The following is a 57,671-nucleotide window of genomic DNA, read 5'->3' on the forward strand; positions in this document are numbered from 1 at the left end:
CCCCCCCCCCCCCCCCCCCCCCCCCCCCCCCCCCCCCCCCCCCCCCCCCCCCCCCCCCCCCCCCCCCCCCCCCCCCCCCCCCCCCCCCCCCCCCCGCCCGGAAAGTAGGCTCCCGCCTGATGACGACCGCTCCGCAGGGCCGGGCCCGCCGGTGACCGGACCCCGGCCCGCAGAGCCCGCGGACGACGTCACCGCCGGCGCGACCGCCGCTCCGGCCGGCACCGCCTCCTCCTCCGGCTGGACGCGGCCCCGGCGCCGGGCCGCGTGGCTGCTCGCGGTGCTCGCCGTCGCGCTCGCCGTCGCCCTGCCGCTGGCACCGGTCTCGGTCGACACCCCCGAGGTCCAGTGGCCGCTGGACCCGGCCGATCCGCAGCCCACGACGGCGCTGTTCATGCCGTACCGCCCGATCGACGTCACGGTCACGGCCCCCTGCGCCACCGTCCGCGCGCTCGCGGCCGGGCAGCAGGACGGCGACGACGCCGCCGTCCTCGTCGCGACCGCGCTGCCGAGCTCGACGCGAGGCAACGAACGGTCGCTGTCGATCGGCGTCGACGGCGACACGGTCCGCATCGTCTCCTCGGGCGCGCTGCTCTGGGAGGGCCCCGTACCCGCGCAGGACGACTGCGAGCTCGTCGTGCGGGCCGACCAGGAGGGCACGCGGGCCTCGCTCGAGGCCCCGGGCCGGGAGGCACAGGTCCTGGCGGACGACCCCGGCGCCAAGGTCCCCGAGATCACCGCGTTCACCACCGACGTCACGGCGGGCACCGGGCCGTCCCCCACCGTCGTCGCCCACCCCGACGCCCGCTTCCAGACCTCGCCGACGGCCGCCAAGCTCGTCCTCATCGCGCTGCACGTGCTCGCGGTGCTCGCCTGCCTGTGGCTGCTGTGGCGCGCCGGCCCACCGGCCGGGCGTCGCCGCGACCGGACGGACGGGGCCGCCGGCCCGGGGCCGGCGCGGGCCGACCTGGCGTACGAGCGGGTGCCGTGGGGGCGCGCGATGGGCCTCCTCGCCGACGTCGGGGTGGTCGTCACCCTGGTGGCGTGGACCGTGATCGGGTTCCTCAACACCGACGACTACTACTACAGCCTCGAGGCGCGCACGCTCGACAACGCCGGATTCGTCGGCAACCAGTTCCGGTTCTTCAACGTGCCGGAGGTGCCCTTCGTCCTGCTCCAGACCCTGCTCGCACCGCTGACCGAGCTGTCCACCCAGCCGGTCGTGCTGCGGCTGCCCTCCCTGGCCGCGGGCCTGCTCGTGTGGTGGCTGCTCACCCGCCAGCTCCTCCCCCTGCTGGTGGAGCGTCCCCACCCGGCACTGCGGCTCGTGGCCGGGGTCGCGCTGCTGGCCTGGTGGCTGCCGTGGAACATCGGCGTCCGGCCGGAGTTCCTGGTCACCCTGGCCTGGACGCTCACCGTCACGCTGGCCCTGCAGGCCATCCGCCTGCAGCGGGCATGGCTGATCGGCCTGGCCGCCGCGATCGCCGGTACGGCGGTCACGGTCACCGCGTCCGGTCTCGCCTGCGTGGCCACGCTGCTCATCCTGCTGCCGCGGCTGTGGCCGACGCTGCGCCGGTCGGCGCTGGGCGCGTGGGCGTCGCTCGCCCTGGTGGTGGCGTGCGCCAGCGTGCCCGCGACCGTGGTGTTCTCCGACGCGACCCTGGCCACCGCGGTGACCGCCCTGCGGGTGCACCAGGAGGTCGGCCCGGCCGAGTCCTGGGACATGGAGATCATGCGGTACTGGTACCTGACCCTGGGTCCGGACGAGAACATGCGGACCTTCGCCAAGCAGCTGGTCGTGATCCTCACCGTCGTGGTGGTCATCGCCGTCTCCATCAGCCTGCTGCGCATGACCCGCGCCCGGGGCGGCCGCGTCAGCTGGCTGGTGCCCGCCCTCGGTTTCCTGATCACCGTCGTCGCCCTGGTGCCCTCCCCCACGAAGTGGACCCACCACTTCGGCGCACTCGCCGCGCCGGGCGCGCTGGCGCTGACCGTCGCCGTGGCACTGCTCGTACGACGCCGCCCGGACAGGTGGGCCTCCGCCGGGATCCTCGGCGCGGTGGCCTTCACCGCGGCGCTGGCCTTCCACGCCGGCAACCAGCAGGTCGAGAGCTCCGCCTACGGGGTCACCCCGGTGCTGCCCAACGCCCTGGGGAACCCCTTCCTCTGGCTGGCCGCCGGACTGCTGGTGGCGGCCGCGGCCTGGTGGGTGCGCCGCCGCGCCGGGTCGACGCACCAGCCGTGGCCGGAGGCGGCCGTCGGCACACTGGTCGCGGCGCTGGTGATGTCCGTGCTCATCCAGACGGCGAGCGCAGGCTTGGCCACCTGGCGGTACCGGGACTCCTTCGCCCTGGCCGCGAGCGCGGTCGACGTGCTCACCGGGGAGGACGACTGCGGCTTCGCCGACCACGCCGTCGCGCTGACCGACCCCGCGGTCCTGCGTGCGGCGCCCGGTGCGGACGACGGGCGTGAGGGGGCCACGGACGACGCCTTCCCCGGCGTAGGGAGCGCGGTGGGCGCCCTGGCCCCCGACGACGTGCGCCGGTGGTCGACCTGGACAGAGGAGCCCCCGGTCGGGGCCACGACGATCACCACGCCCTGGCTGGAGATCGGCGACCTGACCGAGCGCGACGTCCTCGCCGTCTCGGTGACCGGGAACCTCGACTCCGGCACGGAGGTGACCGTGCAGTACGGGACGGAGGGCGCCGGCGAGGAGCCCACCGTGCTGCAGGAGGTCCCGGTGGAGTTCCGCGAGGAGGACGAGCCCGACGGCTCCTGGGAGCAGGAGCGGCTCGGCTCCACCACCCACCTCCCCGCCGGGGCGACGCTGGTCCGCGTCGAGGCGATCGACCGCAACTTCACCGGGAGCGGCTGGCTCGGCGTCACCGACCCCTACCGGGTCGACGGCCGGATCCTCCGCGAGCTGTTCGAGGGCGACGACGTCGTGCTCGACTGGCCGGTGGGGTTCACCCTGCCCTGCGTCGAACCGCCGCGCATCGCCGACGGTCTCGTCCCTCCGGTCGAGTGGATCATGCTCAGCGAGAAGTACGCCGACGCGCCGGAGCTGCTGGTGATCGACGAGCGCGGCGGCAGCTACTCGACCCTGAGGGAGGTCGCCGACACGACCACCTACCCCGGCTTCTCCCCCGGCGTCGGCCCGGAGTACACCGAGTGGGGCCGGCTCGTCCGGTACGACCGGGAGCTGCCCGCCGACGCCTACCGGCTGGTCGAGGACGAGCGCGTCATCCCCGGCTGGGGCTGGTGGCCCGGCGCGGGCGACGGCCCGGTCCCCGAGGGCGACCAGCCCGACTGACCACCTGCTCGTCGCCCTCGCAGCCTGCCCTCGCCCGGGCCCGGTCGCGGCTCGTGGCCGGTCGTGACCAACGACTCATCACCTCAACCCTCACGTGAGGGACGAGTTCGGGCAGACTGTCCCTGACACCAGCGCCACCGCCCGAGCGCACCGATGCTGCCGAGTCGGCGATCCCGACGCCCTGCATCGCGACCCCGGGGCGGACGCGCTCCCGGGTGCGGCGTCGCACCCGCCCTTCACCGCATCGCCCCGGCGACTCCCGCCCGCGCCGCGACGGCGCATCGAACGAGACGGATCCATGTCTTCACTCCAGAGCACCACCCCCCGGCCGCGCGTGCACCGACCGTCCTGGCTGTCCCCGTCGGTCGCCCGCACCGAGGTCCTCGCCGGCCTCGTGGTCGCCCTCGCGCTGATCCCCGAGGCGATCAGCTTCTCCATCCTCGCCGGGGTCGACCCGCAGGTCGGCTTGTTCTCCTCGTTCGTCATGGCCGTGGTCATCTCGTTCACCGGCGGCCGCCCGGCCATGATCACCGCCGCCACCGGCGCGATCGCCCTCGTGGTCGCCCCGCTGGCACTGGAGTACGGCGTCCAGTACCTGTTCGCCGCGGTGATCCTCGGCGGCGTCTTCCAGATCCTGCTGGCCGCTGCCGGCGTGGCCCGGCTCATGCGCTTCATCCCGCGCAGCGTGATGGTCGGCTTCGTCAACGCGCTGGCGATCCTGATCTTCACCGCGCAGCTACCGCAGCTGACCGACGTCCCGTGGCTGGTCTACCCGCTGGTCGCGGCCGGCCTGGCGATCATCTTCCTGCTGCCCCGGCTCACCTCGGCCGTCCCCGCGCCGCTGGTCGCGATCATCGTGCTCACGACCCTCGTGGTGACCGTCGGCTGGGACATCCCCGACGTCGGCGGCGAGGGCGAGCTGCCGGACAGCCTGCCGTTCTTCCTCCTGCCCGACGTCCCCTTCACCGTCGAGACGCTGAGCATCATCGCGCCCTTCGCGCTGGGCGTGGCCTTCGTCGGGCTGATGGAGTCGCTGATGACGGCCAAGCTCGTCGACGACATCACCGACACCCACTCGGACAAGACCCGCGAGTCCTGGGGCCAGGGCGTGGCCAACATGGCGTCGGGCTTCTTCGGCGGCATGGGCGGCTGCGCGATGATCGGTCAGACGATGATCAACGTGAAGGCGTCGGGCGCCCGCACCCGGCTGTCGACCTTCCTCGCCGGCGCGTTCCTGCTCGTCCTCGTCGTCGCGCTGGGCGACATCGTCGCGATCATCCCGATGGCAGCCCTGGTGGCGGTGATGATCTTCGTGTCCATCGCGACCTTCGACTGGCACAGCCTGCGGACCATCCACCGCATGCCCAAGAGCGAGACGACCGTGATGCTCTCGACCGTCGCCGTCACGCTGCTCACCCACAACCTGGCCATCGGCGTCGGCGTCGGCGTGCTCGTGGCCTGCGTGCTGTTCGCCCAGCGCATCGCCCACCTCGTCGACGTGGAGCGGGTGGTGGAGGGCGACACGGCGCGCTATGCAGTGGACGGCGCGCTGTTCTTCGCCTCCAGCAACGACCTGTACACGCAGTTCGAGTACGCCGAGGACCCGCAGAACGTCGTCATCGACCTGTCGCGGGCGCACGTCTGGGATGCGTCCACCGTCGCCGCGCTCGACGCGATCACGCACAAGTACGCGACCCGCGGCAAGGACGTCGAGATCGTGGGGCTGCAGGGTCACTCGGCGGACCGGTTCGACCGGCACACCGGTCAGCTGGCGGGTGGGCACTGATGGCCGCACCGGCGCTCGGCGACGGCCGTGCCGACAGCCGCCGCGGCAGGGCCGACGAGCGGGTGACCGGCAGCCCTCGCGGCGAGCTGATGCAGATCGGCCAGGTCGCCGAACGCACCGGTCTGAGCCTGCGGACCATCCGCTTCTACGAGGAGAACGGCCTGGTGATCCCGACCGCCCGGTCCGAGGGTGGCTTCCGGCTGTACAGCGAGAACGACGTCTCCCGCCTCGAGGTCATCAAGCGCATGAAGCCGCTCGGCTTCACGCTCGAGGAGATGCAGGAGCTGCTGAGCCTGCTGGCCGACCTCGACTCCGGCGAGGGCGACCGGGGGCAGCTCCTCGACAGGCTCCGGATGTTCCACGAGGCGGCCACCGCCCGGGTCACCGCACTGAAGGAGCAGCTCGCCGTGGCGGAGGGATTCGCCGAGACGCTGGCCGGGCACCTGCGCAACCAGGGCTGAGCGAGGCCTGCCCGGGGACGCTGCGCTGCCGGTGCGCCGAGGCGCGGGCCCGACGGCCTACCGCAGGAGGCTGCGTGCGATCACCATGCGCTGCACCTGGTTCGTGCCCTCGTAGATCTGGGTGATCTTGGCGTCGCGCATCATGCGCTCGACCGGGAAGTCCTGGGTGTAGCCGGCCCCGCCGAACAGCTGGACGGCGTCGGTGGTCACCTGCATGGCGACGTCGGAGGCGAACGCCTTGGCCGAGGCCGAGACGCGGGTGACGTCGGGCCGGCCCGCCTCGCCGGCGGCGGCCGCGACGTAGACGAGGTGCCGGGCGGCCTCGATCTTCATCTCCATGTCGGCGAGCATGAACTGCACGCCCTGGAAGCTGCCGATGCTGGTGCCGAACTGCCTGCGCTCCTTGACGTAGGCCACCGCCGCGTCGAGCGCGCCCTGCGCGACGCCCACGGCCTGCGCGCCGATCGTCGGGCGGGTGAAGTCCAGCGTCCGCAGCGCGGTCTTGAAGCCCGTGCCGGGCGCGCCGATGATCCGGTCGGCCGGGATGGTGCAGTCGGTGAAGTAGAGCTCGCAGGTGGGCGAGCCCTTGATCCCCATCTTGCGTTCCTTGGGGCCGACGGCGAAGCCGGGGTCGTCGCGGTGGACGGCGAAGGCGGAGATGCCGTTGGCACCCTTCTCCGGGTCGGTGACCGCCATGACCGTGTACCACTCGGAGATGCCGGCGTTGGTGATCCAGGCCTTGGTGCCGTTCAGCACCCAGGTGTCGCCCTCGAGCCGCGCCCGGGTCTTCATGGCGGCCGCGTCCGAGCCGGCCTCGCGCTCGGAGAGGCCGTAGCTGATCATCGCCTCGCCGGAGGCGACCGACGGCAGGACCTTCCGCTTCACCTCGTCCGACGCGGACAGGATGATCGGCATCGAGCCGAGCTTGTTCACCGCCGGGATGAGCGAGGCGCTGACGTCCACCCGCGCCACCTCCTCGATCACGATGCAGGTCGCGATCGCGTCGGCACCCTCGCCGCCGTACTCCTCGGGGACGTGCGTGGCGTGGAAGCCGGCCGCGGTGAGCGCCTTCTGCGCCTCGGCCGGGAAGCGCGCGTCGGCGTCCACCTCGGCGGCGAAGGGCGCGATCTCGCGCTCGGCGATGTCGCGCACCGCCTCGCGGATCGCGTCGTGTTCCTCGGTCAGCGCGTAGAGCCCGGCGGCGTTGTTACCCACGAGTAGATCGTAGGACGCCCGACTATCGCTCGGAAGCGAGCCGCTCCTGGAGGGTGAGGTCCCGGGCGACGACGGACTCGGCCAGATCGGCCTGGAAGCGGGACACCGCGGCCAGCAGCTCCGCGTCGCCGGCGGCGAGGATGCGGACGGCGAGCAGGCCCGCGTTGCGCCCGCCGCCGATGCTCACCGTCGCCACGGGCACCCCCGCCGGCATCTGCACGATCGACAGCAGGCTGTCCAGCCCGTCGAGCCGGTCCAGCGGCCGGGGGACGCCGATGACGGGCAGCGGTGTCGCGGCGGCGACCATGCCGGGCAGGTGGGCCGCTCCCCCGGCGCCGGCGATGACGACCCGGAGGCCCCGGCCGGCCGCGGCCTCCGCGTAGTCCAGCATCCGGCGCGGCGTCCGGTGCGCGGAGAGGACGTGCGCCTCGTAGGGGACGCCGAACTCCTCCAGCGCCCGGGCGGCGGGTTCCATCACCGGCCAGTCCGAGTCGCTGCCCATCACGATGCCGACGACCGGGTCGCTCATGCCCTGCTCCTCAGTGCTCGGGGTCGTGCGCGAAGGCGAAAGCCGGGTCGACGACGCCGTCGGCGAGGTACCGGGCGGCCGCCACCGCGCGGGCACGGACCTCGGTGACGTCGTCGCCGAGGGCGGTGAGGTGGCCGAGCTTGCGGCCGGGCCGCTGCGTCTTGCCGTACCAGTGCAGTTTCACGTCGGGCCAGTGCGCCATCAGGTGGTGGATGCGCTCGTCCAGGCCGGGACCGGTCCAGTCCGGCGACGACGCCGCGCCACCCAGCACGTTGGCCATCACCGCGACGGGGGCGGTCATGGCCGTGGATCCCAGCGGGTAGTCGAGGACGGCGCGCAGGTGCTGCTCGAACTGGCTGGTGCGCGCACCCTCGATGGTCCAGTGACCGGAGTTGTGCGGCCGCATGGCCAACTCGTTGACCAGCACGCCGTCCGCGGTCTCGAACAGCTCGACGGCTAGCATCCCGACCACGCCGAGGCGGTCGGCGATGCGCACGGCCAGTTCCTGGGCCGCCGTCGCCAGCTCCTCGGACAGTCCGGGCGCGGGGGCCAGCACCTCGGCGCAGACGCCGTCACGCTGCACCGTCTCGACCACCGGCCAGACCGCGACCTGGCCGAACGGCGAGCGGGCCACCTGTGCGGAGAGCTCGCGGCGCATCGGCACCTTCTGCTCGGCCAGCAGCGGCCCGTGCCGCTCGACCAGCTCGGCGGCCGCCGCGGCGTCCTCCACCACGAAGACGCCCTTGCCGTCGTAGCCCCCGCGCGGGGTCTTGAGGATCACCGGCCAGCCGTGCCGGGCGGCGAAGGCGGCCACGTCGTCGGCGCCGGTGACCCGGGCCCACGGCGGCTGGGGCTCACCCGCGTCGGCCAGCGCCGCACGCAGCACCAGCTTGTCCTGGGCGTGCACGAGGGCCGCCGGGCCCGGGGCCACGCGGTGGCCGGCCAGCTCCAGGGCCCGCAGGTGCTCGGTGGGCACGTGCTCGTGGTCGAAGGTGAGCACGGTGGCGCCGTCGACGAGTTCCCGCAGGGCATCCAGGTCGCGGTGGTCACCGATCCGCACGTCCGCCGTCACCAGCGCGGCGGACTCCTCGGGCCCGGCGGAGAGCACCCGCAGCGACTGGCCCAGGGCGATCGCGGCCTGGTGCGTCATGCGGGCGAGCTGCCCGCCGCCGACCATCGCCACGACGGGCAGACCCGTGACGGCGGAGAGGGGCGAAGGACCTGACATGGCGCGACGAGCCTAGCGGGCCGCGAACCGGGACCCTGATGCCTAGAATCGGCCGGGTGCCTTCCCCCCGCGGTCGATCCGCCCTGATCGGGAAACGGGCGCGCCGTCGGCTCAAGGAGCTCAGCGCCTTCGGGATCGTCGGCGGAATCGCCTTCGTGGTGGACATCGGCCTGTTCCAGCTGCTGTACGGACACCTCGACGTCGGCGCCGTCACGTCCAAGACGCTGGCCACGCTGGTCTCGATGTGCGTGGCGTTCCTGGGGCACCGGAACTGGGCCTTCGCGCACCGGGACAAGACCACCATCCGCCGCTCGTTCGCCCTGTTCGCGCTCATCAACGCGGGCACCCTGGTGCTGGGCGCGGCCATCATCTGGTTCGTGCGGTACCCGCTGGACCAGGAGAGCCTGCTGATCATCCAGGCGGCCAACATCGCCTCGATCGGGCTCAACAGCGTGCTGCGCTACCTGGCCTACCGGCGCTGGGTCTTCCCCGCGGTCATCCCTCCGGCCGCCGTCGCGGTCACGGACCCGCGGCCGGACACCTCGCTCGCCGGCGACCCGCCGCCTCCGGCATCGGCCGACGGCGGCGGCGCGGTCCCGGCGGTGACCCGCGGGTCCGTCTGACCTCCGTCGCCCCCGAGCCCGGACACCCCGCTCAGCCCGCGAGCCGGGAGCCGTTCCGGCCGGGGACGACCTCCAGGCGGCTGGTGATGCGCGTCCGCAGCTCCTCCACGTGGCTGATGACGCCGACGGTCCGCCCGCCCCGGCGCAGCTCGTCGAGCACGTTCATCACCGCGTCGAGCGCCTGCGGGTCGAGCGTCCCGAACCCCTCGTCGACGAAGAGGCTGTCGATCTGCACGCCGCCGCTCTCCGCGGTGACCACGTCGGCGAGACCGAGCGCGAGCGCGAGCGACGCCATGAAGCTCTCCCCGCCGGACAGCGTCTTGGTGGGCCGCCGGGTGCCGGTGTACTCGTCGAGCACCTCCAGTCCGAGGCCGCCGCGGGCGCCGTGGCGGCCCTGGGCGTCGCTGTGCAGGAACGTGTAGCGGCCGCCGGACATGTCCTGGAGCCGGCGGCTGGCGACCTCGGAGACCTGCTCGAGGCGCGCGGCCAGCACGAAGGACTGCAGGCGCATCTTCAGCCGGTTGGCGCCGCGGCCGGTGGCGAGGTCGGCGAGCGCCGTGACCCGCTCGGTCAGGGCGCGCTGCTCGTCGAGCTCGACCGCGACCGCGGTGAGCTCACCGGCGAGCTCGTCGAGCCGGGTGACCCGGCGGTTCGCGTGCTGCTGCACGGCCACGGCGGACTCCCGGTCGGCCGTCGCCGACCGGCAGGCAGCGGCCAGGCCCTCGATGTCGGGACGGTCGCCGAGATCGGCCAGCTGCGGCTCGGCCAGGACGCCGGCGACGACGGCGCGTGCCCGGTCGTGCTCCTCGACCTGCCGGCTCAGCTCGGCGGCGCGGCCCGGCGGGAGCAGGGCCTGCGCGGCCGCGCCGGGATCGGCGAACCCGGCCGCCTCCACGCGGGCGAGCGCGACCGCCAGCGCCGCGTGCTCCGCCAGCCGGGCCCGTGCCTCGGCGGCGGCGGCCTCCACCTGCGCCTCGCAGCGTTCGGCCTCGGCGGTGAGCCGGGCGATGCGCGCGGGCAGGTCGGCGTCCTCGCCGCGGGCCGCCGACAGCTGCCCGGTCACCTCGGCCAGCGCCGTGTCCAGTGCGGCGACGGCGGCCTCCTGACGGCCGGCCTCCTCCCGGTCGGCCGCGAGCGCGGCGGCCTCCGCCTCCCGCTGCGCGCGCGACCGGTCGAGGGCCCCGCGGGCGGTCTCCAGCCCGGCGGCCAGGGCCTGCGCCGCCTCCTGTTCCGCGACCAGCCCGGCGAGGCCGGTCTCCTGGTCCGGCAGCGGCTCGGTGCCGGCCTGCGCCCTGGTGGCGGCCAGCTCGCGCTCGGTGGCCGTGCAGGCCTCGCGGGCATCGGTCCAGCGCGTCTCGGCCTGCTCGGCCGCGAGGCGGGCGGCGTCCTCCTCGGCGCGGGTGACGAGCGGCCCTCCGGGCTGGGCGGGCGCGGGGTGGTCGAGGGATCCGCACACCCCGCAGGCGGACCCCGGGGAGAGCGCGGCGGCGAGTTCCGCGGCCATGCCGTCGAGCCGCTGCGTGCGCAGGTCGTTCCAGCGCTCGCGGGCGTCCAGCCAGGCCGCGCGCGCGGCGTCGGCCGCCGCGCGCTCTCCGGTCAGCGCCGTCTCCAGCGCGACCGCGCGGCGGGCCGCCGCGAGCGCCGTCCGCCGGTGCTCCACGGCGGCGGCCAGGCCGGGCAGCCGGGCGGCGGCCGACGCGGCGGCGTCCACCGCCTCCTCCTGCTGCACGATGCGTGCCGGCCACCCGGCCATCGCCCGTTCGGCGGCGGCGCACCGGGCAGCGAGCTCCGCCACCGAACGCCGGGCCGCCGCCAGCTCGCCGTCCAGCCGGGCGGCGCGCGCCACCTCCGGCAGCAGCGCCCGCAGGGCGGCTGCCTCGTCGCGGAGCGCCCGGGCCAGCAGCGCGTCCGGCTCCCGGCCGGCGCCGACCTCCGCCCAGGCGTCACGGGCGGCGGCGAGCGCGGCCGTGGCCCGCTCGGCCTCGAGTCCGGCGCGGCCCGCGGCCTCGAGGACGTCGCGGACCGGCTCGGCGCGGCGGGCGGCGTCCACCTGGGCGCGCAGCGGCTCGAGCTCGGGCGCCGCCGCATCGAGCCGGGCGAGCTCTGCTCGGGCGCGGTCCCGGCGGGCGTGGCACTCCTCCTGCGCCCGCGCCTCGGTGAGCGCCGCCTCCTGCGCACGCGCCCGTTCGCCCGCTGCCTCGGCGGCGGTCTCGGCCAGCGCCGCCGCGTCCGCGGCCTGCGCCCGGATGCGGCGCACCCAGGAGGTGACCGGCGATCCCGGGGCGGCGCCCACCAGCTCGGGGGCGAACTCCTCGGGGACGGTGACGTCGGCGGCCTGGGCCACGAGCGAGACCAGCGTGCCCGTGCGCGCGCGGATCCGGTCCAGCTCCTCGCGGGCCGCGGTCCGCTCCGCCGCGAGCCAGTCCTCGACGCGGGCGAAGCGGCCGACGTCGAACAGCGTGCGGAGCAACCGCCCCCGGTCCTCGGGCTCGGCGCGCAGGAACCGGGCGAAGTCGCCCTGCGGGAGGAGGACCACCTGGCAGAACTGCTCGGCCGAGAGGCCCAGCCGCGCCCGGAGGTACTCCGACCCCTCGTCGATGCGCGTGCTGACCGGTTCCCACGCATCGCCGGACCAGCGTTGCAGGGTGAGGCGGGCCTGCTCGGTCGTCCACCCCTCGCCGCGGCGTTTGGGGCGCTGCTGCTCGGGGCGGCGGGTCACCCGCAGCCGCTCGCCACCGAGGGTCAGCTCGAGCTCGACCTCGGTGCGCACGTCGTCCGCGGCGTGGTCGCTGCGCAGCCGCTTCTCCTCGCCGCGGGCACCCGGCACGGTGCCGTAGAGGGCGAAGACCACGGCGTCGAGCAGCGTGGTCTTCCCCGCGCCGGTCGGCCCCCAGAGGAGGAACAGGCCGTCGCGGCCGACGTCGTCCAGGTCGACGTCGACGCGGGTGGCGAAGGGGCCGAAAGCGGTCAGGGCGAGCTGGTGGACCCTCACGCGGCGTCCTCGCCGGCCGCGGCGGTCAGGGCGCGGGCGAGGAGCTCCCGCTCGGCGTCGGTGGCACCGGCGCCGCGGACGTGGTCGACGAACTGCTCGGCCACCTCCAGGTCGCTGCGCCCGCGCAGTCGGTCCTGGTAGCTGAGGCCGTCGGCCGACACCCCCGCACCGGTCCACTCCAGGTGCACGCAGTACGGGAAGCGCTCGCGCAGCTGCCGCATCGGATCGGTCGGCCGGACCGGGTCGGTGAGGCGCGCGGAGACGAAGTGCTCCTCCGCCGCGGCGTGCTCCGGCGCGGCCAGCAGGTCGGCGAGCGAGCCGGTGAGCACGCTGAGCCGGCGGGGCGCCGGCAACGGCACCGCGGTGATCTCCCCGAGGCCCGTGGCGCCGAGCTCGACCAGCCAGGCCTGCTTCTGCTGCCCGGCCTCGCCGAAGGAGTACGCCAGCGGGGAGCCGCTGTAGCGCAGCCGTGGGCTGAGGGTCTGCGGCCGGTGCAGGTGCCCCAGGGCCACGTAGTCCACGCCGTCGAACACGCCGGCGGGCACCAGGTCCACGCCGCCGACGCAGATGTCGCGCTCGCTCTCGGTCGGGACTCCCCCGCCCACGAACGCATGCGCGAGCACCACCGACCGGACGCCGGGACGGAGGAACAGGTCGGCGCGGATGCGGTCCATCGCCGCGGTCAGCACGCCCTCGTCGCCGCGGACCGCCGGCTCGCCCCGGCCGGCGAGGCCCAGTTCGTGGCGGGCCACCTCCGGCTCCAGGTAGGGGATGCCGTAGACGGCGACCTCGCCGTGCTCGTCGGCCAGCAGCACCGGCTCGTCGAGGGCCGGCGTCGCGGCGCGGACGTGGAGCCCGGCCGCGGAGAGCAGCCCGGAGAAGGTGCCCAGCCGACGGGCCGAGTCGTGGTTGCCGGGGGTGAGGACCACCTGCGCACCGGCCGCGAGCAGCCGGGCGACCACCCGGTCGAGCACCGCGGTCGCGTCGGCGGAGGGGACCGCCCGGTCGTAGATGTCGCCGGCCACGACCACCAGGTCGACCGCCTCGGCGGTGACCACCGCGGCCAGCCCGCCGAGCACGGCGTCCTGCTCGGCGAGCAGGTCGGTGCCGTGCAACGTCCGGCCGATGTGCCAGTCGGAGGTGTGCAGCAGCCGCATGGCCGGAACGTAAGCGGGGGGTACGACAGAACCGCCCAGGCGCGCCGTGACGGAACCGTCACAACGCGCTGCGCCCGGGTCAGAGCACCGTGGTCGGCCGGCCGCCGTGGCCGTCGTGCGCGCCGTGCCAGTCGCCGTCCCAGTCGTCCTCGCCGGTGTCCCGGATGTAGCCCAGGTCCCGGATGTCGCTGGAGTCGCGGACGTAGCCGGAGTCGCGGATGTAGCCCGCGCTCTCCTGCGCCCGGCGGTCGGCGTCCTCCTCGATCATGTGGTTGAGCAGCTGCTGGACGCCGTCGCTGTCCGGGATCCGGTGCAGCACCGTCGCGCCGCCGTCGCCGGCCGTCTCGATGGTCACCGTGCCGGAGCTGATCAGCCGCTCCCACAGCGTCTGCGTGTACGAGACGTCGGTGATCCGGCCCAGGCCCAGGTCGCGGCCGCGGCGGGCGAGGATGCCCTCGCGGAACAGCAGCCGGTGCGTGGTGACGACGTAGTGCGTCGTCCGCCAGCGCGCCAGCGGCACGACGACGGTGACCAGCAGCAGGAGGACGGCGACCGCGAGGAGCATGAGGCGGTAGATGCCCTGCTGCCGCCCGTCGGGGATCATCGCCGCCCCGAAGGACGTGGCGCCCACGATGAGCAGGAAGCGCACGACCGGCCAGAACACGGTCACCCAGTGCGGGTGCAGGTGCCGGACGACCTCTTCGTCCTCGGTGAGCAGCTTGTCCGGGTAGGGCATCGACCCAGGATGACGGAGCCACCCACGGAAGCGGCGCTACCGATCGCGGTGTCGCGCCGAGTGAGGCCCGGAGGGGTCCCGCAGGGGTGAGGGGACACGCTCCGCCCCACCGGTGGACGGCTCTTGGCCGCGGTGCGATCCGGAGGATCGCGGTGTCACGGCTCCTGGCCGCGGTGCGGTCCGGAGGACCGCGATGTCACCGCGGTGTCGGCCGGAGGCCGACGTCGTCATCGCGTCCGGACGTGCTGCACGTCGCCGCTGGCCAGCTCCACGGTGCCGGCCGGGGTGCGCACCACCAGCCGCCCGTCCCAGTCGACCGCCTCCGCGACGCCGTCCAGGACCGACCCGTCGGGCATCTGCACCCGGACCGCCGAACCGACCGTCGACGACCAGCGCAGGTAGTCCGTCGCCAGCCCGGAGGCCACCGGGTCGCCGAGGTGCTCGACCCAGCGCAGGTAGCGCCGCTCCAGCGCGCGCAGGAACGCCAGCAGCACCGGTCCGCGGTCGACCGTGCCGCCGGTGACCTCGGCCAGCGACGTCCCGGTGTCCGGCAGCTCGGCCGCGGTGGTGGAGACGTTCAGGCCGGTCCCGACGACGACGGCCTTGCCCGAGCTCTCCGCCAGGATGCCGGCCAGCTTGCGACCGTCGCGGGCCAGCAGGTCGTTGGGCCACTTCACCGAGGCGAGCACACCGGTCGACTCCCCCACCGCCTCGGCCAGCGCCACGCCGGTCAGCAGCGGCAGCCAGCCGCGCCGCGCGGCGGGGACGTCGGGGCGCAGGAGCACCGAGACGGTGAGGCCGGCCCGGGGCGGGGAGGTCCAGACGCGGTCCAGACGACCGCGCCCGGCGACCTGGTGCTCCGCGACGAGCACCGCACCCTCGGGGGCGTCGCGCCCGGCGGCCGCGATCAGGTCGGCGTTGGTCGAGCCGGCTTCCGGGACCACCTCGAGCGTCCGCCAGAGCGCGCTGTCGCGGACGAGCGCGGCCTGCAGCGCGGCGCCGTCGAGCGGCGGACGGCCGAGATCCGACCATCGGGGTGAGGAGTCGTCGGGCACTCCCCTACGCTACGTAACCCGTGGCCGGGCGTGTGCGGTCGCCGGATGTGCACGTCGTCCCGCCCCTGCGGCCGACGTGCGTCAGCGAGGAGGAAACGTGAGCGCGGCTGAACTCGAGAACGCCGGGGAGCAGATCCCCGAGGACATCGACATCCACACCACCGCCGGCAAGCTGGCCGACTTCGAGCGGCGCGCCCAGGAGGCGCAGCACGCCGGGTCCGAGCGCGCGGTCGAGAAGCAGCACGCGGCCGGCAAGATGACCGCCCGCGAGCGCATCGAGGCGCTGCTGGACCCGGGTTCGTTCACCGAGTTCGACGAGTTCGCCCGCCACCGGTCCACCAACTTCGGCATGGACGCCAAGCGCCCCTTCGGCGACGGCGTCGTCACCGGCTACGGCACCGTCGACGGCCGGCCGGTCGCGATCTTCTCCCAGGACGTCACCGTCTTCGGCGGCAGCCTCGGTGAGGTCTACGGCGAGAAGATCGTCAAGGTCCAGGACTTCGCCATCAAGAACGGCTGCCCCGTCGTCGGCATCAACGAGGGCGGCGGCGCGCGCATCCAGGAGGGCGTGGTCTCCCTCGGCCTCTACGGCGAGATCTTCCAGCGCAACGTGCACGCCTCCGGCGTCATCCCGCAGATCTCGCTGGTGATGGGCCCGGCCGCCGGTGGGCACGTCTACTCCCCCGCGCTCACCGACTTCATCGTGATGGTCGACAAGACCAGCCAGATGTTCATCACCGGCCCCGACGTCGTGAAGACCGTGACCGGCGAGGACGTCTCGCTGGAGGAGCTGGGCGGCGCGCGGACGCACAACACCAAGTCCGGTGTCGCGCACTACCTGGCCGAGGACGAGGCCGACGCGCTCGACTACGTCAAGGCGCTGCTGTCCTACCTGCCGAGCAACAACCTCGACCCGCTGCCCGCACTGGACGTGCCCCCGGTCGAGACGGTCCTGCCGGACGCGCTGACCGACGAGGACCTCGAGCTCGACACCTTCATCCCCGACTCGGCGAACACGCCCTACGACATGCACACCGTCATCGAGCACGTGCTCGACGACGGCGAGTTCCTCGAGGTGCAGCCGCTGTTCGCCCCGAACCTGCTCATCGGCTTCGGCCGGGTCGAGGGGCGCCCGGTCGGCGTCGTGGCCAACCAGCCCACCCAGTTCGCCGGCACGCTCGACATCGACGCCAGCGAGAAGGCCGCCCGCTTCGTGCGCACCTGCGACGCCTTCAACATCCCGGTGCTGACCTTCGTCGACGTCCCCGGCTTCCTCCCGGGCACCTCGCAGGAGTGGGAGGGCATCATCCGGCGCGGCGCCAAGCTGATCTACGCCTACGCCGAGGCCACCGTCCCGCTGGTCACCGTCATCACCCGCAAGGCCTACGGCGGCGCCTACGACGTGATGGGCTCCAAGCACCTGGGGGCCGACGTGAACCTGGCCTGGCCGTCGGCGCAGATCGCCGTCGTCGGCGCGCAGGGTGCGGTCGGGATCCTGTACCGCAAGGAGCTCGCCCAGGCCGAGGACCCCGACACCCGTCGCGCCGAGCTGATCGCGGAGTACGAGGACACCCTCGCCAACCCCTACATCGCCGCCGACCGCGGGTACGTGGACGCGGTCATCCCGCCCTCGCACACCCGGGTGCAGGTGACCAAGGCGCTGCGCGTGCTGGCCAACAAGCGCCAGAACCTGCCGCCCAAGAAGCACGGGAACATCCCGCTGTGAGCGAGGGGGCCGAGCAGACCGCGCCAGCGACTCCCCTCCTGCGCGTCGTCAAGGGAGAACCGTCCACCGAGGAGCTCGCGGCGCTCACCGTCGTCGTGGCCGCCCTCTCGCAGCGCCGCGAACGCCGCCGGCCCACACCGGTGGGCGCCTGGGCGTCGTACGGGCGCAGCCACCGCGCCACCCTGCGGACCGGCCCGGGCGGCTGGCGCGCGGCCGGGGGCCCGGCGTGACCGTGGACCGCAGGCTCGTGCTCGCCTCGGCGTCCCCGGCCCGCCTCTCGCTGCTGCGCCAGGCCGGGCTGGCGCCCGAGGTCGTGGTGAGCGACGTCGACGAGTCGGCCTACTCCGCTCCGCGGGTGGCCGAACAGGTCGCGCTGCTCGCGGCGACCAAGGCCGCCGCCGTGGCCAAGCGGGAGACCGACGCGCTGGTGATCGGCGCGGATTCGCTACTCGAGTTCGGCGGCAAACCCATGGGCAAGCCGGTCGACGCCGCCGACGCCCGCGACCGCTGGCGCCGGATGGCCGGCCGCTCCGGCGTGCTGCACACCGGCCAGGCCCTGTTCGACGTGAAGGACGGCGGCATCGCCAGCCGGGACATCGCCGTCGCCTCGACCGTCGTGTACTTCGCCGAGCCGACCCAGCCCGAGATCGAGGCCTACCTCGCCACCGGCGAACCGCTGGCGGTGGCCGGCGCGTTCACCCTCGACGGTCTCGGGGCACCGTTCGTGCGCCGGGTCGAGGGCGACCCGGCGGCGGTCGTCGGCCTGTCCCTCACGGTGCTGCGGACGCAGCTCGGCAAGCGCGGTCTGGCCATCACCGACCTCTGGCGACGCTGACGTCACATCCGACACGGAACCGACCGGTTCCTGTGCGACAGTGGCTCCCCTAACCGGGGGGTCTCCGCATGTCCAAGCGCTGGATGCGCATGCTCGTCACCGCGTCCGTGGGGCTCGCGCTCCTGCTGCCGGGCGGCGGGATCGCGCGGGCCGATTCCTGGCAGGACCGGGTGTCGGCGGGCAGCAAGGCCGCCGCTGCGCGCGGGACGACGATCGAGATCGCGATGCTCGACCGGGTCACGGGCGTGTACCGCGACAACGGCCGCGCCGCGCACACCCGGATCGAGTCGGCGTCGGTGATGAAGGTGTTCATCGCCGAGCACCTGCTGCACCGGCGCGACCTCGGCCAGATCCGGTTCTCCGGCAAGGACTACGCCGACATGGCGCGGATGCTGCGGCACTCCGACAACGCGCCGGCCAACCGGTTCTGGGGCAGGTTCGGCGGGAACGCCATCGTCCGCGACGTCATCGCCCGCTACGGACTGACCGAGACCCGGGTGACCTCGAACGTCCGCTACTGGGGCAACACCCTGATCACCGCACACGACATGGTGGTCTTCTACCGGCGCATGACGGACGGCTCGGCGGGCCTGTCCCCGCGGTCCCGCGACTGGATCGTCCAGCAGATGCGCCGCTCCACCGCCCAGGGCGACGGCGGGCGGCAGTTCTTCGGGCTGCACGACGGCCTCCCCCGCGAGCAGGTCATCGCCCAGAAGCAGGGCTGGATGTGCTGCGTCAACGGCAGCATCTACCGCCACTCCACCGGCTTCGCCGGCCCGGACAGCCGCTTCATCGTCGTCGTGCTCACCCGCGAGCCCTCCACGCGGGGCGGCGGCCACATCGAGGGGTCGATCAGCGCCGCCGTGCGTGCGATGTTCCCCGAGGGCGTGGTCTCGCGCGTCCAGGGGCGCATCGCCGACCTGTGGCGCTGGATGGGCGGTGCGTCCGGCCGGCTGGGATCCCCGACCAGCGACGAGATCCGGCTGCCCGGCGGCGCCCTGAACCGCTTCCAGGGCGGCTCCGTCTACTGGTCGCCCGCCACGGGCCCCCGTGCGGTGTGGGGCGAGATCCTCAAGGCCTACGGCGCCCATCGCTGGGAGACCGGCCGGCTGGGCTACCCCACGAGCAACGAGATCCGGCTGCGCGGCGGTGCAGTGAGCCGCTTCCAGGGCGGCTACATCTACTGGTCACCCGGGACGGGCGCGCACTCGGTCACCGGCGGCATCCTCGAGGCCTACCGCGCCCAGCGCGCGGAGAACGGCCGGCTGCGCTACCCCACCAGCGACGAGGTCGCGCTCCCCGACGGCGGAGCTCTCAGCCGCTTCCAGGGCGGTTCCATCTACTGGTCACCCCGAACCGGGGGGCACTGGGTGGTCGGCTCGATACTCACGGCCTACCGGGCCCACGGGGAGCAGGCCGGCGCGCTCGGCTACCCCCGCACCGACGAGATCGGCCTGCCGGGCGGGGCCGTCACCCACTTCGAGGGCGGGTCGGTGTTCTGGTCGCCGGGCCGGGGCGCGCACGCGCTGACCGGCGAGCTGCACGCCCGCTACCAGGCCCAGGACTACCAACGCGGGCCGCTCGGCTATCCCGTCAGCGACGCCTACCCGGTCGCCGGTGGCACGCGCATGGACTTCCAGGGCGGCAGCCTGACGGTGCCGGACGCGGAGCCCGCTCCGTGAGGTCCCCGGGCCCGGTCGTCGCGGCGGCGCTGCTGCTCCTGGGCGCCGCCGGGTGCACGGACGACGGTGCGGAGACCGGCGCGGGGGCCGGCGCGGACGCCGCCGGGTCGCCGTCGTCGAACTCCCCGTCGTCGTCGACCCCGCCGGCCCCGACGTCCCCGTCCGCTCCCGCGGCGGGTCCGGGAGACCTCGCCGGGACGGCGGAGGCCGAGGCCCTGGGGTCGCTCCCCGCCGGCCCGGCCAGCGGCACGGCGGTGCTGGTCTACTCCGGGCTCGGGGAGCTGCGGGCCCCCTTCACCGGGCAGTGCTCCTCCGAGGGGTCGACCACCCGCATCGAGGGCTCGGCCGACACCGCCCGCATCGTCCTCACCGTCACCCCCGGCGGCGCGCGGATCGCCCTGGACGACGACGGCCTCACGGCGACCTCCGACCTGGCCACCGGCCGCTACGAGGTCGCGGGCTCCCACCTCTCGCTGTCGGCCGACATGAGCCAGGACGGCCAGCCCGCGGGGTCGGCGGAGCTCGAGATCGACTGCGGCGGCTGACCGGCCCGCTCCCCGGCGTCTCCCGGACGGGCCACCCTGTCGCGCCGAGCTCGGGGAGCCTGGCTAATCTCCGTGCGGTCGACTGAGAAGGAGAGCCCCGGTGCAGAAGGTCCTGATCGCCAACCGCGGTGAGATCGCCGTGCGAGTGGCGCGAGCGTGCAAGGACGCCGGTCTCACCAGCGTGGCCGTGTACGCCGAGCCGGACCGGGACGCGCTGCACGTGCGCGTCGCGGACGAGGCGTTCGCGCTGGGCGGCACCACCCCCGGCGACTCCTACCTGGTGATCGACAAGATCCTGGACGCCGCCAAGCAGTCCGGCGCCGACGCGATCCACCCCGGCTACGGGTTCCTCTCGGAGAACGCCGACTTCGCCCAGGCCGTGATCGACGCCGGGCTCACCTGGATCGGCCCGTCGCCGCAGGCGATCATCGATCTCGGTGACAAGGTCGCCGCCCGTCACATCGCGATGAAGGCCGGCGCGCCGCTGGTGCCCGGCACCAAGGACCCGGTCGGCGGCGCCGACGAGGTCGTCGCGTTCGCGAAGGAACACGGCCTCCCCGTCGCCATCAAGGCCGCGTTCGGCGGTGGTGGTCGTGGCCTCAAGGTCGCCCGCACCATCGAGGAGATCCCCGAGCTGTTCGACTCCGCCGTCCGCGAGGCCGTCTCGGCCTTCGGCCGGGGCGAGTGCTTCGTCGAGCGGTTCCTCGACAAGCCGCGGCACGTCGAGGCCCAGGTGCTGGCCGACACGCACGGCAACGTGATCGTCGTCGGCACCCGCGACTGCTCGCTGCAGCGGCGCAACCAGAAGCTGGTCGAGGAGGCCCCGGCGCCGTTCCTCACCGACGACCAGCGGGCCCGGATCCACGAGTCGGCCAAGGCCATCTGCAAGGGGGCCGGGTACCACGGCGCCGGCACCGTCGAGTACCTGGTCGGTGTGGACGGCTCGATCTCCTTCCTCGAGGTCAACACCCGCCTGCAGGTCGAGCACCCGGTCTCGGAGGAGACCAGTGGCCTGGACCTGGTGCGCCAGCAGTTCCGCATCGCCGAGGGCCTGCCGCTGGAGATCACCGAGGACCCGACGCCCCGCGGCCACAGCATCGAGTTCCGGATCAACGCCGAGGACGCCGGCCGCAACTTCATGCCCGCCCCGGGCCCGGTGGAGCGGCTGGAGATCCCGCAGGGGCCCGGCGTCCGCTGGGACTCCGGCGTCGAGACCGGCGGCGAGGTCGCCGGCGCGTTCGACTCGATGCTCGCCAAGCTGATCGTCACCGGCGCCACCCGCGAGGAGGCCCTGCAGCGGGCCCGCCGCGCGCTGGACGAGCTGGTCGTCGAGGGCATGCCCACGGTCATCCCGTTCCACCGCGCCGTGGTCCGCGACGAGGCGTTCACCAGCGAGCCGTTCACCGTGCACACGCGCTGGATCGAGACCGAGTGGGACAACCAGGTCCCGCCCTACGCCGCCGCGCCGGGTGAGCCCGACGAGCAGGCCCCGCGCCAGACCGTCGTCGTCGAGGTCGGCGGCCGCCGGCTCGAGGTGTCGCTGCCCGCCGGCCTGGCCGCCGGTGGCGGCGGCGCGGCCTCCGGCGCCCCCGCCAAGCCGCGCAAGCGCGGCGGCGGCGGTGGTGGTTCGGGCGCCTCCGGCGACTCCCTCGCCTCGCCCATGCAGGGCACGATCGTCAAGGTGGCGGTGGAGGACGGCGCCACCGTCGCGGCCGGCGACCTGGTGGTCGTCCTCGAGGCGATGAAGATGGAGCAGCCGATCACCGCGCACAAGGCCGGCACCGTCACCGGCCTGTCGGCCGAGGTGGGCGCCTCGGTGACCAGCGGTGCGGTCATCTGCACCATCGCCGACGCCGAGTAGTCCCCGAGCGCACCGGAGGCCGGACCCGCTGAGCGGGTCCGGCCTCCGTCGTCTCACGCGTCAGCGGGTCGGCAGCCGGCGGAACCGCCGCAGGACCAGCAGCGCGATGCCGGCCAGCCCGGCGACGGACAGGGCCACGCACAGGCTGCCGGTCGACGTCCACCCGGCCGCCGGGTCCAGCGCGGGTGCGGGAGCGGCAGCGGCCGCGGCAGCAGCCGTCGGCAGGGCCGGCGCCCGGAGCGTCACCGCCGGAACGTCCTCCACCGTGGCGTCCGGAGCGGCCGGGACCCGTGCCGCTGCGACGGCCGCGGCGGAGTCGCCCGCGCCCGCCACCAGCTGTCCCGTGCCCTCCTCGCGGGGGGCGGGACGGGCGGGCGCCGTCGTCGGCGTCGCAGTCGGCACCACGTCGAGCGTGGCCCGGCCGGCGGTCAGCGACCGGACCGTGACGGTGAAGTCCCCGCCGGAGAGCGTCACGGGCACGCCGACGGGCAGTGCGGCCTGCAGGTCGCCGGCCCAGCCCTCGGTGGGCGACGGAGTGCCGTCGAGCAGCACCGTGGTGTCGGGGAACTCCGACGCACGGCGCAGCAGGACACCGGTCTGCAGGGCGTACCGGTTCTCGGCGGGACGGCCCAGCCAGGCGTCGGCCCCGGTCGCCGTGCGGTACTCCAGCCAGTAGGCGGTGCCCTCGGCGTCGGTGAGACGGAGCGCGCGGGTGCCGGTGCGGGTGCCCGCCGGAGTGAGGACGGCCGAGGCGGGGGCGTCGTGCACGTCCCGGTCGAGCAGTGCGGCGGCCGGCAGGACGCCGAGCTGTGCCGCCTGAGGGGCGCTGAGCGAGCCCAGCTGCCGCCAGGAGGCGCCCATGACGTCGTAGAAGTCCCGGTAGCCGGTCGTGCGGCAGCTGCCGCTCTCGACCGTCTCGTCGCACTGCAGGCCCGAGGAGTGGCCCAGCCCCAGGTTGTGGCCCAGCTCGTGCGCGATGACCGACGGCAGGGTGTCGCGGACGTAGAGCCGGCCGCCCGATCCGGGCCCCGCCCCCACTTCGGCGAGGGCGTAGGAGCAGCCGGGCTGGGTCGCCGTCGCGCTGCTCAGGTGGAGCATCAGGTGCTTGCCGGGGCCGGCCTCGAAGTCGACGGCGTCCGCCACCTCGTCCCACAGGGCCGTCGGCTCGGCGCACCCGGCGGCGGTGCTGATCCACCCGTGGCTCGCGGCCACCCCGAACCGGACGGCACCGGCGGTCTGCTCGGACCAGAAGTCCGCCACCGTGCCGTCGACCATCCGCGCGACGTCACCGGCCGCCACCCCGGCATCGGGGCGGGTGCCCGCCGGCGCGACGAGGACGACGGTGATCTGGTTGGTGACGCGGCCCCGCAGCGGTGCCACGGTCCTCGCCGGGGTGACCGAGTCGGTGCTGAGCACCTCCTGCGCCGGGTCGAGCCCGTGCTCCTCGGCGCCCTCGTCGCGCACCTGCCCGCCGACGGTGAGCTCCACGGTCGCGCCGGTCGGGACCCCCGGAAGGTCCTCGGTCGGGACGCGCACCGCCCCGTCGGCGGTCTCCACCCAGCTGAGCGGGGCCGCGGTCTCGCCGTGGGCGGCGTGCCCCTCCTCGGGCTCCGGCTCCGCCCACGCCTGCACGAGCCGGCCGACGACGGACGTGCCGGCCGGCTCCTCGGCGGCGGCCACGCCGGCCACGGGGCCCGCCGTCGCCACGGCGACGGCGCCGGCCACGACCAGCGCGCGCAGCAGGGACGAGGAACGGCGGACAGCAGGGGCGGCAGACATCCCCTCCTGCATCGGCGGGCTCCGCGCGCGTCGGCACCGGTGCGCGGGAATGAAGCCGAGCAGCCGTCACATCCGCCCCGAGCGGCGCACCGGTCTCGCCCGGCTCAGGCCAGGTGGTCGGCCCCCATGAGCCGTCGGCCGGCCTCGGTGATCGACCCGGACAGCGAGGGGTAGATCGCGAACGTCTGCGCGAGGTCCGCGACCGTCAGCCCCTTGGTGACCGCCAGCGCGATCGGCAGGATCAGCTCCGACGCGCCCGGCGCCACGACGACCCCGCCCATGATCACGCCGGTCGAGCGGCGGGCGAACAGCTTCACGAAGCCGTCCCGCAGGTCGCTCATCTTGGCGCGCGCGTTCGTGGCCAGCGGCAACCGGACGACGTCCACGTCGGTGTACTCGGGCAGGCTCTGCTCCTGCACCCCGACGGTCGCGATCTCCGGGTGGGTGAACACGTTGGCCGCCACCGTCTTGAGCTTGATCGGCATGACCGCCTCGCCGAGGGCGTGCCACATGGCGATGCGACCCTGCATGGCCGCCACCGAGGCGAGCTGGAAGACACCGGTGACGTCGCCCGCGGCGTAGACGCCGGGCACCGAGGTCCGCGAGACGCGGTCCACGACGACGTGCCCGGCCTCGGTGAGCTCCACCCCGCAGTTGCCCAGGTTGAGCCCGCCGGTGTTGGGGACGGTGCCCACGGTCATCAGGGCGTGCGAGCCCTCGACGGTGCGCCCGTCGGTCAGCTCGACGACCACGCCCTTGTCGGTGCGGCGCACACCGGCCGCCCGGCCGCGCTCGAGCCGGCCGCCCCGGGACTGGAAGACCTCCTCCAGCACCTCGGCGGCGTCGGAGTCCTCGCCGGGCAGCACCCGGTCGCGGGAGGAGACGAGGGTGACCGGCACGCCGGCCTCCAGGTACCCGGAGGCGAACTCCGCGCCGGTGACACCCGACCCGACGACGACGAGGTGCTCGGGCATCTCGACGAGGTCGTAGACGTCGCGCCAGTCGAGGACGCGCTCGTGGTCGGGCTCGGCGCCCGGGAGCACGCGGGGGTCGGCCCCGGTCGCGATGAGGACGACGTCGCCCTCGAGCTCCTCGGTCACCTCGCCCGCGGCGTCGAGGACCTGCACACGGTGCGCGGCGAGGCCGCGCATCGCATCGGAGAGCCGGCCGTGCCCGCTCACGATGCGGACGCCCTCGGCGGCCAGCCGGGAGTGGATGTCGGCGGACTGGGCCACGGCCAGGCCCTTGACGCGCTGGTTGACCGCGGCGAGGTCCAGTCCGACGGCGGCGGGCTCGGCACCGTGCACGCCGAGGACGGCGGAGTCGTGGACCGAGGTCATGGCGCCCGCGGCGGCGATGAGGGTCTTGGACGGGACGCAGTCGGTCAGCACGCTGGCGCCGCCGATGCCGTCGCGTTCGACGACGGTGACCTGCGCACCGAGCTGGGCTGCGACCAGCGCGGCCTCGTAGCCGGCCGGTCCGCCGCCGATGATGACGATGCGGGTCATGGGTCCTCTCCGGGTTGGAACGGGCGTCGTCGGCCATTGTCCCCGCCCGAGGGGCGGAAGGGTGCCAGCCCCGTCCGGGGGCGGAGGTGGTGTCAGCCGCGCCCGGCCGCGTCGTCCCCGGAACCCGCCGATCCGGCGGGACGCGCCGACGGCGCCGGGTTGAGGCGGATGCGCCAGACGGCCGACACCGCCTCCACGGCGATGCCCGTGTTCATCTTGGACTCACCGAGCTCCCGGTCGCGGAAGGTGATGGGCACCTCGACGATCCGCGCACCCGCCTGCAGCGCGCGGTAGGTGGTCTCGATCTGGTAGCCGTAGCCGTTGGCGGCGAAGGAGTCGACGTCCAGCCGGGCCAGCAGCTCGGTCCGCCACGCCTTGAAGCCGCCGGTCAAGTCGCGGGTCCTCGTGCGGAGCACGGTCCGGGCGTAGAGGTTGCCGACCCAGGAGACGGTGCGCCGGCTCCACGGCCAGTTCGCCACCGCTCCCCCCGGCACGTAGCGCGAGCCCAGGACCAGATCGGCGTCGGCGATCGCCGCCAGCAGGTCGTCGATCGAGCGCGGGTCGTGCGAGCCGTCGACGTCCATCTGCACGATGACGTCGAAGCGCTCCTCGGCCAGCGCCCACCGGAAGCCGGCGACGTAGGCGGTGCCCAGGCCCTGTTTCCCCGAGCGCTCCAGCAGGTGGACGCGGCCGGGGTGCTCCTCCGCGAGGGCGCGCACGATGTCCGCGGTGCCGTCGGGGGACCCGTCGTCCACGACGAGGACGTCGGGCCGGGCCGGCCGGGCGAGCACGGCCTCGACGTGCTGACGCACGTTCTCCGCCTCGTTGTAGGTCGGCGTGACGACCAGGATGCGCACGTTCTTCCTTCTCTCGCGGGGAACGGGGGCCGATGTCACCGGGCGGGCCCGGGCATCGGATCGGGTCTGCGCCGGCGGCTCCGGAGCACGTGGACCAGCCCGGCGACCAGAGCCACCCCGAGGACACCCAGGGAGACCTGGTCGGCGAGCGGGCGGGAGTACAGGTCGCTCACCGAGTGCCCACCGGGCAGCACCGTGAACAGCATCAGCACCGACCACGCCACCACGACCAGCCGCTCGGCGAGCACACCGGCCGCGGCGAAGAGCATCGTGGGCCAGACCAGGTACCAGGGCCACACCACCGAGCCGGTGAGGATCACCGTCAGGGCGATCCAGGAGGTCACCCGGACCAGGCCCCAGCTGCGGAGCCGGGTCAGGAACAGCAGGCTGACCACGACCGCCACCACCACGCCGGCGACCCGCGCCCCGTCGATCGGTGGGTCGTCGACGTCCAGGGCGAACGCCAGGGCGGTCGTCGGGGTCAGCGACTCCAGCGCCTTGCCCGGCACGTCCAGGTTGTCCAGGAAGCCCCATCCCCAGCCCGTGAGCTGGACGGACAGGGCGAAGGCCCCCGCACCCAGGCCACCGGCGAGCGCCAGGGCGCGCAGCCGGGCGGGCCAGCCCTCCTGGCGCTGCGCCCAGTCCACGCCGATGACGAGCACGGCGACGAGCGCGGTGGCCTTGATGCCGGCACCGGCCACGCACAGCAGGATCCCCAGCAGCGGGCGGTCGTACAGGGCGAGGAGCAGCCCCGGCAGGAGCAGGGCCAGCATGAGCGCGTCGTTGTGGTTGCCCGACACCAGGTGCACGAGCACCAGGGGGTTGATGGCGCCCAGCCACATCGCGACCGCGGGGCTGCCGCCCAGGCGCTGGGCGATCCGGCAGACCATGAGCGCGCAGACGGCCCAGCCGGCCACGCAGAGCACCCGGATGGCGGCCAGCACGGCGAGCAGGTTCTGATCGAACAACCAGGACAGCCCGCTGAGGAGGACGACGAAGGGCGGGCTGTAGGGCGTCGGGCTGAACCGCCAGAACCTCTCCGCGCCCCGCACCGACTCGACGTCGCCCAGCACCCCGGGCCCGTACTCGAAGGGATCGACCCCGTTCTGCACGGCGGCACCGATGGCGGTGTAGAACCACGGGTCGGCGGTGAACAGCGGCGGCCCGATCAGCAGCGGCACGGACCAGAACACCCCCACCGCCAGCAGCCACCGGACGGCGACGCCGCGGCGGACGGCCAGCCCGGCCAGCAGCCAGGCGACGACCCAGATCCCGAGCGCAGCCGCGCTCCACGACCGGGCGGTCTCGAAGCCCAGTTCCACCGGGCGGAGCGCGGGGTGGTTCTCGCGGAACCACAGGTCGGGCGCATCGAGCTGCTCGCCCAGGCTGGTGCCGGCGACGGCCAGGTAGGCGGTGCCCGCAGCGCCGAGGAGGGCGCTGACCACGAGGATCACGGCGGTCACGGCGCCCGACCGGGGCGGGCGGACGGACGGGCCGGACGACGCTGCGGTCGCGGTCGTGCCGGCCACGCTCGTGCTGACGGCCATCTCCTGACTGCTCCCGTGAACCGGCCCTGTGCCGGTACGTCGTCGTTCCCGCCACCGGACCGGCAGGCGGGCAGAGACTAACAGCGCGGTGGGGACCCCCCGGCACCGTCGGCAGGTGATCCCGAGGAGAACGTCTCGAGGATCTGGCGGGCGGCCAGGGCCGGCGTCAGCTCACCGGCGAGCACCGCCTTCTCCAGCTCCGGCGCCGCCGAGCGGACACCGGGATGGCTCCGCAGGGCGTGCTCCAGCCCGTCGCGCACCAGCTGCCAGGTCCAGCGGACCTGCTGGCTGCGCCGCCGCTGGTCGAACTCCCCCGAGTTCGTCATCCGGTCCTGGTGCTCCACGAGCTTGGCCCAGACCTCGTCCAGCCCCTCCCCGCTGAGCCCGGCGCAGGTCAGCACCGGCACGTCCCAGGTCTCGCCGTGGCCGCGCAGCATGCGGATCGCCTGGGACAGCTCGCGCGCCGCCTTGCGGGCGGCGGGTGCGCCGTCGCCGTCGGCCTTGTTCACCGCGATGACGTCGGCGATCTCCAGGATCCCCCGCTTGATGCCCTGCAACTGGTCGCCGGTGCGGGCGAGGGTGAGGAAGAGGAAGGAGTCGACCATCTCGGCGACGGTGATCTCCGACTGCCCGACGCCGACGGTCTCGACCAGGACGACGTCGTAGCCCGCGGCCTCCACCACGACCATCGACTCCCGGGTCGCCTGCGCGACGCCACCGAGCGTCCCCGACGTCGGCGAGGGCCGGATGAACGCGTTCGGGTCGACGGCCAGCCGGGACATCCGGGTCTTGTCCCCGAGGATCGACCCGCCCGAGCGGGCCGACGACGGGTCGACGGCGAGCACGGCCACCTTCGAGCCCGCGGCGGTCAGCGTCACGCCGAGCTGGTCGATGAAGGTCGACTTGCCCACGCCGGGGACACCGCTGATGCCCACGCGACGCGCTCCCCCGGCGTGCGGCAGCAGCCCGACCAGCAGCTCCTGCGCCCGCTCGCGGTGGTCGGCCCGGCGCGACTCGACCAACGTGATGGCGCGCGCCATCACCCGCCGGTCGCCGGCGAGCACCCCCTCCACGAGCGCGGGAACGTCCACCTCACGCGCCATGCTCAGTGACCCTGCATCTCAGTGACCCAGGCGCTGCGCGAGCGTCCGCAGCAGCTCCTGGGCGGCCTCGGCGATGACGGTGCCGGGCGGGAAGACCGCCGCGGCGCCCATCTCCTTCAGCGTCGGGACGTCGTCGGGCGGGATGACGCCGCCGACGACGATCAGCACGTCGTCGGCACCGAGCTCGGCCAGCGACTCCTTGAGCGCGGGGACCAGCGTGAGGTGGCCCGCGGCCAGGGACGAGACGCCGACGACGTGCACGTCGGCCTCCACCGCCTGGCGGGCGACCTCGTCCGGCGTCTGGAACAGCGGACCCACGTCGACGTCGAAGCCGAGGTCGGCGAAGGCGGTGGCGATCACCTTCTGGCCGCGGTCGTGGCCGTCCTGGCCCATCTTGGCGACCAGGATGCGGGGGCGCCGTCCCTCGGCGTCGGCGAACGCCTCGGCCATGCGGCGGGTCTCCTCCATGGGGCTGTCCTCTCCCGCCGTGCGCCCGGCCATCGCCTCGTCGCGGTAGACGCCGGAGATGGTGCGCACCTGGCCGGCGTGCCGCCCGTAGACCTCCTCGAGCGCGTCGGAGATCTCGCCGACCGTGGCCTTGGCGCGGGCGGCGTCGACGGCCAGCTTGAGCAGGTTCGAGTCCAGTCCGCTGTCCCGCCGTCCCTCGGCCGCGGCGCGCGCGGCGTCGGTGAGCCGGCGCAGCGCCTCGGTGACGGCACCGCCGTCCCGGGAGGCGCGGAGCTCCTCGAGCTTGGCCTTCTGCTGCGCGAGGACGTCGGCGTTGTCGACCTTGAGCACCTCGATGGCCTCGTCGGCCTCCACCCGGTACTTGTTCACGCCGATGACCGGCTGGCGGCCGGAGTCGATGCGGGCCTGCGTGCGGGCCGCGGCCTCCTCGATGCGCAGCTTGGGGATGCCCTCGTCGATCGCCTGCGCCATGCCGCCGGCCTCGGTGACCTCCTGGATGTGCGCCCAGGCGCGGCGGGCCAGGTCGTAGGTCAGCTTCTCGACGTAGGCCGAGCCGCCCCACGGGTCGATGACCCGCGTGGTGCCCGACTCCTGCTGCAGCAGCAGCTGGGTGTTGCGCGCGATGCGGGCGGAGAAGTCGGTGGGCAGCGCCAGCGCCTCGTCGAGAGCGTTGGTGTGCAGCGACTGGGTGTGCCCCTGGGTGGCGGCCATGGCCTCCAGGCAGGTACGGACGACGTTGTTGTAGACGTCCTGGGCGGTCAGTGACCAGCCCGAGGTCTGCGAGTGGGTGCGCAACGCCAGCGACTTGGGGTTCTGCGCGCCGGCCTCCTTGACCAGCCGGGCCCACAGCAGCCGCCCGGCGCGGAGCTTGGCGACCTCCATGAAGAAGTTCATCCCGATGGCCCAGAAGAAGCTCAGCCGCGGCGCGAACGCGTCGACGTCGATCCCGGCGTCCTTGCCGGCCTTCAGGTACTCGACGCCGTCGGCCAGCGTGTACGCCAGCTCCAGGTCGGCCGTCGCCCCGGCCTCCTGGATGTGGTAGCCGGAGATCGAGATGGAGTTGTAGCGCGGCATCTCCTTCGAGGTGAAGGAGAAGATGTCGCTGATGATCTGCATCGAGGGCTTGGGCGGATAGATGTAGGTGTTCCGCACCATGAACTCTTTGAGGATGTCGTTCTGGATCGTGCCGGTGAGCTGCTCGGGCGTCACGCCCTGCTCCTCGGCCGCGACGATGTAGAGCGCCAGCACCGGCAGGACGGCGCCGTTCATCGTCATCGAGACGCTCATCCTGTCCAGCGGGATGCCGTCGAACAGCTGCCGCATGTCCAGGATCGAGTCGATGGCCACGCCTGCCATGCCGACGTCGCCCACCACGCGCGGGTGGTCGGAGTCGTAGCCGCGGTGGGTGGGCAGGTCGAACGCGACGCTCAGCCCCTTCTGCCCGGCGGCCAGGTTGCGCCGGTAGAAGGCGTTGGACTCCGCGGCGGTGGAGAAGCCGGCGTACTGCCGGACCGTCCACGGCTGGGTCGTGTACATCGTCGGGTAGGGCCCGCGCAGGAACGGCGGGAGGCCCGGCAGCGTCTCGAGGAAGTCCAGTCCCTCCAGGTCGGCCGGGGTGAACAGCGGCGGGACGGCGATGCCCTCGGGGGTCTCCCAGCTCGCCTCCTCGACGCCGCGGCCCGTCGTCTCCTCGAACGCCTTGGCCCACGCCGCGTAGTCGGACGACCCACCCGCCCGGCCAGTCGCGGCCGGGCGGCCCAGCTCGACGCCGCCGAAGTCGGGGATACCGGTCATGCCTGCACTCCTTCGAGACCCAGCTGCGCGTGGACGGTGCGGAGCACGTCCAGGGCGTCGCATCCGGCGTACACGTACCCGTCGACCCCGTCGACGGCGAGGTCGGGCTTGCCGGCCAGCCACACCTGCGTGGCGCCGGCCTCCTTCAGGGCGGCGGCCAGCGGTGCCGCCGACTCGGCGTAGTCCTTGTCGGTCCCGCAGATGCAGGCCACGGTCGTGCCGGCGCCGGCGAGGCCGTCGGCACCGTCGGCGGCCGGGGTGGCCAGCCCGCCGGCCTGGAACAGGTTGCCGGCGAAGCTCGCCCGCGCGGTGTGCCGCGCGATCGGCCCGATCGTGGCGAGGTAGACCGCCGGCCGCTCCCCCGCGGCGTCGGCCGCGTCGCGGAGCGCCTCGTACTCCTGCGCCGCCCGCACGCGGGGCAGTCCGCCGCCGGCGTGCAGCTGGGCCGCGGGCTGCCGCTCCGGCAGCTTCTCGGTCAGGTTGGGGAACTCGCTGACGCCGGTGATGGCGTCGGCGCGGGTGGCCAGCCGCAGCGCCCGGGCGTCCCAGGCGGTGGCGATCCGCTCGCGGACGAGGCCGGAGTCCAGCGCCGCGGCCAGGCCGCCGGCCCGCTCGATCTCGGTGAACCAGTCCCAGGCGGCCCGGGCCAGCTGGTCGGTCAGCGACTCGACGTACCAGGAGCCACCGGCCGGGTCGAGCACCCGGGCGAGGTGGCCCTCCTCCACGAGCAGGCTCTGGGTGTTGCGGGCGATCCGGCGGGCGAAGGCGTCGGGCAGGCCCAGCGCCGCGTCGAAGGGCTGCACGGTGACGGCCTCGGCACCGCCCACGCCGGCAGCGAAGCAGGCGACCGTGGTGCGCAGCATGTTGACCCATGGGTCGCGCTTGGTCGTCATCACCGAGGAGGTGACGGCGTGCTGGTGCTGGGCGCGCGCCTCGGGCGCGGCTCCGCTGACCTCGCCGACGCGGTCCCACAGCCGGCGGGCCGCGCGGAAGGTGGCGATGGTCGTGAACTGGTCGGCGCTCGCGCTGTAGCGGAACTCGAGCTGGCCGAACGCCTCGTCGACGCTCAGCCCGGACTCGGTGAGGGCTCGCAGGTACGCGACGCCGGCGGACAGCGAGCAGCCCAGCTCCTCGACGGCCGACGCCCCGGCGTCGGCGAAGACGGTGCCGTCGACGACGACGGCCCGCAGGCCGGGGTGGGCCGCGGCCCGGCGGGCGACGTCGGCCAGGCCGGAGAGGTCCTGCGGCTCGCCCGTCGCCGCTGCCACCCCGAGCGGGTCCAGCCCGAGCGACCCACCGGGCGCCACGTCGTCCCGGCCGTCGATCAGGGCGAGGAAGGCCTCCGCGGCCGGCATCCCGCCGGTGACCGCCACCGGGGCGAGGTCGAGGTAGACGTCGGCGAGCACGTCGCCGAGCCGGTCGGCCGGCACGGCGCCCTCGCCGACGACCAGCCACAGCGAGGTGACGCCGTTCTCCAGGTCGGCGGCGATCGCCTCCCTGGTCACGGCCACGTCGGGGTGGGCGTGCCGCTGGCGGATGTCCCAGCCTCCGGGGGCGCCCCCCTGGGCACCCCCGGAGGCGGTGACCTCAGCCGACCCGGCGGGGCCGCCGGAGGGCCGGGCGCCGCGCACGAACGGCGGGAGCCCGGGGACCCCCACCGCCGTCGGCAGGTCACCGGCGTCCTCGGCGGTGTACAGCGGGGCGACGGTGATGCCGGTCGCGACGGGGCGGCGCAGCGCCTCCTCGACCGGCTCGGGGAGCTCCTGCCGGCCGGCCTTGCGCAGCACGCCGGCGACCAGGTCGCGCCACTGGTCGCGCGTGACGCCGGGGAACTGGGCGGCCAGCCCGAGGTCCGCGGGGACCTCGTGCTCGCTGGGGACCTGTGCGTCGGCCGTCGCCGGGGCCGGGGCGCTGCTCTGCTGGTCGGGTGTCATCCTCGGTGGGACTCCTCGTCGGCTCGTCTGCCTGCAGTGTCTCCGGAGGCGTGCCGGCCCGTGCGGCCGGGTGGCGGTGCACCGACCCCAGCGGGTGACCCGGCGTCGGCCTCCAGTGCGTGCAGCGCCGCGCGGGCCAGCAGCCGGACCCCCACCGCGATCGCCCGTTCGTCCACGTCGAAGGTGCCCCGGTGCAGGTCCAGCGGCTCTCCCCCGCCGTGCGTGCCCAGCCGGGCCAGGGCGATCGGCAGCCGGTCCGCATACCAGCCGAAGTCCTCCCCGCCCATGCTCTGCGGCGAGAGCACGACGCCCTCGGCACCCACCGTCTCCACGGCGGCGGTGCGCAGCAGCGCCACCGAGCCGGGGTCGTTCACCACCGGCGGGACGCCGCGGACGTAGTCGACCTCCACGGCGGCGCCGGTGGCGGCGGCCACCTTCGCGACCAGCGAGCGGATGACCTCCTCCGCCCCCTGCCAGGCGTCGCGGTCGAGCACCCGCACGGTGCCGCGCAGCATGCCGCGCTGCGGGATGGCGTTGGCGGCGACCCCCGCGTCGACCGACCCCCAGACCAGCGACATCCCGGCGCGGGGGTCCACCTGGCGCGACAGCAGCCCGGGCAGCTCCGTGATCAACCGCCCGAGCGCGTCGACGAGGTCGACGGTCAGGTGCGGCCGGGCGGTGTGCCCGCCGGGGCCGGTGAGCGTGACATCGATGCCGTCGCAGGCCGCGGTGATCGCGCCGGTGCGCAGCCCGACCTGCCCGACCGGCACGGAGGGGTCGCAGTGCAGCGCGAAGGCGCGGGTGGCGCCGTCGAGCACGCCCGCGGCGAGCACCTCGGTGGCACCTCCGGGCACCGTCTCCTCGGCGGGCTGGAAGATGCAGCGCACCCGGCCCGGCAGCCCGTCGACGGCGGCCAGCGCCAGTGCCACGCCGAGCACCACGGTGGTGTGGACGTCGTGACCGCAGGCGTGGCACACGCCCTCGCGGGTCGAGGCGTACGGCACGTCCTTCAGGTCGGCCAGCGGCAGCGCGTCGATGTCCCCGCGCAGGACGACCGTCGGCCCGGGCCCCTCCCCCAGCTCGACGACCAGCCCGGTGCCGCTGGGCAGCCGCCGTGGTGCCAGCCCCGCCTCGCGCAGCCGCTGCTCGAGGAAGGACGTCGTCTCGACCTCGGCGTAGGCGAGCTCGGGGTGGGCGTGCAGGTGCCGCCGGACGGCGACCAGCTGCGCCTCGTGCGCCTGCACCCAGTCGTCCACCGCGGCGCCGAGCTTCTCGACCACCGGGTTCACGCCGCGTGCCCTCCGGCGCAGTCGCCCGGGCCGGGGGCGGGTTCGGTGGGCCGCCCCACCGGTCCGGTCGCGGGGAGCCCGTCCCTCAGCTCGGCGAGCAGGCTGTCCACGACCGGCTCCAGCTGCCCGTCGTGCGCGGCGGCGACCGCGCGCTGCCGCTGGTAGGAAGCGCCGACGTCGAGCACCCGCAGCACGTCGGCCAGCTCCGCCTCGCAGCCCAGCCGCCGCGCGGTGGGCCGCAGCTCCTCGACCAGGTCGATGATCGCCTGCCGGACCGGCCGGACGGTGCCCTTCTCGTCGACGACGATGTCGGCGTCCAGCCCGTACCGGGAGGCGCGCCACTTGTTCTCCCGCAGCACCCAGGACGCCGGGGTGGGGAGGGTGTAGCCGCGGTCGAGCTGGGTGTCGAACTGCTCCACCAGGCACTGGGCGAGCGCGGCCACCGCCCCGATCTCGTCGAGGGTGGGCAGGCCGTCGCAGATGCGCAGCTCCACGGTGCCGAAGTCGGGGTGCGGGCGGACGTCCCACCAGACCTCGCGGACGCTGTCGATCGAGCCGGTGGAGATCAGCGTCTCCATGTACTCCTCGAACTCCGCCCAGTCGGCCAGCTGGTAGGGCAGTCCCGCCGTCGGCATGCCTTCGAAGATCTTGGTGCGTGACGACGCCAGGCCGGTGTCGCAGCCCACCCAGAACGGCGAGGACGACGACAGCGCCAGGAAGTGCGGGATGTACTGGCACAGCGCGTTGACGATCGGGATGGCCTTCTCCGGTGCCCGCACGCCCACGTGCACGTGCACCCCGAAGATCTGCATCCGGCGGGCCATCCACTGCATCCGCTCGACCAGGTCGAGGTAGCGCTCCTTGGGCGAGATGAGCTGGGTCTGCCAGTCGGTGAACGGGTGGGTGCCCGCGCACATGAGCGCCAGGTTCCGCTCGTCGGCGGCGGCGACCACCTCGGCGAGGGTGCCGGCCAGGTCGGCCTTCGCCTCGGCCACGGTGGTGCAGATGCCGGTGATGATCTCCACGGTCGACTGCAACAGCTCGTGCTTGGCCTTGGGGTGCTCCTCGGCGGCCTCGGGCCGCAGCTGCTCCAGGATCTCGATCGCGCCGGGCGACAGCTCACGCGTGTCGCGGTCGACCAGCTGCAGCTCCCACTCGACGCCCAGGCTGGCCCGCTCGGACGACCGGAAAGGGATCTCCACCTGCGGGAGTCTAAGGAGGTCCGGCGGCACCCACCCGGCGACCGACCCGCATCACCCGTGCGGTGGATCGGCGGCGCGGGACGACCGGGCCCGACCGCGTGCACTCCCCTGGCACGAGCGGGGCCGCGGCCGTTTCTGCGTTAGCGTTCCTCCGTGAGCCAGCCCCCCGGTACCGACGCCCAGTCCATCGCCGCGAGCGCGGCCGACGACCTCACGACCGCGCTCGGTGGTCGGCACGACGTCGCCGTCGTCATGGGCTCGGGCTGGGCTCCCGCTGCCGACGCGTTCGGACCCGCCGACTACACCGTGGCCATCGGCGAGCTGCCCGGCTTCGCGGCCCCCACCGCGGTCGGGCACGGCGGTGAGGTGCGGTCGGTGCGGGTCGGCGAGCGCAAGGTGCTGCTCTTCCTCGGCCGGACCCACCTCTACGAGGGCCGCGGCGTCGACCCGGTGGTGCACGGCGTGCGCACCGCGGCTGCGGCCGGCGTGAAGACCGTCGTCCTGACCAACGCCGCCGGCGGGCTCGCACCCGAGCACCGGGTCGGCCAGGCCGTCGTCATCGCCGACCACCTGAACCTGACGGCCCGCTCCCCGCTGGTGGGCGCGGACTTCGTCGACCTCACCGACCTCTACTCCCCCCGCCTGCGGGAGCTGGCCCGGCGGCTCGACCCGGCCCTGACCGAGGGCGTCTACGCCGCGCTCCCCGGCCCGCACTACGAGACCCCGGCCGAGATCCGCATGCTGCGCACGATGGGCGCGGACCTGGTGGGCATGTCGACGGCGCTCGAGGCGATCGCGGCGCGGGCCGCGGGCCTGGAGGTGTTCGGGCTGTCGCTGGTCACCAACGCCGCGGCCGGCGTCACCGGCGAGAAGCTGGACGGCGACGAGGTGATCGCGGCCGGCCGCGAGGCCGCGGGACGGCTGGGCCAGTTCCTGGTGCAGTTGATCGGCCGGCTCCCGTCATGACCGGGCCGGTCCTGGTGACCGGCGCGGCCGGGCTGATCGGCACGGTGCTGCGCCGCGGGCTGCCCGAGGCCGGCTGGGCGCTGCGCAGCCTGGACGTCGTCCCGGTGCCCGAGCCGCGCCCCGGCGAGGAGCACCTCGTCGCCGACATCACCGACCTGACGGCGATGGTCGAGGCGGCGCGCGGCGCCGAGGCGCTGGTGCACCTCGCGGGGATCGCCTCCGAGTCGACCTGGCCGGCGATCGCGCACACCAACATCGACGGCACGTACTGCGCGCTCGAGGCGGCGCGACGGGCCGGCGTCGGCCGCGTCGTCCTGGCGAGCAGCAACCACGCCACCGGATACACGCCGCGCCCCGACGGCGGCCTGCTGCGCGAGGTGGACGCCCCGCCCCGGCCGGACACCTACTACGGCGTCTCGAAGGTGACGATGGAGGCGCTCGGCTCCCTCTACGCCGACCGCTACGGACTCGACGTCGTCTGCCTGCGGATCGGCAGCGCGTTCCCCGAGCCGACGACGACCCGGCAGCTGTCGACGTGGCTCTCCCCCGGCGACACCGTGCGCCTGGTCGACGCCGCGCTCCGGGCGCCGTCCCCGGGGTTCGCCGTCGTGTGGGGCGTCTCGGCGAACACCCGGAACTGGTGGGACCTCACCGCCGCCCGCGCGCTCGGCTACCAGCCGGCCGACGACGCCGAGGTGTACGCCGAGGCGCTGGTCGCGGCGCACGGCGAGCCCGACCTGGCCGACCCGGTGCACTCCCGTGTGGGCGGGGAGTTCACCACGGCCGCCTACGACTCCGAGAACTTCGACGCGTGAGGGACGACCTTCCGGCATGACCGACGACCTGCTCGCCACCGCCCGCTCGTGGGCCGACGCCGATCCGCACGAGGGCGACCGCGCGGAGGTCCTCGCGCTCGTCGAGGCCGGGGACGTCCCCGAGCTCGGCCCCCGGTTCGCCGGCCCGCTCACCTTCGGGACGGCGGGGCTGCGCGGGCCGCTGCGGGCGGGGCCCGGGGGGATGAACGCCGCGGTCGTCACCCGGGCGGCCGCGGGGCTGGGCGCGTGGCTGCACCGCACCGGCTCGGCCGGTGGCGGCATCGTGATCGGCTACGACGCCCGGCGCCGGTCCGACGAGTTCGCGCGCATCTCGGCGGCGGTGCTGGCCGGGGCGGGCTTCGCGGTGCAGGTGCTGCCGCGGCCGCTGCCCACACCGGTGCTGTCCTACGCGGTCCGGCACCTAGGGTGCGTGGCCGGGATCATGGTGACCGCGAGCCACAACCCGCCCGACGACAACGGCTACAAGGTGTACCTCGGCGACGGCGCGCAGCTGGTGCCCCCGGTCGACCGGGAGATCGAGGCCGCGATCGCGGCGGTGGGGCCGGCGCGCGAGGTGCCGCTGTCCGACGAGTGGCTCACCCTCGGCGACGACGTCGCCGCCGACTACGTCTCGGCGGTGGTGTCCGCGCTGGAGCCCTCGCGCGTCCCGTCCCGAGGCTCGCTGCGCGTGGCCTACACCGCGATGCACGGGGTGGGCGCCGACACCACGCGGGCGGTGTTCGCGGCCGCCGGGCTGGCCGAGCCGGTGAGCGTGCCGGAGCAGGACGAGCCGGACCCGACGTTCCGCACCGTCGCCTTCCCCAACCCCGAGGAGCCAGGAGCGACCGACCTGCTCAAGGCGCTGGCGGCCCGGACCGGTGCCGACGTGGCGATCGCGGAGGACCCCGACGCCGACCGCTGCGCCGTCGTCTGCGACGGGCGGCAGCTGACCGGGGACGAGGTCGGTGCACTGCTGGCCGACTGGATGCTGCGGCGGGGGGTGCGCGGCACCTACGCGTCGTCGCTGGTGAGCGGCTCGCTGATGCACGTGATCGCCGCTGCGCACGGAGTCCCCTCCGAGGAGACCCCGACCGGGTTCAAGTGGATCATGCGGGCCGGGTCGGACTCGGCGCCGCTGGTGTACGGCTACGAGGAGGCACTCGGGTACACGGTGTCGCCGTCGGTGGCCCGGGACAAGGACGGCATCTCGGCCGCGCTGGCGGTCTCGCTGCTGGCCGCGGAGCTCAAGGAGTCGGGCCGGACGCTGGTGGACCGGCTGGACGAGCTGGCGCAGGAGCACGGGTTGTTCGCGACCGGGCAGCTGTCGGTCCGGGTGGAGGACCTGTCGGTGATCTCCGATGCGATGGCGCGGGTGCGCACGGATCCGCCGGCCACGCTGCTGGGGCGCGACGTGGCGTTCGCCGACCTGGCACTGGAGGACCCGCCGGTCGACGCGGTGCGGCTGCTGGGTGACGGGGTGCGGGTGATCGTGCGGCCCAGCGGGACCGAGCCCAAGCTCAAGGCCTACCTGGAGACCGTGGTGCCGGTGCACCAGGACGCGGGGTTGATCGCCGCGCGCGGGCGGGGCGAGGACGAGCTCGACCAGCTGCGGGCGGAGATGTCGGCGGCGTTGGGTCTGTAGCGGCCCCGGCCGAGGCCGGCGGTCACGCCGGCACCCTGTTCCGGCGCAGCACAGCGGGCAGGCGAGGACGGCGCGACGGCACAGGAGGCCGTCCTCGGCGCACGTACCGGTCCCACACGCTCATGCCTGCTCCTCTGACTCCGTCCATCGCGGGAGTCACACGCTGGCATGAACCTGGACGGCGGCCGTCCGGTTTTCCACAGGTCAGGGGTGCAGAGCCGTTGCTGCTCTGCGTAGTCTCCGGCGACCGGTGATCAACTCGGGGAGAGACGACGTGATGCGACGCTGGACGCTGCGGCTGACGGCCTGCCTCGTCGCCGGCTGCGCGGCGCTCACGGGTTGCTCGGAGAAGCAGGAGGCCAGCCGGAGCCTGCCGTCGACCAGCAGCGCCGCTCCTTCTAAGGAGGCCTTGCCGCCGCTCGGGCCCGCGGACTTCCCCGTTCCCGCAGAAGCGCGAGCCAAGACGCCGGACGGAGCGCTGGCTTTCGCCGAGTACTACATGATGTTGGGAGTCAAGATCGGTGAGGGCCGAGTCGCGTCTGACGTGTTACTCGACCTAAGTACCGACGAGTGCCGTCTCTGCGAGCGGATCGCCCGTTCGCTTGCCGAAGACCGGGCAGCCGGTTACACGTATCTGGGGAACAGTACGACCTTCGAAGAACTCGGCCCGCCACTCATTGATGACGAGAGCGCTGAGATCGGGTTCCTCTTCAGTCAGAGCTCGTACACCGTGCTTGATGCCTCCGGCCAGGAGGTACCAGCGCGTGCCGGCCAAGCCGCAGAAGACCTGCAATCCGGCATGATCCTGATCTGGAATAGCGGCCTTAGTTCCTGGCTGGTGTCCAACCTGACGGTCGGTTGAGTCATGCGCCGAGCACCCGCCGGACTCCTCCTTGGAGTCTTTCTCTGCGCGTTCCCGGGGGCGGCCGAAGCCGCCTGCACGACTTACGTCTGCAACGGACCCGATGTTGCGACCGGCGAGGGCAGCCTGACAGCTTCGTACATTGCACGAGCTCCCGGCGGCAGCTGGGCGGCCACCAACAGTGCTCCCGCCGAGCACCCGTACACGTACCAACTCTCCGATCCCTGCGTCGTCAACGACAGGGAGACCGGGGCATGTCGTCCCAGCGACGACATCGAGTGCCCCGCCCCGCCCGACCGCGTGGTCGAGGATCTGGTGATGGAGCAGCGCCGGCTGGCGATCACCGGGCCGGACGGCACTACCACCATCGACGGATTTCCCACCGGTGGCGCCCCTGTCGGCACGCCCGTCGGACCCTGGGAACGGCTCGAACGAGCTTGCGTCGACATCACGGCGTTGAACCCCGCACCGTCGCCGGCTGAGGTGTTCCGCTACTTCCAGACCCTGCCGCTCCCCCAGCTCCCCACCAAGCAGCAGCCACCCGGCAACGGACTGGTCGGCCTGCCCGTCATCTTCTTCACCGACGGGCCCACCACCCAGACGTTCACGCTCGACATCCGCGGCTTCACCGTCGACATCACCGCCACCGCCACCAGCTTCACCTGGCACACCGGCGACGGCACCGACCTCACCACCGCCAGTCCCGGCGCCCCCTACCCGGACCACACCATCAGCCACGACTACGCCAGCGGCAGCTACACCGCCTCGCTGACCACCACCTGGACAGCCACCTTCAGCGTCGACGGCGGCCTCACCGTCCCCGTCCCCGGCAGCACCACCACCGAGGGCCCACCCGTCACCTTCCAGGTCCTCCAGGCGCGCCCGGTCCTGACCAACCCGTTCGACTGACCGCCGGCGCCACCGATGAGTGGGCGCGCCCGCCCCGGTCAGAGAACCGAGGGTCGCCCGGCCCGGGAGGAGACAGACATGCGGAAGATCGTGCTGCACCTGGGGATCTCGCTCGACGGCTACTTCGAGGGGCCGGACGCCGACATCAGCTGGCACCGGGTCGACGAGGAGCTCCACACGTTCTTCAACGAGCAGCTGGCCGAGAGCAGCGCCTTCCTCGAGGGCCGGGTGACCTACGAACTCATGGAGGAATTCTGGCCGACGGCGGACGAGGACTCGACCGCTTCGCCGGCGGTGAAACAGTTCGCGGACATCTGGCGAGGCATGCCGAAGATCGTCTACTCGCGGACCCTCGACACCCCCGGCCCCAACGCCACGGTGGTGCGCGACGTCGTCCCCGAGGAGGTGCGGGCGCTGCAGGCGCAGCCCGGCGGGGAGATGGTGGTGGGCGGACCGGTGCTGGCCGAGGCGTTCCGCCGGCACGACCTGATCGACGAGTACCGGATCTTCGTCAACCCGGTGCTCGTGGGCAGCGGCCGCCGGCTGTTCGAGTCCGAGGGCATGCCCGCCGACCTGCGACTGGTGGAGACGCGGGCCTTCGGCAACGGCGTCGTCATGCTGCGGTACGAACGGGACCGCTGATCGCGGCGCTCAGCGCGGAACGGTCTCCCGGCGGCCGGAGTCCAGGGCTCGAGCGGCGATCTCCAACACCTCGACGACGTCGCGGCCGAACGCGACGTCACAGGGGTGCGTGCCGCCCGTGAGCGCGGCCGCCTGCAGCTCGTCGACGGCGAGCCCGAAGGCCTCCACCGCCGTGCCGGAGTCGGGCAGCAGCACCAGCCGGCCGGCGTCGCCGTGCACGAAGAACTCGACGCCGGCCGACATGGGCGCCACGGTGAGGGAGAGCGTGACCGTCGACGCCGCCCCGGACTCGTGGGTCAGCACCAGGTGGACGGTGTCGCGCAGGCCGGCTCCCGCCTGCACGGCGACGACGCGACCGAGCGCGGGGACGAGGACCGAGAGCGCGTGCGGACCGACGTCCCAGAGCGCCCCGCGCTCGTGCCGCCACGGCGACGCGGCGAATCGCGTGCCGGCCAGCGAGGCCAGCCAGGAACCGGCGCCGCCGGCCAGCTGCGTGCGCCCGGCCTGCGTCAGCCAGGTGGTGGTCGCGGCCTGGAAGCGGAGGGTGAAGAAGACGACCGAGGCGACCCTGGCGTCCTGCACCGCTGCCACGACGCGATCGGCCGCCGCCGCGGTGAACGCGATCGGCTTCTCCAGGAGCAGGTGCTTGCCGGCTGCGGCCGCACGCTCGGCCAGCGGCGCCTGGAGGTCCGGCGGCAGCGCGATCGTCACGGCGTCGACCTGGCCGAGCAGCTCGTCCACGTCGGCGAAGCCCGCGACCTCGTGCTCCGCTCCGAGCGCCTTGGCCTTCGCCAGATCGCGGCCCCAGACGCCGACCAGCTCGGCCGCGGGGTGGCCGGCGAGCGCCGGGGCGTGCACGGTCCGCGCCCAGGGGCCGGTGCCGAGGACGCCGAAGCGCATCGTCAGACCGCGCCGAACTGACGATCGCCGGCGTCGCCGAGGCCCGGCACGATGTACGCGTTCTCGTTGAGCCCCTCGTCGACGCTGGCGGTGAACACCCGCAGCGGCAGCCCGCTCTCCTCCAGCCGCTGGAGACCTTCGGGTGCCGCGAGTGCGCACAGCACGGTGATCTGCGTGGCGCCGCGCGCGGTGAGCAGACCGCAGCAGTGCACGAGCGATCCACCGGTGGCGAGCATCGGGTCGAGCACGAGGACGTGCCGGTCGACCAGCGACTCGGGCAGGGAGGCCATGTATGCCTCGGGCTGGAAGGTCTCCTCGTTGCGCGCCAGACCGACGAAGCCCATCTGGGACTCGGGCAGCATGCCGTGCGCGGTGTCGGCCATGCCCAGGCCCGCACGCAGCACGGGCACGATCAGCGGCGGTGCGGCCAGGCGGTAGCCGGTCGTATCGACGACCGGCGTCCGGATCGGCTCCTCGGCGACGGCGAGCTCACGCGTGGCCTCGTAGACCAGCATCTGGGTCAGCTCGCGGAGCGCGGCGCGGAAGGCGGCGTTGTCGGTGCGCTCGTCGCGCATCCGGCTCAGCCGGGCTCGGGCCAGCGGGTGATCGACGACGGTGAGCTGCACGCCAGAACGGTAGCGGCCCCGCTGGAAGCCCCGGCAGGCCCGCCCGGGACGCTCGGACGCCGTCCACGGCACCGCCAGCTCTCACGCGGCCTGGAGTGGGCGCCCCCGCGCTTCGGCAGCCAGGCGGCGCTGGAGATCGCGGTTGGCCAGCAGCACCCAGACGACGTGGGCGAGATCCATCCGCTCGCCGTTCACGTGCATCGTGGACGTCAGCTCGGGCGCTCCGCCCGGGAACAGCAATCGGGTCAGATCGCCGGTCGGGGCAGTCCTCGGCTCACCCGCCGTTGCTCGGCCGCCGAGGTCGCCCGTCGGCCGGCGGGCCGCCAGCTCGTCGATCGGCGACACGCCGACGAAGGCCCCGCCCCCGGTGCTCGACCCGCTCCCCGCCCCGGCCACCCCGTCGACGAACGCGGCATCGGCGGCGCCCCACACGCGACGCCCGTCGGAGGTCAGCACGACCAGGCGCCCCGCCCGCCGGGACATGACGAGGTCCTGGTCGTGCACCAATCCGTGGTCGACGTCGCAGAGCAGCACGAGATTGTCGATGTCGGTGCCGCCACCGAACAGCCAGTGCCGCATGTGGTGCGCGTGCAGCCGTTCGATCCGCGTCTCGGTGCACCCCGGCCGGGCGCAGCCGCCGTCCCGCCGCAGCAGCGCCCGCCGTTGCGGACGGGTGGCGAGCCGGCGGGACCGCCCGACGCCGAGCACCTCGCGGTCCCGCTCGAGCATCGCGACGACCGTGGCGCCGCACAGCATGCGGCGCACCTGCGCCGGGTGCAGCGCCGGACCGCCCTCGAGGTAGGCCTGCCCGGCCGCGGCGTCCTCGGCCAGCACGGCGGCATCGACGTGCACCACCACCTCCCGGAGCGGCGGGGCCCCGGCGCGGCGATCGGCGCGCCGCCCCGCCCGGGCGAGCGCGGCGACGGCTGCGCAGCGCCTGGCCGACGTGCGCTCCCGGGCGCAGGCGATCTCCTCCCGTTCGGTCGCCTCCGCGTCCGCGACGGACGACGCGTCCTCGTCCGTGTCCGTTCCCTCGTCCTGCGGAGCTCCGGCGGGGGCCGCCGGCTTCGCCGCCGCGCGATCACGCCGGACCCCCGCCTCGACTCGCGACTCGACGGCTGCCAGGAAGTCCGCACCCTCCTCCGGCCCGAGGCGCATCCGGACGACGAGCATCCCGTCGTCGTCCCACCAGTGCTGGAACTGCCGCTGCACCGCGACGGTGTCGTCGTCGACCCGGTCGCTCCGCCGCCAGGCGCGGACCACGCGCTCGACCTGGGAGGCGGTGGTCTCCACCGCCAACTCCAGGAGCATCTGCTCGGTCTCCGGTTCGGCGACACGGGTGACGGCGCGGATCTTGGAGTAGGACAGGCGCCCCTCCGCGAAGGCTGCGGACAGCCGGGGGAGGTCGCCGAGCGCGCGGGCGACGCGGACGTGCTCCCGTGCGGTACCGGGCGACATGCCGCACTGCCAGGCGAGCCAGTGGGCGCAGGAGGCGATGCCCTGCGCGTGCCAGCCCTCCCGTCGGTCGAACTCCGCGACCAGCCGCAGCCAGGCGGCCGTCGCGGCAGCGAGCCGTACGGCACCGGCGGTGATCTCGCGAGCCAGATCAGGCAAGGACGTCTCGGGCACCACGGCCTCCTTCGAACGTGTGATCGAAGACTAGGGCGAGGGTCCGACACTTCCGGTCGCCGAGCTGGGCATCGGAGCCACCCGTGACGTTCCCGCGGGAACGCCGCAAGGCGGGTCGCGGTGGCCCGGAGGAGCCGCCACGCACGTTCCCGCGGGAACGCCCGCGGATCGCGGTGGCCGGGAGGAGCCGCCTCGCACGTTCCCGCGGGAACGCCTCGGCGGAAGGCGACGACGACGGCACCCAGGGAGGACGCCCTCTCCCCCGGAAGCCGGATCCGCCACGTCGTCGGACGTCGTCCTGGAGGCCTGGCGCTCCACCCGGTCGGGCGCACCGCATCCCTCCGGGTGAGGCCGTCCCATGTCATGGGACGGACAGGGGAGAATGGCCGCCATGACCCACGTGCTCGACCCCGACGCCCTGTCGGACGACGCCCGGGCGCTGTCCGTTCCGCTGCCCCCGTACCGCGACGTCACCCGCTCCGACGCCAGCTTCCGCGCCTTCCTGCACGGCCTGCCCGGAGTCGACCAGGTGGGCGCCGAGGCGCGCGTGGCCCAACTCGGCACCCGCTCGATCAAGACCACGTCCAAGGAGTGGGCGATCGACACCGCGATCTCGATGGTCGACCTCACCACGCTCGAGGGCGCCGACACCCCTGGCAAGGTGCGCAGCCTGGCGGCCAAGGCGAGGCGGCCCGACCCCACCGACCCGACCTGCCCCCGGGTCGCCGCGGTCTGCGTGTACGGCGACCTGGCCGGGGTCGCCCGCGAGGCGCTCGGCGACAGCGGCGTGCACGTCGCCGCGGTCGCCACCGCCTTCCCCAGCGGGCGGGCCAGCCGGGCGGTGAAGCTCGCCGACGTGCGCGACGCGGTGGAGAACGGCGCCGACGAGATCGACATGGTCATCGATCGCGGCGCCTTCCTGGCCGGCCGCTACCTCGACGTCTACGAGGAGATCGTCGCCGTCAAGGAGGCCTGTTCCTCACCCGGCCGCACCCCCGCCCACCTCAAGGTCATCCTCGAGACCGGCGAGCTGGTCACCCTGGACAACGTCCGCCGCGCCAGCTGGATCGCGATGCTCGCCGGGGGCGACTTCATCAAGACCTCCACCGGCAAGGTCAGCCCGGCGGCGACCCTCCCCGTCGGCCTGGTCATGCTCGAGGCGGTCCGCGATTTCCGCGCCGCCACCGGCCGGCAGGTCGGCTTCAAGCCCGCCGGCGGCATCCGGACGACGAAGGACGCGATCAAGCACCTCGTGCTGATCAACGAGACCGTGGGCCCCGACTGGCTGCACGCCGACTGGTTCCGCTTCGGCGCCTCCAGCCTGCTCAACGACCTCCTGCTGCAGCGCCAGAAGCTGCGCACCGGCCACTACTCCGGCCCCGACTACGTCACGGTGGACTGACCGACGATGACCGCAACCGCCCGACCCGCCCCCGTCTTCGAGTACGCCCCCGCGCCCGAGTCGCGGTCGATCGTCGACATCGCGCCGTCCTACGGCCTGTTCATCGACGGCGAGTTCGTCGACGGCACCGGCGAGTCGTTCACGACAGTCAACCCGGCCACCGAGGAGGTCCTCACCGAGGTCTCGGCCGCGAGCGCCGCCGACGTCGACCGGGCGGTCCGCGCTGCCCGCCGCGCCTTCGAGAAGAGCTGGGGCCCCATGCGCCCCGCCGACCGCGGCAAGTACCTGTTCCGCATCGCCCGCCTGCTGCAGGAACGCGCCCGCGAGTTCGCCGTCCTCGAGTCGCTGGACAACGGCAAGCCGATCCGCGAGTCCCGCGACGTCGACGTCCCCCTGGCCGCCGCCCACTTCTTCTACTACGCCGGCTGGGCCGACAAGCTCGACCACGTCGGCCTGGGCACCCGGCCGCGCCCCCTGGGCGTGGCGGGCCAGGTCATCCCGTGGAACTTCCCGCTGATGATGCTGGCGTGGAAGGTCGCCCCGGCTCTTGCGGCGGGCAACACCGTCGTCCTCAAGCCGGCGGAGACCACGCCCCTGACGGCACTGCTGTTCGCCGAAGTCTGCCGGCAGGCCGACCTGCCCGCCGGCGTGGTCAACATCGTCACCGGCGCCGGGGACACCGGCCGGGCGGTCGTCGAGCACGACGACGTCGACAAGGTCGCGTTCACCGGTTCCACGGACGTCGGCCGCTCCATCGCCCGCGCCGTCGCCGGTACCCGCAAGAAGTTGACCCTCGAGCTCGGCGGCAAGGCGGCGAACATCGTCTTCGACGACGCCCCGGTCGACCAGGCCGTCGAGGGCATCGTCCAGGGCATCTTCTTCAACCAGGGCCACGTGTGCTGCGCCGGCTCCCGGCTGCTGGTGCAGGAGTCGGTCCACGACGAGGTCGTCGCCTCGCTGCAGCGGCGCATCGGCACGCTGCGGGTCGGCGACCCGCTGGACAAGAACACCGACATCGGCGCGATCAACTCCGCCCAGCAGCTGGCCCGCATCCGCGAGCTGTCCGACATCGGCGAGGCCGAGGGGGCCAACCGCTGGCAGCCGGCCTGCGAGCTGCCCGACCGCGGCTTCTGGTACCCGCCGACGATCTTCACCGACGTCTCCCCCGCCCACCGCATCGCCCGCGACGAGATCTTCGGCCCGGTGCTGAGCGTCCTGACCTTCCGCACTCCCGACGAGGCGGTGGCGAAGGCGAACAACACCACCTACGGGCTCTCGGCGGGCATCTGGAGCGAGAAGGGGTCGCGGATCCTGAAGATCGCGAACCAGCTGCGCGCCGGCGTCGTGTGGGCCAACACCTTCAACAAGTTCGACCCGACGTCGCCCTTCGGCGGCTACAAGCAGTCCGGCTACGGCCGCGAGGGCGGCCGGCACGGCCTGGCCGCGTACTTGGAGAGCACCCGATGAGCGACCGCCTGGCCGTCCGCAAGACCTACAAGCTGTACGTGAACGGCGCGTTCCCGCGGTCGGAGTCCGGCCGGACCTACGAGGTCACGGACGCCAAGGGGCACTTCGTGGCCAACGCCGCCCGCGCCTCCCGCAAGGACGCCCGGGACGCCGTCGTCGCCGCCCGCGGCGCCTTCCCGAAGTGGTCGGGCGCGACCGCCTACAACCGCGGCCAGGTGCTCTACCGCGTCGCCGAGGTGATGGAGGGCCGGCACGTCCAGTTCTGCGAGGAGGTCGCGCACGGCGAGGGCCTCTCGGCGTCCAAGGCCCGGGCCGCCGTGGACGCCGCCGTCGACCGCTGGGTCTGGTACGCCGGCTGGACGGACAAGCTGGCCGCCGTCCTCGGTGGGGCCAACCCCGTCGCCGGCCCCTACTTCGACTTCTCCACCCCGGAACCGACCGGCGTCGTCGCCGTCCTCGCCCCGCAGCAGTCCTCGCTGCTCGGGCTGGTCAGCGTCCTGGCTCCGGTGCTCGCCACCGGCAACACCGCCGTCGTCGTCACGTCGAAGGAGCGCCCGCTGCCGGCGGTCACGCTCGCCGAGGTCCTCGCCACCAGCGACGTGCCGGGCGGCGTGGTCAACCTGCTCACCGGCGACGCCGAGGAGCTCGGCACCTGGCTGGCCGAACACGCCGACGTCGACGCCATCGACCTCACCGGCGCCCCGGAGAACCGGGCGATGGAGTTCGAGCGCGAGGCGGCCGGCACCATCAAGCGGGTCGTGCGCCCCCCGCTCGCGGAGCCGGACTGGACCGCCGATCCGGGTCTGACCCGGATGACCCCGTTCCTCGAGACCAAGACGGTCTGGCACCCGATCGGGATCTGACCGCGAAGCGACTCGTGCGACCTGCCCCCGGTCGTCAGCCGGCCGGGGTGAAGAGCTCGTTGTGGTCGAACGTCAGCCCGGTCGTGCGGTAACCGAGTTCGGCCAGCAGGGCACGCAACTCCTCGTCAGAGGCAACTGCTCGACCGATGGCGCTCTCCTTGATCTCGACGTAGAGCGCGCGGGGACGCAGTCGGGCGAGGGTGGCCCGCATGCCTATCAGGGCTGCCGCTTCGTGCCCTTCGACATCAAGCTTCACCACGTCCAGTCGCGGTAGCGGCCCGCCGGGGCGGGCGGCCGCCCAGTCGTCGAACGTGGTGGCGGAGACCTGTCCGACCTGCTGTCCACTGCCGTGCAGGGAACGCACGCCGGCGTCGGCAACGGAATAGCGTTCATCGGCGAACAGCGGCAGCCGCCCTCGCACGTCGCTGCACGCAGCCTCGACGATCTCGACGTCGAGCCCGTTGCGAACGGCGGCGGCCCGCAGCTTCGCGGTCGAGTCGGCGGCCGGCTCGAAGGCCAGCACCACACCTCCGCCGAGGCGAGCCAGCCGACGAGCGATGGCGAGTGCGTGCACGCCGATGTGCGCGCCCACGTCGGCCACGACATCTCCGGGGCGCAGATCGGCGAGCACGTGACCGATGAAGCGGGGCTCGTAGACGCCGGTGTAGAACAGGATCGCCTGCAGGTTGTCCCGCAGGTCCAGCTCCAGCGCCAGGCCTCCGCGGCGGACCCGCACCGTCGGGTCTTCGGACCAGCGTTCCGGAATCTTGGTCAGACCGGGATTCTCCGCGCGCAGCCGAGGCGAGATGCGCCGGACCGTCTTGGCGTAGCTGCGCGGCGCCCGAGCTGCGGCCCGCAGCGCCAGCGCAGCGGTCAGCCGTGCCGGGCGGGGACCGATCAGCCGCTCGGCCACGAAGAGACTGCGCCAGAACGGTCGGGTGACCGGCGGGTCGACGAACACCGGTGCAGCTTCGCGGGTGGCACGGGCGCCCGCGAGGGGGCCGGTCAGCGAGTCGAGGACAGCGGTCGCCGACGACGAGCAGGACCGGACGCACGATCACCGGATCCGGGATGCACTCCCCGAGCGCCCTCGCCCACGCCTGTCGGCCGAGGACACCTGGGCCGAAAGGGGCGGGAGGGCGGGGCCGTCCATCTGGCAGAGTCTCCCCGTGGCCAGGCCCAGCATCGTTCCCATCGCTCTCACCCTCGACGACCGCACGGGCTACACGCTGTGGGCTCCTCCGTGGGAGGAGGACGGCGAGGAGTGGCAGGCGTTCCTCGGCACCACGGTCGAGGTCCGCGCCGACATCAACGACGACGACCCGGAGAACCCGGTGCCCACCGCCGTCGTCCACCTCTTCCCCTCCCCCGCGGCGCTCGCGGCGTTCTGCCGCTCCAGCACCGACCACGACCTCGCCGACCACCCGGTGTGGCCCGTGGTGGCGGGGCTGGGCGCCGCCGACCTGACCCCGGACGACGACCACCGCTACGACCTCGACGGCGTCTACGACGTCGCCGCCGAGAACCCCGACCGCTGGGCGGTCGAGGAGCTGGCGGCCACGATCGACATCGTCAGCCGGCTGGCCGAGTGCCTCGACACCGCCGACGAGGACGACGAGGACCTGGACGACGAGGAGACGGAGTTCGAGGCCGTCGCCGAACTGGTGGCCAAGCCCGAGATCGGCTCGCTCGGGCTGGGTGCCGAGGCGTTCATCGGCCGCTCCGGCGAGGACGCCTGGGCAGGCGTCGGCAGCGCGCTCGACGACCTGTGGGAGGACGTCGTCGAGGAGCTCGGTGAGCACCTGGACTGGACGGGCGCGGGCACCGCGGCCGCCGCCGACTTCCCGTCGGCCTCGGAGGCCGCCCCGATCGCCGTGGACGACGAGGACGACGCCATCGAGCCGGTCGACGTCCGGGGCACCGGCCCGGCCGCCGGCGTGCGGACCATCGCGGGTGGCGGCGGCAGGCTGCCCCACGACCCCGCCGCCGTCGCTGCGGCGGCGGAGTTCTGGGAGGCCGTCGGCATCCTCCCGGTCCAGGTCGTCGTGCCCGACGGCGCCGGGATCACGCTGCGCTGCTACGTCGACGACGTCGCCCGGTTCCTGGGGCGCGACGGCGAGGTCTTCCTGTTCGACACCCCCGCCGAGCTGAGCCGGTTCTGCGCCGGCGACGAGCGCCACGACCTCAGCGAGATCGCCTCCTGGCCCGAGGTCGCCGCCACCGACACCCCGCCGATCCCGGCCGAGCAGGACCGCTACGACCTCGCCGAGCTGGCCGACCTGCTCGGCGAGGTCGCCGACGGCGCCGCCGGGCTGGTCAGCTACGCGGCGCTGGCGCAGCCGGTCGAGGGCGCGCGCGACCTCGCCGAGTACGCGCGGCTGCCGCGGGTCGAGGAGCTGCTCTCCCCCGCCGCACCGCTGGGCCGGGCCGTGGCGGTCGGCGAGCACCGACCGGACACCGCGCTGCGCCAGGAGGACGCCGCCGCCGTCCGTCCCGCCTGGGACGAGATCGTCGGGCTGATCAGCGGGAAGCTCGTCTTCCGCGACTGAGGCGCGAACGACCGAGCGGCCGGCCCCGGGAGATCCCGGGACCGGCCGCTCGGCCGTTCAGTGCTTCAGGTACCGCTCAGCTGCCGTAGCGCGTGGGACGGCCGGGCCGTCCACCGGCGCGACCACGGTCGCCGTACGAGCGCTCGCCGGACGAACGCTCGCCGCCACCGCCGTAGGATCGCTCGCCCGCGGGCCGCTCGCCGGCAGGCCGGGGACGGTCGCCGAAGGAACGACGCGGGCCGCCGCGGGAACCGCTGGGGCGCTCGCCGTCACGACGCGGACGGCCACCGGGGCCGCCACCGCCGCGACGCATGTCGCGCTGGGTCCGCTCCTTGGGCTCCACCGGGATGCCGGCGGCGACCAGGTCCAGGATCGGCTTGTCGCCGGGCCGGGTGCGGTCCAGGGGCGGGTCGACCTTGGCCGTGCGGAAGCGGCGCTTGGCCTGGCCCACCTGGTCGGGCAGCAGCAGCGAGACGACGACGCCGGCGGCACCGGCGCGAGCGGTACGGCCCGAACGGTGCAGGTAGGTCTTGGCGTCCGTCGGCGGGTCGTAGTGCAGGACCAGCGAGACGTCGTCCACGTGGATGCCGCGGGCGGCAACGTCGGTGGCCACCAGGACCGGCGACCGGGCGTCGGTGAACTCCTCCAGCGCACGCTTGCGCGCCGCCTGGGGAAGTCCGCCGTGGATGGCCTCGGCCTTGATGCCGGCGGCCTTGAGGTTGTCGGCCAGCCGGTCCACGCCCAGCTGGGTGCGGGCGAAGATGATCGTGCGGCCGGGGCGGCCGGCGAGCTCGGTGGCCACCTGCAGCTTGTCGCGGAAGGCGAGCGTGAAGGCCAGGTGCTCGGCCGGCGGCGCCTCCCCACCGGGGCGGACGACCTCGTGCCGGGCCGGGTCCTTCAGGTAGCGGCGCACCAGCGAGTCGACCTCGCCGTCCAGCGTGGCCGAGAACAGCAGCCGCTGGGCGTTGCGGTCGGTCTGGTCGAGCAGCTCCTTGACCACCGGGAGGAAGCCCAGGTCGGCCATGAAGTCGGCCTCGTCCAGGACGGTGACGACGACCTCGGCGAGGGTGGCCTCGCCCTGGTTGATGAGGTCCTGCAGCCGGCCGGGAGTGGCGATGATGACGTCGACGCCGCGACGCAGCTGCTGGATCTGGCGGTACATGGGCGCACCGCCGTAGACGGTCGCCAGGACGACACCGGTCGCCTGACCCAGCGGCGCCAGGTTGTCGTGCACCTGCTGGGCGAGCTCGCGGGTGGGCACGAGGACCAGACCGCGGGGGGCGCGGCGGCCCTGCTTGACCTCGGCACCGACACGGGCCAGCAGCGGCAGGCCGAAGGCCAGCGTCTTGCCCGAGCCGGTGGCGGCCTTGCCGAGCACGTCGCGGCCGGCGAGGGCGTCGGGCAGCGCCGACGTCTGGATGGCGAACGGGCGGTGGATGCCGCGCCGCTCGAGGGCGGTCACCAGCGGCTGCGGCAGACCCAGCTGGCCGAAGGTGGGGCCGGTCGGCTCGGCCGGCGCCTCGGGGGTGCTCTCCGCCGCGACGGTGTCCGCGGCGATGTTCTGGACGGTGTTCTCAGTGGTGTTGTCGGCGTTGTTCGACTCGAACGACACAGGGTTGACCAAAGTCATGCGGGGTGGGGCTCCGATACTGCTCGGAGCGCGTCCCGTGGAGAAGGAGAGCGCCGCAGGTACCGGCGTCCTCACTGGCGATCGTGTGCGCCCAGGGATGGAACGCGTGATCTGCACGGATGCGCTCATGCCCGGACAAACCGTCCGGGAGGATGACCGGCGTTGTGCCGGTACACCCAGGCTAGCAGCGCGGCCGCCCCGGTGATTCCCGCGAGGGGGTGGGGACGGTCACCCTCCGTCAGCCCCGCAGGGCGGCGTACCCGGGCCGGACGACGTCGGCGAGCAGCCGCGCGCGGTCGGCCTCGTCGAGGAAGGCGGCCGCGACGGCACGCTCGGTGACCGTCTGCACGTCGTCCCAGCCCCAGCCGAACGTGGTCGCGACGTCGGTCAGCTCGCTGCTGGCCGACACGCCGCTCATCAGCCGGTTGTCGGTGTTCACGGTGACGGCGAAGCCGAGCCGGTGCAGCCGGTCGATCGGGTGCTCGGCCAGCGAGGGGTAGGCACCGGTCTGCACGTTGGACGACGGCGCGACCTCCAGCGGCACCTGACCGTCGAGCACCCGCTGCGCTACCGGCCCGGGCGCGCCGTCCACCGGCACCTCGTCGGCGATGCGGATGCCGTGGCCGAGACGCTCCGCGCGCGCCCCGTCGAGCGCGGCGCGGATGCTGTCGATGCCGGCCGCCTCACCGGCGTGCACCGTCCGGTGGGCGCCGGCCCGGTCCAGCAGCTCGATGGCGGCGGGGATGCGGTCGGGCGGGAAGCCGATCTCGGGACCGGCCAGGTCGAAGCCGACCACGCCCGCGTCGCGGTAGCGCACGACCAGCCCGGCGACCTCCTCCCAGCGGTCGTTCTGGCGCATCGCGCACAGCAGCGCCCCGACCCGGATCGGCGTCCCGGCCGCGGTCGCCTCGGCCGCGCCGGCTGCGAACCCGTCGACCATCGCCTCGACGACGGCCTCGATCGCCAGACCGCCGGCCGTCGACAGCTCCGGGGCGAAGCGCACCTCGGCGTGGACGACGCCGTCGGCGGCGAGGTCGAGCGCGCACTCGCGGGCGACCCGGTGGATCGCGTCGGCGGTCTGCATGACCCCGACGGTGTGCGCGAACGTCTCCAGGTAGCGGACCAGCGAGCCGGAGTCGGCGGCCCGGCGGAACCAGCGGGCCAGCTCGTCGGCGTCCGCGGTGGGCAGCTCGCGGTAGCCGTGGGCGTCGGCCAGCTCCAGCACCGTCTGCGGCCGCAGGCCGCCGTCGAGGTGGTCGTGCAGGAGGACCTTGGGGGCGCGCCGGATGGAGTCGGCGTTCAGCGGCGCAGGCACGGAGGCACGCTACCCGGCAGACCGGGAGCGGCCTCCGTCACCGCCCGGCCGGCCGAGGGGCCACCGGCTCGGACCGTTCCGTGGCCGCCAGGTCCTGCACCACGTTGCCCTCGACGACGAAGGTGCGCGCCGGCACCGGAGCCGGCGCGACGGGCCGGGTCCCCGACGCCCGAGGCCGGCGGGCACCGAGGAGCGTCGGCCGGAGACCCGCTCCGACGTCCTCCGCCCACCCCACCAGGAGGACGACGACGAGGAGCAGCACGCAGGTCGTCGCGAACCGGAGCAGGGCACCCGAGGCGTCGTCCGTGTGGTACGCCGCCAGCGGGGAGAGGGCGAGCGCCGGGACGGCGGCCGCGGCCGCGGCGGGTGCCCACAGGAAGACGGTCAGGCTGCGCGCGCCGACGGCCGAGAGCACGGCACCCGGCCGACCGGTCCGCAGGCGGTCGCCGCGCCACGGGACGCGCAGCAGGAGGACCACCAGACCGAGGGAGCAGAGGAGTGCCGCCACGGGGACCTCGTCGATCCGGCCCGCGTCCACCAGGTCCTGCCGCGATCCCGCGCGGGCCAGACCGGAGGCGAGGAGCACGGCTCCGAGGACGAGCGTTCGGCGCGGGGACAGCCCGGACAGCCGGCCGTCGTGCCGGGCGAACCCCACCAGCCAGCAGCACGCGTAGACGCAGAGATCGAGGACGACGTCACGGGCCGAGCCGGTCAGCGTGGCGATCCCGGTGCTCAGCACCAGGACGGTCACCACCGGCACGGCCAGGAGCCGGAGGGGCCACCGCCGGAACAGCCACAGCAGCGCCGGCGTCGCCAGGGTCAGCCACAGGAGCGTCGGCACGAACCACGCCGTCAGCACCCAGGGGATGCCCTCCACCGAGGCGGGGGGATCCGAGATCGGGAGGAGCCACAGCCCCACCGTCGACCAGGTGAACGGCTCGGCCCCCCGGAACGGGTCGGCCTGCCAGCCCCGCGCCAGCATGACCGCGAGCACGGCTGCGGCGAACACCCAGAACGGCAGCAGGAGCGCCGTGACCGCGCGACGGGCGGCGCCCGGTGCGCCGGCGGCCGACGCCGCGGCGGCGCCACCGACCGCGAAGAGCACGCCCACCGCCGGGAAGGTCAGCGGGAGCCAGTCCAGACCCAGGGTGACGTCGGCCACCACGAGCAGGAGCGAGACCGCGGCCAGGATCCGCAGGTACGGATCGACGACGCCCCTCACGCCGGGTCACCGCCGCCGGTGACCGTCGCGAGCGCCGGCCACACCTCGGGGTCCTCGCCACCGAGCTGCCAGATCGCCACGCCGCGCAGGCCGGCGTCGTGCGCCAGCTCTTGGGCGGCGCGGAGGGACCGGGCGTCCTCGTACCAGACCGTGTGCTGCTCACCGTCCCGGGCGTAGGAGAACGTCCACGACGCCGCGGCGTCGTCCCACGCCGGTTCGGCGCCGACCTCCTCGGCCAGCGCCACCGCGTCGGCCGCGCCCAGGACCGCGCCGCGCTCGCCCACCCAGTCGTAGCCGTAGGTGGGCAACCCGAGCATGAGCTTGTCCGCCGGCACCCGCTCGACCGCGTAGTCGACGACGTCGGACACCCACGCCAGCGGGGCGACCGGCCCGGCCGAGCTGCTGTTCCACGAGTGGTCGTAGGTCATCACCCGGACCTGGTCGACGACCTCGCCGAGCTGCTCGTAGCTGTACGCGAGGACCCCGGCGTAGTCGTCGCCCGTCCGGGCGGGCACGGCCACGGTGAGGTCCAGGCCGTGCTCGTCCAGGTCGGCACCGAGCGCGGCGAGGAAGTCGAGGAACGGCGGCCCGGCCGTGGGCGGCAGGGCCTCGTAGTCGATGTCGATGCCGTCCCACTCCTCGGCCAGCGCGAGGTCGACGAGGGCCGCGCGGTGGGCGTCGGCACGCACCGGGTCGGTCAGGAGGTCGGCGATCACCTGCCCCTGCCACGTCCCGTCGGCGAAGTTCTGGACGGTGGGCAGCAGCCGCGCACCGGCCTCGTCGAGCCGGCCGAGCACCTCCGCGGTCGGGGGTGTCAGCACGAGCTCACCGGCCACGTCGACCGTCACCCAGGTCGGGCTCACCTCGCCGACCCCGCCGACCTCCAGGGCCGGACGCAGCGAGTCCGCACTGCGCTCGTCCCACACCGGCAGCCAGGCGGCCGCCACCAGGGTCCGGTCGCCACCCCGCCCGGACAGAGCCAGCCCCGCGATCACGGCGAGCACGACGAGGGCCGCACCTCCCGCGTAGAACCACCGGCGCCGGCTCATGCGGGCACCGTGACCGGCTGCTCGGCGTCCTCGTCCATGTGCGCCGTGCGGGCCAGCTTGTTCCAGCCCAAGCGGATGCCGCGGATGGCCGTGCCGATCGTGGCGTAGAGCAGGTAGGCGCGCAGCGGCTCGTAGATGAAGCGGTACAGCGGAACCATCAGCAGGTGGGCCGGCCTCTCCTTCAGCAGGCGGACCGCCACCGCGGCGACGGCGCCGTAGATGAGGGCGAACAGCATGAAGTAGCCCAGGACGGGGAGCGGCCCGGCGGAGGCGAGCATCTGGAGGACCACCACCACGACCAGCGGCGTGAACACCAGGGGCAGCAGGATCTGCAGGGTCGCCATGGGCATGATCAGCATCCCGAGCCACCCGAACCGCGGGCGGAGGAGCATGTCGCGGTGCCGCCAGACGGCCTGGACGGTGCCGAACATCCAGCGCACCCGCTGCTTGAGCAGGGCGTCCACCGTCTCGGGAGCCTCGGTGAAGGCCACCGCCTCGTCGGCCTGCTCGACCCGCCACCCGCGCTGGTGCAGCAGGAGGGTGAGGTCGCAGTCCTCGGCCAGCGTGGCGTTGCTGTACCCGCCGGCCTCGAGCACGGCGTCCCGGCGCCACGCGGCGCACGCGCCCGGCACGATCATCACGGCGTTCAGCAGCGCCGCTGCCGAGCGGTCCACGCCGATCTGGGTGATGTACTCCAGCGCCTGCCAGCGGGTGACGACGTTGCGGGCGTAGTTGCCCACCTTGATCACGCCGGCGACCGCGCCGACGTCGGGCCGCGAGAAGCCGGCGACCAGGTGTCCCACCGTCGTGGGCGCGAACAGCGTGTCGGCGTCCAGGGTGACCACGAGGGGGTGCGCCGCCTCCTCGAAGCCGCGGTTGAGCGCCGCCCACTTGCCGGAGTTGGGCTGCTGGAGCAGTCGCACGCGGGGGTCCAGGGCGGCGACGTCCCGCACCATCGCCGCGGTCCCGTCGGTGCTGCCGTCGTCCACGACGAGCACCTCGTCGACCCGGTACTCCGAGGCCAGGACGTACTGCAGCGTCCGGGTGATCACCATCTCCTCGTTGTAGGCCGCGATGAGCACCGACACCCCGGTCGCACCGGCGACGTTCGGCGGGTTCCGCCTGCGCCGTGCCCGGACCAGCGCGAGGACGGTGTTGAGGACGCCGAGGCCGAGCATCGTGACGAGGGCGAGGACGAACAGCCCGGTCAGCACGGAGTCGGGCAGCACGAACAGCCCGTAGGCCAGCCCGACGGCGGCGGCGTCCCACCCGGAGGCCTCCGCGACGCCGGTGGCCGCCAGGACCTCCGGCATCACCTGGGGCATGGAGTGGAACGTGTAACCCGCGGCACGCGCCTGGACGATGAGCTCCTCGACGTACTCCAGGGTGAGCGTGCGGTCGGCGCCGCCGTCGTGCAGCAGCACCGTGATGTTGTCCTGCTCGCCCAGGGGCGGCATGGGGACCTCGTCGACATCGGTGCCGACCGGGAAGGACCAGTCCTGGGGGTCGAAGTCGTGCGATGCGACGACGTACCCGAGCTGCTGGGCGCGCAGGATGCCCACGAGGTCCCGGCGGATCGACTCGTCGTCACCACCCTCGTACGGCAGCCGGAAGTAGGAGGCGTACTCCCCCGTCCGCGCCCGGAGGAGGCGGTCCGTGAGGGCGATCTCCGCGCGCTGGCGGAAGGCCGGCGTCTCGTTCATGTCGACGTGGGTCAGCGTGTGGTTGGCGACCGCGTGGCCCTCCCGGGCCATCCGCTCGACGATCCCGGGATGCGCGGCCACCTCGTCGCCGATGACGAAGAAGGTCGCCGGGACGCCGTACCGGCTGAGCAGGTCCAGCAGCTGCGGCGTGTACACCGGGTGCGGGCCGTCGTCGAAGGTGAGCGAGATGGTCTTCTCGGCCGTCGCGCTGTAGCCGTAGCGCTGGACCGCGTACTCGGCGTCCGCGGCCTCGAGGGC

The 57,671-nt window shown here is 74.1% G+C and carries 45 protein-coding genes (1 of these 45 running past the window's edge); 20 read left to right on the forward strand and 25 right to left on the reverse strand.

Annotated features, from left to right (window positions below; translation table 11 throughout):
• Positions 1 to 151 precede the first annotated feature (151 nt).
• From ACI793_RS16025 to ACI793_RS16035, 3 genes are all read left to right on the forward strand, one after another.
• Positions 152 to 3,310, forward strand: coding sequence for an arabinosyltransferase domain-containing protein (locus tag ACI793_RS16025; RefSeq protein WP_456607364.1), 3,159 nt, complete (start codon positions 152 to 154; stop codon positions 3,308 to 3,310).
• Positions 3,311 to 3,608: 298 nt separating this feature from the next.
• A complete protein-coding gene (locus ACI793_RS16030) occupies positions 3,609 to 5,096 on the forward strand; it encodes a SulP family inorganic anion transporter (protein ID WP_456607365.1) in 1,488 nt (495 codons plus the stop codon).
• Positions 5,096 to 5,557 carry a MerR family transcriptional regulator gene (locus ACI793_RS16035; protein WP_456607366.1) on the forward strand — a complete coding sequence of 154 codons (462 nt, stop codon included), beginning with the start codon at positions 5,096 to 5,098 and terminating at the stop codon, positions 5,555 to 5,557. Before ACI793_RS16030 ends, ACI793_RS16035 begins: the two co-directional genes overlap by 1 nt.
• Positions 5,558 to 5,614: 57 nt before the next feature.
• Here the strand turns inward: ACI793_RS16035 and ACI793_RS16040 are convergent, their stop codons facing one another.
• Genes ACI793_RS16040 through ACI793_RS16050 form a run of 3 tightly spaced genes read right to left on the reverse strand, consistent with a single transcriptional unit; the run spans position 5,615 to position 8,529 of the window.
• Positions 5,615 to 6,772, reverse strand: coding sequence for an acyl-CoA dehydrogenase family protein (locus tag ACI793_RS16040; RefSeq protein ID WP_456607367.1), 1,158 nt, complete (start codon positions 6,770 to 6,772; stop codon positions 5,615 to 5,617).
• A 22-nt stretch (positions 6,773 to 6,794) separates the two neighbouring features.
• Positions 6,795 to 7,301 (reverse strand): 5-(carboxyamino)imidazole ribonucleotide mutase, encoded by a 507-nt coding sequence (purE, locus tag ACI793_RS16045; protein ID WP_456607368.1) that lies wholly within the window; start codon positions 7,299 to 7,301, stop codon positions 6,795 to 6,797.
• Positions 7,302 to 7,311: 10 nt separating this feature from the next.
• Positions 7,312 to 8,529 (reverse strand): 5-(carboxyamino)imidazole ribonucleotide synthase, encoded by a 1,218-nt coding sequence (locus ACI793_RS16050; protein WP_456607369.1) that lies wholly within the window; start codon positions 8,527 to 8,529, stop codon positions 7,312 to 7,314.
• Between the two features lie 56 nt (positions 8,530 to 8,585).
• On the opposite strand from ACI793_RS16050, the gene ACI793_RS16055 reads away from it, so the two are divergent.
• Positions 8,586 to 9,152, forward strand: coding sequence for a GtrA family protein (locus ACI793_RS16055; protein WP_456607370.1), 567 nt, complete (start codon positions 8,586 to 8,588; stop codon positions 9,150 to 9,152).
• A gap of 31 nt (positions 9,153 to 9,183) precedes the next feature.
• Here ACI793_RS16055 and ACI793_RS16060 read toward each other — a convergent pair whose 3' ends face one another.
• The 4 genes from ACI793_RS16060 to ACI793_RS16075 all read right to left on the reverse strand — a co-directional run bounded on the left by ACI793_RS16060 (position 9,184) and on the right by ACI793_RS16075 (position 15,092).
• On the reverse strand, positions 9,184 to 12,144 hold the full coding sequence (locus ACI793_RS16060; RefSeq protein ID WP_456607371.1) for an AAA family ATPase: 2,961 nt from the start codon (positions 12,142 to 12,144) through the stop codon (positions 9,184 to 9,186).
• Positions 12,141 to 13,301 carry an exonuclease SbcCD subunit D gene (locus ACI793_RS16065; protein ID WP_456607372.1) on the reverse strand — a complete coding sequence of 387 codons (1,161 nt, stop codon included), beginning with the start codon at positions 13,299 to 13,301 and terminating at the stop codon, positions 12,141 to 12,143. The genes ACI793_RS16060 and ACI793_RS16065 overlap by 4 nt, the downstream gene beginning before the upstream one ends.
• A 79-nt stretch (positions 13,302 to 13,380) precedes the next feature.
• Positions 13,381 to 14,037, reverse strand: a complete 657-nt coding sequence (locus ACI793_RS16070) for a PH domain-containing protein (protein WP_456607373.1) — start codon at positions 14,035 to 14,037, stop codon at positions 13,381 to 13,383.
• Positions 14,038 to 14,264: 227 nt separating this feature from the next.
• Complete coding sequence (locus tag ACI793_RS16075; protein ID WP_456607374.1) at positions 14,265 to 15,092, reverse strand: biotin--[acetyl-CoA-carboxylase] ligase; 828 nt, start codon at positions 15,090 to 15,092, stop codon at positions 14,265 to 14,267.
• Positions 15,093 to 15,189: 97 nt separating this feature from the next.
• Here ACI793_RS16075 and ACI793_RS16080 point away from each other — a divergent pair, with 97 nt between their 5' ends.
• The 6 genes from ACI793_RS16080 (at position 15,190) to ACI793_RS16105 (ending at position 21,741) form a co-directional block, all read left to right on the forward strand.
• Positions 15,190 to 16,818 (forward strand): acyl-CoA carboxylase subunit beta, encoded by a 1,629-nt coding sequence (locus ACI793_RS16080; protein ID WP_456607375.1) that lies wholly within the window; start codon positions 15,190 to 15,192, stop codon positions 16,816 to 16,818.
• Positions 16,815 to 17,048 (forward strand): acyl-CoA carboxylase subunit epsilon, encoded by a 234-nt coding sequence (locus tag ACI793_RS16085; RefSeq protein WP_456607376.1) that lies wholly within the window; start codon positions 16,815 to 16,817, stop codon positions 17,046 to 17,048. Before ACI793_RS16080 ends, ACI793_RS16085 begins: the two co-directional genes overlap by 4 nt.
• Complete coding sequence (locus tag ACI793_RS16090) at positions 17,045 to 17,653, forward strand: Maf family protein (protein ID WP_456607377.1); 609 nt, start codon at positions 17,045 to 17,047, stop codon at positions 17,651 to 17,653. Before ACI793_RS16085 ends, ACI793_RS16090 begins: the two co-directional genes overlap by 4 nt.
• A 68-nt stretch (positions 17,654 to 17,721) precedes the next feature.
• A complete protein-coding gene (locus ACI793_RS16095; protein WP_456607378.1) occupies positions 17,722 to 19,335 on the forward strand; it encodes a serine hydrolase in 1,614 nt (537 codons plus the stop codon).
• Positions 19,332 to 19,880: a hypothetical protein gene (locus ACI793_RS16100; protein WP_456607379.1), complete on the forward strand. Its 549-nt coding sequence runs from the start codon at positions 19,332 to 19,334 to the stop codon at positions 19,878 to 19,880. Before ACI793_RS16095 ends, ACI793_RS16100 begins: the two co-directional genes overlap by 4 nt.
• 100 nt (positions 19,881 to 19,980) lie before the next feature.
• Positions 19,981 to 21,741 carry an acetyl/propionyl/methylcrotonyl-CoA carboxylase subunit alpha gene (locus ACI793_RS16105; RefSeq protein WP_456607380.1) on the forward strand — a complete coding sequence of 587 codons (1,761 nt, stop codon included), beginning with the start codon at positions 19,981 to 19,983 and terminating at the stop codon, positions 21,739 to 21,741.
• A 60-nt stretch (positions 21,742 to 21,801) separates the two neighbouring features.
• Here the strand turns inward: ACI793_RS16105 and ACI793_RS16110 are convergent, their stop codons facing one another.
• The 9 genes from ACI793_RS16110 to ACI793_RS16150 all read right to left on the reverse strand — a co-directional run bounded on the left by ACI793_RS16110 (position 21,802) and on the right by ACI793_RS16150 (position 35,222).
• Positions 21,802 to 23,520 (reverse strand): hypothetical protein, encoded by a 1,719-nt coding sequence (locus tag ACI793_RS16110; RefSeq protein WP_456607381.1) that lies wholly within the window; start codon positions 23,518 to 23,520, stop codon positions 21,802 to 21,804.
• A gap of 104 nt (positions 23,521 to 23,624) precedes the next feature.
• On the reverse strand, positions 23,625 to 25,028 hold the full coding sequence (locus tag ACI793_RS16115; RefSeq protein WP_456607382.1) for an NAD(P)H-quinone dehydrogenase: 1,404 nt from the start codon (positions 25,026 to 25,028) through the stop codon (positions 23,625 to 23,627).
• A 92-nt stretch (positions 25,029 to 25,120) separates the two neighbouring features.
• Positions 25,121 to 25,885 carry a polyprenol monophosphomannose synthase gene (locus tag ACI793_RS16120; protein ID WP_456607383.1) on the reverse strand — a complete coding sequence of 255 codons (765 nt, stop codon included), beginning with the start codon at positions 25,883 to 25,885 and terminating at the stop codon, positions 25,121 to 25,123.
• A 35-nt stretch (positions 25,886 to 25,920) separates the two neighbouring features.
• The gene (mptB, locus tag ACI793_RS16125) at positions 25,921 to 27,432 is read right to left on the reverse strand and encodes a polyprenol phosphomannose-dependent alpha 1,6 mannosyltransferase MptB (RefSeq protein ID WP_456607384.1); all 1,512 of its coding nucleotides are present in this window, start codon (positions 27,430 to 27,432) and stop codon (positions 25,921 to 25,923) included.
• 77 nt (positions 27,433 to 27,509) lie between these two features.
• A complete protein-coding gene (meaB, locus tag ACI793_RS16130) occupies positions 27,510 to 28,535 on the reverse strand; it encodes a methylmalonyl Co-A mutase-associated GTPase MeaB (protein WP_456607385.1) in 1,026 nt (341 codons plus the stop codon).
• Positions 28,536 to 28,553: 18 nt separating this feature from the next.
• Positions 28,554 to 30,797 (reverse strand): methylmalonyl-CoA mutase, encoded by a 2,244-nt coding sequence (scpA, locus tag ACI793_RS16135; RefSeq protein WP_456607386.1) that lies wholly within the window; start codon positions 30,795 to 30,797, stop codon positions 28,554 to 28,556.
• The gene (locus ACI793_RS16140) at positions 30,794 to 32,731 is read right to left on the reverse strand and encodes a methylmalonyl-CoA mutase subunit beta (protein WP_456607387.1); all 1,938 of its coding nucleotides are present in this window, start codon (positions 32,729 to 32,731) and stop codon (positions 30,794 to 30,796) included. Before ACI793_RS16140 ends, scpA begins: the two co-directional genes overlap by 4 nt.
• Positions 32,728 to 34,020 (reverse strand): amidohydrolase, encoded by a 1,293-nt coding sequence (locus ACI793_RS16145; protein WP_456607388.1) that lies wholly within the window; start codon positions 34,018 to 34,020, stop codon positions 32,728 to 32,730. The genes ACI793_RS16140 and ACI793_RS16145 overlap by 4 nt, the downstream gene beginning before the upstream one ends.
• On the reverse strand, positions 34,017 to 35,222 hold the full coding sequence (locus ACI793_RS16150; RefSeq protein ID WP_456607389.1) for a glutamate--cysteine ligase: 1,206 nt from the start codon (positions 35,220 to 35,222) through the stop codon (positions 34,017 to 34,019). The genes ACI793_RS16145 and ACI793_RS16150 overlap by 4 nt, the downstream gene beginning before the upstream one ends.
• A gap of 153 nt (positions 35,223 to 35,375) precedes the next feature.
• Between ACI793_RS16150 and ACI793_RS16155 the strand changes: the two genes are divergently transcribed.
• The 6 genes from ACI793_RS16155 to ACI793_RS16180 all read left to right on the forward strand — a co-directional run bounded on the left by ACI793_RS16155 (position 35,376) and on the right by ACI793_RS16180 (position 41,058).
• The gene (locus ACI793_RS16155; RefSeq protein WP_456607390.1) at positions 35,376 to 36,188 is read left to right on the forward strand and encodes a purine-nucleoside phosphorylase; all 813 of its coding nucleotides are present in this window, start codon (positions 35,376 to 35,378) and stop codon (positions 36,186 to 36,188) included.
• Positions 36,185 to 37,003, forward strand: coding sequence for an NAD-dependent epimerase/dehydratase family protein (locus tag ACI793_RS16160; protein ID WP_456607391.1), 819 nt, complete (start codon positions 36,185 to 36,187; stop codon positions 37,001 to 37,003). The genes ACI793_RS16155 and ACI793_RS16160 overlap by 4 nt, the downstream gene beginning before the upstream one ends.
• A gap of 16 nt (positions 37,004 to 37,019) precedes the next feature.
• Positions 37,020 to 38,645, forward strand: a complete 1,626-nt coding sequence (locus ACI793_RS16165; RefSeq protein ID WP_456607392.1) for a phospho-sugar mutase — start codon at positions 37,020 to 37,022, stop codon at positions 38,643 to 38,645.
• Between the two features lie 250 nt (positions 38,646 to 38,895).
• Positions 38,896 to 39,507, forward strand: coding sequence for a hypothetical protein (locus tag ACI793_RS16170; RefSeq protein ID WP_456607393.1), 612 nt, complete (start codon positions 38,896 to 38,898; stop codon positions 39,505 to 39,507).
• A 318-nt stretch (positions 39,508 to 39,825) separates the two neighbouring features.
• The gene (locus tag ACI793_RS16175) at positions 39,826 to 40,416 is read left to right on the forward strand and encodes a hypothetical protein (protein WP_456607394.1); all 591 of its coding nucleotides are present in this window, start codon (positions 39,826 to 39,828) and stop codon (positions 40,414 to 40,416) included.
• Positions 40,417 to 40,494: 78 nt separating this feature from the next.
• Positions 40,495 to 41,058, forward strand: a complete 564-nt coding sequence (locus ACI793_RS16180; RefSeq protein ID WP_456607395.1) for a dihydrofolate reductase family protein — start codon at positions 40,495 to 40,497, stop codon at positions 41,056 to 41,058.
• Positions 41,059 to 41,067: 9 nt separating this feature from the next.
• On the opposite strand, the gene ACI793_RS16185 is transcribed toward ACI793_RS16180, so the two are convergent.
• The 3 genes from ACI793_RS16185 to ACI793_RS16195 form a co-directional block, all read right to left on the reverse strand.
• The gene (locus tag ACI793_RS16185; RefSeq protein WP_456607396.1) at positions 41,068 to 41,958 is read right to left on the reverse strand and encodes a Gfo/Idh/MocA family protein; all 891 of its coding nucleotides are present in this window, start codon (positions 41,956 to 41,958) and stop codon (positions 41,068 to 41,070) included.
• A 2-nt stretch (positions 41,959 to 41,960) separates the two neighbouring features.
• Positions 41,961 to 42,584: a uracil phosphoribosyltransferase gene (gene upp / locus ACI793_RS16190; RefSeq protein ID WP_456607397.1), complete on the reverse strand. Its 624-nt coding sequence runs from the start codon at positions 42,582 to 42,584 to the stop codon at positions 41,961 to 41,963.
• 81 nt (positions 42,585 to 42,665) lie between these two features.
• A complete protein-coding gene (locus ACI793_RS16195) occupies positions 42,666 to 44,213 on the reverse strand; it encodes a DUF222 domain-containing protein (protein ID WP_456607398.1) in 1,548 nt (515 codons plus the stop codon).
• Between the two features lie 391 nt (positions 44,214 to 44,604).
• On the opposite strand from ACI793_RS16195, the gene deoC reads away from it, so the two are divergent.
• Genes deoC through ACI793_RS16210 form a run of 3 tightly spaced genes read left to right on the forward strand, consistent with a single transcriptional unit; the run spans position 44,605 to position 47,945 of the window.
• Positions 44,605 to 45,615, forward strand: a complete 1,011-nt coding sequence (gene deoC, locus ACI793_RS16200; protein WP_456607399.1) for a deoxyribose-phosphate aldolase — start codon at positions 44,605 to 44,607, stop codon at positions 45,613 to 45,615.
• A gap of 6 nt (positions 45,616 to 45,621) precedes the next feature.
• A complete protein-coding gene (locus ACI793_RS16205; RefSeq protein WP_456607400.1) occupies positions 45,622 to 47,082 on the forward strand; it encodes an aldehyde dehydrogenase family protein in 1,461 nt (486 codons plus the stop codon).
• Positions 47,079 to 47,945 carry an aldehyde dehydrogenase family protein gene (locus ACI793_RS16210; RefSeq protein WP_456607401.1) on the forward strand — a complete coding sequence of 289 codons (867 nt, stop codon included), beginning with the start codon at positions 47,079 to 47,081 and terminating at the stop codon, positions 47,943 to 47,945. The genes ACI793_RS16205 and ACI793_RS16210 overlap by 4 nt, the downstream gene beginning before the upstream one ends.
• Positions 47,946 to 47,979: 34 nt before the next feature.
• Here the strand turns inward: ACI793_RS16210 and ACI793_RS16215 are convergent, their stop codons facing one another.
• Positions 47,980 to 48,906, reverse strand: a complete 927-nt coding sequence (locus ACI793_RS16215) for an FkbM family methyltransferase (RefSeq protein ID WP_456607402.1) — start codon at positions 48,904 to 48,906, stop codon at positions 47,980 to 47,982.
• Positions 48,907 to 49,114: 208 nt separating this feature from the next.
• Here ACI793_RS16215 and ACI793_RS16220 point away from each other — a divergent pair, with 208 nt between their 5' ends.
• Positions 49,115 to 50,494 (forward strand): hypothetical protein, encoded by a 1,380-nt coding sequence (locus ACI793_RS16220; RefSeq protein ID WP_456607403.1) that lies wholly within the window; start codon positions 49,115 to 49,117, stop codon positions 50,492 to 50,494.
• A 76-nt stretch (positions 50,495 to 50,570) separates the two neighbouring features.
• Here ACI793_RS16220 and ACI793_RS16225 read toward each other — a convergent pair whose 3' ends face one another.
• The 5 genes from ACI793_RS16225 to ACI793_RS16245 all read right to left on the reverse strand — a co-directional run.
• Positions 50,571 to 52,124 (reverse strand): DEAD/DEAH box helicase, encoded by a 1,554-nt coding sequence (locus ACI793_RS16225; protein WP_456607404.1) that lies wholly within the window; start codon positions 52,122 to 52,124, stop codon positions 50,571 to 50,573.
• A gap of 238 nt (positions 52,125 to 52,362) precedes the next feature.
• On the reverse strand, positions 52,363 to 53,439 hold the full coding sequence (locus ACI793_RS16230; protein WP_456607405.1) for an adenosine deaminase: 1,077 nt from the start codon (positions 53,437 to 53,439) through the stop codon (positions 52,363 to 52,365).
• A gap of 37 nt (positions 53,440 to 53,476) precedes the next feature.
• Positions 53,477 to 54,661 (reverse strand): acyltransferase family protein, encoded by a 1,185-nt coding sequence (locus ACI793_RS16235; RefSeq protein WP_456607406.1) that lies wholly within the window; start codon positions 54,659 to 54,661, stop codon positions 53,477 to 53,479.
• Positions 54,658 to 55,710 carry a glycosyl hydrolase family 18 protein gene (locus tag ACI793_RS16240; RefSeq protein WP_456607407.1) on the reverse strand — a complete coding sequence of 351 codons (1,053 nt, stop codon included), beginning with the start codon at positions 55,708 to 55,710 and terminating at the stop codon, positions 54,658 to 54,660. Before ACI793_RS16240 ends, ACI793_RS16235 begins: the two co-directional genes overlap by 4 nt.
• Positions 55,707 to 57,671, reverse strand: partial view of a bifunctional polysaccharide deacetylase/glycosyltransferase family 2 protein gene (locus ACI793_RS16245; protein ID WP_456607408.1) — the 3' portion only. It continues 357 nt past the right edge of the window; 1,965 of the gene's 2,322 nt are visible here — the last part of the coding sequence; the start codon falls outside the window, past its right edge — the gene reads right to left on this strand; its stop codon occupies positions 55,707 to 55,709. Before ACI793_RS16245 ends, ACI793_RS16240 begins: the two co-directional genes overlap by 4 nt.

Source organism: Blastococcus sp. SYSU DS0617 (genome assembly GCF_054051075.1).

Excerpts from the sequence above, each read along its gene's own strand:
- ACI793_RS16140 (WP_456607387.1), bottom strand. The coding sequence starts at position 32,731 with ATGACACCCGACCAGCAGAGCAGCGCCCCGGCCCCGGCGACGGCCGAC.
- ACI793_RS16030 (WP_456607365.1), top strand. The coding sequence starts at position 3,609 with ATGTCTTCACTCCAGAGCACCACCCCCCGGCCGCGCGTGCACCGACCG.
- ACI793_RS16240 (WP_456607407.1), bottom strand. The coding sequence starts at position 55,710 with ATGAGCCGGCGCCGGTGGTTCTACGCGGGAGGTGCGGCCCTCGTCGTG.
- ACI793_RS16115 (WP_456607382.1), bottom strand. The coding sequence starts at position 25,028 with ATGACCCGCATCGTCATCATCGGCGGCGGACCGGCCGGCTACGAGGCC.
- ACI793_RS16035 (WP_456607366.1), top strand. The coding sequence starts at position 5,096 with ATGGCCGCACCGGCGCTCGGCGACGGCCGTGCCGACAGCCGCCGCGGC.
- mptB (WP_456607384.1), bottom strand. The coding sequence starts at position 27,432 with ATGGCCGTCAGCACGAGCGTGGCCGGCACGACCGCGACCGCAGCGTCG.
- scpA (WP_456607386.1), bottom strand. The coding sequence starts at position 30,797 with ATGACCGGTATCCCCGACTTCGGCGGCGTCGAGCTGGGCCGCCCGGCC.
- ACI793_RS16050 (WP_456607369.1), bottom strand. The coding sequence starts at position 8,529 with ATGTCAGGTCCTTCGCCCCTCTCCGCCGTCACGGGTCTGCCCGTCGTG.
- purE (WP_456607368.1), bottom strand. The coding sequence starts at position 7,301 with ATGAGCGACCCGGTCGTCGGCATCGTGATGGGCAGCGACTCGGACTGG.
- ACI793_RS16110 (WP_456607381.1), bottom strand. The coding sequence starts at position 23,520 with ATGTCTGCCGCCCCTGCTGTCCGCCGTTCCTCGTCCCTGCTGCGCGCG.
- ACI793_RS16070 (WP_456607373.1), bottom strand. The coding sequence starts at position 14,037 with ATGCCCTACCCGGACAAGCTGCTCACCGAGGACGAAGAGGTCGTCCGG.
- ACI793_RS16165 (WP_456607392.1), top strand. The coding sequence starts at position 37,020 with ATGACCGACGACCTGCTCGCCACCGCCCGCTCGTGGGCCGACGCCGAT.
- ACI793_RS16160 (WP_456607391.1), top strand. The coding sequence starts at position 36,185 with ATGACCGGGCCGGTCCTGGTGACCGGCGCGGCCGGGCTGATCGGCACG.
- ACI793_RS16210 (WP_456607401.1), top strand. The coding sequence starts at position 47,079 with ATGAGCGACCGCCTGGCCGTCCGCAAGACCTACAAGCTGTACGTGAAC.
- ACI793_RS16180 (WP_456607395.1), top strand. The coding sequence starts at position 40,495 with ATGCGGAAGATCGTGCTGCACCTGGGGATCTCGCTCGACGGCTACTTC.
- ACI793_RS16065 (WP_456607372.1), bottom strand. The coding sequence starts at position 13,301 with ATGCGGCTGCTGCACACCTCCGACTGGCACATCGGCCGGACGTTGCAC.
- ACI793_RS16205 (WP_456607400.1), top strand. The coding sequence starts at position 45,622 with ATGACCGCAACCGCCCGACCCGCCCCCGTCTTCGAGTACGCCCCCGCG.
- deoC (WP_456607399.1), top strand. The coding sequence starts at position 44,605 with ATGACCCACGTGCTCGACCCCGACGCCCTGTCGGACGACGCCCGGGCG.
- ACI793_RS16185 (WP_456607396.1), bottom strand. The coding sequence starts at position 41,958 with ATGCGCTTCGGCGTCCTCGGCACCGGCCCCTGGGCGCGGACCGTGCAC.
- ACI793_RS16175 (WP_456607394.1), top strand. The coding sequence starts at position 39,826 with ATGGAGCAGCGCCGGCTGGCGATCACCGGGCCGGACGGCACTACCACC.
- ACI793_RS16225 (WP_456607404.1), bottom strand. The coding sequence starts at position 52,124 with ATGACTTTGGTCAACCCTGTGTCGTTCGAGTCGAACAACGCCGACAAC.
- meaB (WP_456607385.1), bottom strand. The coding sequence starts at position 28,535 with ATGGCGCGTGAGGTGGACGTTCCCGCGCTCGTGGAGGGGGTGCTCGCC.
- ACI793_RS16095 (WP_456607378.1), top strand. The coding sequence starts at position 17,722 with ATGTCCAAGCGCTGGATGCGCATGCTCGTCACCGCGTCCGTGGGGCTC.